65 protein-coding genes, 1 tRNA gene and 4 pseudogenes (1 of these 70 only partly in view) are annotated in these 54,348 nt (G+C 57.6%); 23 read left to right on the top strand and 47 right to left on the bottom strand.

What is annotated here, in order from left to right:
• The 3 genes from B7L09_RS28880 to B7L09_RS28870 form a co-directional block, all read right to left on the bottom strand.
• On the bottom strand, positions 1–1,356 hold the 5' portion of the coding sequence (locus B7L09_RS28880; protein WP_010455826.1) for a DUF1329 domain-containing protein. 3 nt of this gene lie to the left of the window's left edge; the window shows 1,356 of its 1,359 coding nt (coding positions 1–1,356); its start codon is at positions 1,354–1,356; its stop codon lies beyond the left edge, outside the window.
• A gap of 41 nt (positions 1,357–1,397) precedes the next feature.
• On the bottom strand, positions 1,398–3,401 hold the full coding sequence (locus B7L09_RS28875) for a DUF1302 domain-containing protein (protein WP_010455827.1): 2,004 nt from the start codon (positions 3,399–3,401) through the stop codon (positions 1,398–1,400).
• Between the two features lie 127 nt (positions 3,402–3,528).
• Positions 3,529–4,095, bottom strand: a complete 567-nt coding sequence (locus B7L09_RS28870; protein WP_010455828.1) for an RBBP9/YdeN family alpha/beta hydrolase — start codon at positions 4,093–4,095, stop codon at positions 3,529–3,531.
• A gap of 355 nt (positions 4,096–4,450) precedes the next feature.
• Here B7L09_RS28870 and B7L09_RS28865 point away from each other — a divergent pair, with 355 nt between their 5' ends.
• Positions 4,451–5,503, top strand: a complete 1,053-nt coding sequence (locus tag B7L09_RS28865; protein WP_010455830.1) for an AraC family transcriptional regulator — start codon at positions 4,451–4,453, stop codon at positions 5,501–5,503.
• A gap of 242 nt (positions 5,504–5,745) precedes the next feature.
• Here the strand turns inward: B7L09_RS28865 and B7L09_RS28860 are convergent, their stop codons facing one another.
• The 8 genes from B7L09_RS28860 to B7L09_RS28825 all read right to left on the bottom strand — a co-directional run bounded on the left by B7L09_RS28860 (position 5,746) and on the right by B7L09_RS28825 (position 12,679).
• On the bottom strand, positions 5,746–6,756 hold the full coding sequence (locus tag B7L09_RS28860) for a YeiH family protein (protein ID WP_010455832.1): 1,011 nt from the start codon (positions 6,754–6,756) through the stop codon (positions 5,746–5,748).
• Positions 6,753–7,079 (bottom strand): Rieske (2Fe-2S) protein, encoded by a 327-nt coding sequence (locus B7L09_RS28855; RefSeq protein ID WP_010455834.1) that lies wholly within the window; start codon positions 7,077–7,079, stop codon positions 6,753–6,755. Before B7L09_RS28855 ends, B7L09_RS28860 begins: the two co-directional genes overlap by 4 nt.
• Positions 7,076–7,741, bottom strand: a complete 666-nt coding sequence (locus tag B7L09_RS28850; RefSeq protein ID WP_010455836.1) for a DsbA family oxidoreductase — start codon at positions 7,739–7,741, stop codon at positions 7,076–7,078. The genes B7L09_RS28855 and B7L09_RS28850 overlap by 4 nt, the downstream gene beginning before the upstream one ends.
• Positions 7,738–9,066: an MFS transporter gene (locus B7L09_RS28845; protein ID WP_010455838.1), complete on the bottom strand. Its 1,329-nt coding sequence runs from the start codon at positions 9,064–9,066 to the stop codon at positions 7,738–7,740. Before B7L09_RS28845 ends, B7L09_RS28850 begins: the two co-directional genes overlap by 4 nt.
• Before the next feature lie 90 nt (positions 9,067–9,156).
• A complete protein-coding gene (locus B7L09_RS28840) occupies positions 9,157–10,209 on the bottom strand; it encodes a beta-keto acid cleavage family enzyme (RefSeq protein WP_010455839.1) in 1,053 nt (350 codons plus the stop codon).
• Between the two features lie 87 nt (positions 10,210–10,296).
• The gene (locus B7L09_RS28835) at positions 10,297–11,145 is read right to left on the bottom strand and encodes a TauD/TfdA dioxygenase family protein (RefSeq protein ID WP_010455840.1); all 849 of its coding nucleotides are present in this window, start codon (positions 11,143–11,145) and stop codon (positions 10,297–10,299) included.
• A 13-nt stretch (positions 11,146–11,158) separates the two neighbouring features.
• Positions 11,159–12,139 carry a quinone oxidoreductase family protein gene (locus tag B7L09_RS28830; RefSeq protein ID WP_010455841.1) on the bottom strand — a complete coding sequence of 327 codons (981 nt, stop codon included), beginning with the start codon at positions 12,137–12,139 and terminating at the stop codon, positions 11,159–11,161.
• A 342-nt stretch (positions 12,140–12,481) separates the two neighbouring features.
• Entirely contained in the window at positions 12,482–12,679 is a 198-nt protein-coding gene (locus B7L09_RS28825; protein WP_010455843.1) for a hypothetical protein, read from the bottom strand.
• 445 nt (positions 12,680–13,124) lie between these two features.
• Between B7L09_RS28825 and B7L09_RS28820 the strand changes: the two genes are divergently transcribed.
• Both B7L09_RS28820 and B7L09_RS28815 read left to right on the top strand, forming a co-directional pair.
• Positions 13,125–14,567: a permease gene (locus B7L09_RS28820; RefSeq protein ID WP_042932728.1), complete on the top strand. Its 1,443-nt coding sequence runs from the start codon at positions 13,125–13,127 to the stop codon at positions 14,565–14,567.
• Between the two features lie 22 nt (positions 14,568–14,589).
• On the top strand, positions 14,590–14,832 hold the full coding sequence (locus tag B7L09_RS28815; protein ID WP_010455847.1) for a thioredoxin family protein: 243 nt from the start codon (positions 14,590–14,592) through the stop codon (positions 14,830–14,832).
• A gap of 271 nt (positions 14,833–15,103) precedes the next feature.
• Here the strand turns inward: B7L09_RS28815 and arsJ are convergent, their stop codons facing one another.
• The 7 genes and pseudogenes from arsJ to B7L09_RS28780 all read right to left on the bottom strand — a co-directional run bounded on the left by arsJ (position 15,104) and on the right by B7L09_RS28780 (position 19,768).
• Positions 15,104–16,324 carry an organoarsenical effux MFS transporter ArsJ gene (arsJ, locus tag B7L09_RS28810; RefSeq protein WP_010455849.1) on the bottom strand — a complete coding sequence of 407 codons (1,221 nt, stop codon included), beginning with the start codon at positions 16,322–16,324 and terminating at the stop codon, positions 15,104–15,106.
• A gap of 9 nt (positions 16,325–16,333) precedes the next feature.
• Positions 16,334–17,338, bottom strand: coding sequence for an ArsJ-associated glyceraldehyde-3-phosphate dehydrogenase (locus B7L09_RS28805; RefSeq protein WP_010455851.1), 1,005 nt, complete (start codon positions 17,336–17,338; stop codon positions 16,334–16,336).
• A gap of 23 nt (positions 17,339–17,361) precedes the next feature.
• Positions 17,362–17,556: pseudogene (locus B7L09_RS28800) on the bottom strand (protein phosphatase); the annotation flags it as partial.
• A gap of 93 nt (positions 17,557–17,649) precedes the next feature.
• The gene (gene arsH, locus B7L09_RS28795; protein WP_094471662.1) at positions 17,650–18,363 is read right to left on the bottom strand and encodes an arsenical resistance protein ArsH; all 714 of its coding nucleotides are present in this window, start codon (positions 18,361–18,363) and stop codon (positions 17,650–17,652) included.
• Between the two features lie 112 nt (positions 18,364–18,475).
• Positions 18,476–18,946 (bottom strand): arsenate reductase ArsC, encoded by a 471-nt coding sequence (locus tag B7L09_RS28790; RefSeq protein WP_010455861.1) that lies wholly within the window; start codon positions 18,944–18,946, stop codon positions 18,476–18,478.
• Between the two features lie 27 nt (positions 18,947–18,973).
• Positions 18,974–19,345 carry a metalloregulator ArsR/SmtB family transcription factor gene (locus B7L09_RS28785; RefSeq protein WP_010455862.1) on the bottom strand — a complete coding sequence of 124 codons (372 nt, stop codon included), beginning with the start codon at positions 19,343–19,345 and terminating at the stop codon, positions 18,974–18,976.
• A gap of 9 nt (positions 19,346–19,354) precedes the next feature.
• A complete protein-coding gene (locus B7L09_RS28780) occupies positions 19,355–19,768 on the bottom strand; it encodes an arsenate reductase ArsC (RefSeq protein WP_010455863.1) in 414 nt (137 codons plus the stop codon).
• A 477-nt stretch (positions 19,769–20,245) separates the two neighbouring features.
• Here B7L09_RS28780 and B7L09_RS32085 point away from each other — a divergent pair, with 477 nt between their 5' ends.
• From B7L09_RS32085 to B7L09_RS28750, 6 genes and pseudogenes are all read left to right on the top strand, one after another.
• Positions 20,246–20,623: a hypothetical protein gene (locus B7L09_RS32085; RefSeq protein ID WP_156877439.1), complete on the top strand. Its 378-nt coding sequence runs from the start codon at positions 20,246–20,248 to the stop codon at positions 20,621–20,623.
• A gap of 492 nt (positions 20,624–21,115) precedes the next feature.
• A pseudogene (locus B7L09_RS32990) lies at positions 21,116–21,223 on the top strand (putative metallopeptidase); the annotation flags it as partial.
• 154 nt (positions 21,224–21,377) lie between these two features.
• Positions 21,378–21,626, top strand: a complete 249-nt coding sequence (locus tag B7L09_RS32570; RefSeq protein ID WP_010455865.1) for a hypothetical protein — start codon at positions 21,378–21,380, stop codon at positions 21,624–21,626.
• Positions 21,626–22,288: a lambda exonuclease family protein gene (locus B7L09_RS28760; RefSeq protein ID WP_010455866.1), complete on the top strand. Its 663-nt coding sequence runs from the start codon at positions 21,626–21,628 to the stop codon at positions 22,286–22,288. Before B7L09_RS32570 ends, B7L09_RS28760 begins: the two co-directional genes overlap by 1 nt.
• A gap of 2 nt (positions 22,289–22,290) precedes the next feature.
• Positions 22,291–22,533: a hypothetical protein gene (locus B7L09_RS28755; RefSeq protein ID WP_094471661.1), complete on the top strand. Its 243-nt coding sequence runs from the start codon at positions 22,291–22,293 to the stop codon at positions 22,531–22,533.
• Positions 22,530–23,000: a hypothetical protein gene (locus B7L09_RS28750; protein WP_064451078.1), complete on the top strand. Its 471-nt coding sequence runs from the start codon at positions 22,530–22,532 to the stop codon at positions 22,998–23,000. Before B7L09_RS28755 ends, B7L09_RS28750 begins: the two co-directional genes overlap by 4 nt.
• A gap of 24 nt (positions 23,001–23,024) precedes the next feature.
• On the opposite strand, the gene B7L09_RS32685 is transcribed toward B7L09_RS28750, so the two are convergent.
• The 4 genes from B7L09_RS32685 to B7L09_RS28735 form a co-directional block, all read right to left on the bottom strand.
• Positions 23,025–23,246, bottom strand: coding sequence for a hypothetical protein (locus tag B7L09_RS32685; RefSeq protein ID WP_176457789.1), 222 nt, complete (start codon positions 23,244–23,246; stop codon positions 23,025–23,027).
• A gap of 139 nt (positions 23,247–23,385) precedes the next feature.
• Entirely contained in the window at positions 23,386–23,721 is a 336-nt protein-coding gene (locus B7L09_RS31820) for a hypothetical protein (protein ID WP_141213514.1), read from the bottom strand.
• A 201-nt stretch (positions 23,722–23,922) separates the two neighbouring features.
• The gene (locus B7L09_RS28740; RefSeq protein ID WP_010455878.1) at positions 23,923–24,174 is read right to left on the bottom strand and encodes a hypothetical protein; all 252 of its coding nucleotides are present in this window, start codon (positions 24,172–24,174) and stop codon (positions 23,923–23,925) included.
• A gap of 109 nt (positions 24,175–24,283) precedes the next feature.
• Complete coding sequence (locus B7L09_RS28735) at positions 24,284–24,622, bottom strand: hypothetical protein (RefSeq protein ID WP_010455879.1); 339 nt, start codon at positions 24,620–24,622, stop codon at positions 24,284–24,286.
• Positions 24,623–24,790: 168 nt separating this feature from the next.
• Here B7L09_RS28735 and B7L09_RS28730 point away from each other — a divergent pair, with 168 nt between their 5' ends.
• Positions 24,791–25,162: a hypothetical protein gene (locus B7L09_RS28730; RefSeq protein ID WP_010455892.1), complete on the top strand. Its 372-nt coding sequence runs from the start codon at positions 24,791–24,793 to the stop codon at positions 25,160–25,162.
• Here the strand turns inward: B7L09_RS28730 and B7L09_RS28725 are convergent.
• Positions 25,140–25,367: a hypothetical protein gene (locus B7L09_RS28725; RefSeq protein WP_010455895.1), complete on the bottom strand. Its 228-nt coding sequence runs from the start codon at positions 25,365–25,367 to the stop codon at positions 25,140–25,142. The genes B7L09_RS28730 and B7L09_RS28725 overlap by 23 nt on opposite strands.
• 192 nt (positions 25,368–25,559) lie before the next feature.
• Here B7L09_RS28725 and B7L09_RS32560 point away from each other — a divergent pair, with 192 nt between their 5' ends.
• Positions 25,560–25,829 carry a hypothetical protein gene (locus tag B7L09_RS32560; protein ID WP_010455897.1) on the top strand — a complete coding sequence of 90 codons (270 nt, stop codon included), beginning with the start codon at positions 25,560–25,562 and terminating at the stop codon, positions 25,827–25,829.
• A gap of 218 nt (positions 25,830–26,047) precedes the next feature.
• Here the strand turns inward: B7L09_RS32560 and B7L09_RS28715 are convergent, their stop codons facing one another.
• Together B7L09_RS28715 and B7L09_RS28710 are read right to left on the bottom strand one after the other, a co-directional pair.
• Entirely contained in the window at positions 26,048–26,416 is a 369-nt protein-coding gene (locus tag B7L09_RS28715; RefSeq protein WP_010455899.1) for a hypothetical protein, read from the bottom strand.
• 374 nt (positions 26,417–26,790) lie between these two features.
• A complete protein-coding gene (locus B7L09_RS28710; protein ID WP_010455901.1) occupies positions 26,791–27,588 on the bottom strand; it encodes a hypothetical protein in 798 nt (265 codons plus the stop codon).
• A gap of 136 nt (positions 27,589–27,724) precedes the next feature.
• Between B7L09_RS28710 and B7L09_RS28705 the strand changes: the two genes are divergently transcribed.
• The 5 genes and pseudogenes from B7L09_RS28705 (at position 27,725) to B7L09_RS28685 (ending at position 30,755) form a co-directional block, all read left to right on the top strand.
• Positions 27,725–28,024 (top strand): hypothetical protein, encoded by a 300-nt coding sequence (locus tag B7L09_RS28705; protein WP_081854001.1) that lies wholly within the window; start codon positions 27,725–27,727, stop codon positions 28,022–28,024.
• A 49-nt stretch (positions 28,025–28,073) separates the two neighbouring features.
• A complete protein-coding gene (locus B7L09_RS28700) occupies positions 28,074–28,838 on the top strand; it encodes a hypothetical protein (RefSeq protein ID WP_010455903.1) in 765 nt (254 codons plus the stop codon).
• 50 nt (positions 28,839–28,888) lie between these two features.
• A pseudogene (locus tag B7L09_RS28695) lies at positions 28,889–29,391 on the top strand (hypothetical protein).
• A 36-nt stretch (positions 29,392–29,427) separates the two neighbouring features.
• Positions 29,428–29,640: a hypothetical protein gene (locus B7L09_RS28690; protein WP_010455907.1), complete on the top strand. Its 213-nt coding sequence runs from the start codon at positions 29,428–29,430 to the stop codon at positions 29,638–29,640.
• Positions 29,640–30,755: pseudogene (locus tag B7L09_RS28685) on the top strand (phage integrase Arm DNA-binding domain-containing protein). Before B7L09_RS28690 ends, B7L09_RS28685 begins: the two are co-directional and overlap by 1 nt.
• A gap of 621 nt (positions 30,756–31,376) precedes the next feature.
• Here the strand turns inward: B7L09_RS28685 and B7L09_RS28675 are convergent.
• The 9 genes from B7L09_RS28675 to thrS form a co-directional block, all read right to left on the bottom strand.
• Positions 31,377–31,453: transfer RNA gene (locus B7L09_RS28675), tRNA-Pro, on the bottom strand.
• A gap of 89 nt (positions 31,454–31,542) precedes the next feature.
• Positions 31,543–31,899: a MerR family transcriptional regulator gene (locus B7L09_RS28670; RefSeq protein WP_094471658.1), complete on the bottom strand. Its 357-nt coding sequence runs from the start codon at positions 31,897–31,899 to the stop codon at positions 31,543–31,545.
• Positions 31,880–32,182 (bottom strand): integration host factor subunit alpha, encoded by a 303-nt coding sequence (ihfA, locus tag B7L09_RS28665; protein ID WP_002553164.1) that lies wholly within the window; start codon positions 32,180–32,182, stop codon positions 31,880–31,882. The genes B7L09_RS28670 and ihfA overlap by 20 nt, the downstream gene beginning before the upstream one ends.
• A gap of 3 nt (positions 32,183–32,185) precedes the next feature.
• Entirely contained in the window at positions 32,186–34,567 is a 2,382-nt protein-coding gene (gene pheT, locus B7L09_RS28660; RefSeq protein WP_094471657.1) for a phenylalanine--tRNA ligase subunit beta, read from the bottom strand.
• 26 nt (positions 34,568–34,593) lie between these two features.
• A complete protein-coding gene (gene pheS / locus B7L09_RS28655; RefSeq protein WP_094471656.1) occupies positions 34,594–35,610 on the bottom strand; it encodes a phenylalanine--tRNA ligase subunit alpha in 1,017 nt (338 codons plus the stop codon).
• 109 nt (positions 35,611–35,719) lie between these two features.
• The gene (gene rplT / locus B7L09_RS28650; RefSeq protein ID WP_053257052.1) at positions 35,720–36,076 is read right to left on the bottom strand and encodes a 50S ribosomal protein L20; all 357 of its coding nucleotides are present in this window, start codon (positions 36,074–36,076) and stop codon (positions 35,720–35,722) included.
• 27 nt (positions 36,077–36,103) lie between these two features.
• Entirely contained in the window at positions 36,104–36,298 is a 195-nt protein-coding gene (gene rpmI / locus B7L09_RS28645) for a 50S ribosomal protein L35 (RefSeq protein WP_008145659.1), read from the bottom strand.
• Positions 36,299–36,358: 60 nt separating this feature from the next.
• Positions 36,359–36,910, bottom strand: coding sequence for a translation initiation factor IF-3 (gene infC, locus B7L09_RS28640; RefSeq protein ID WP_094471655.1), 552 nt, complete (start codon positions 36,908–36,910; stop codon positions 36,359–36,361).
• Positions 36,910–38,832 carry a threonine--tRNA ligase gene (thrS, locus tag B7L09_RS28635; protein ID WP_094471654.1) on the bottom strand — a complete coding sequence of 641 codons (1,923 nt, stop codon included), beginning with the start codon at positions 38,830–38,832 and terminating at the stop codon, positions 36,910–36,912. The genes infC and thrS overlap by 1 nt, the downstream gene beginning before the upstream one ends.
• A gap of 374 nt (positions 38,833–39,206) precedes the next feature.
• Between thrS and B7L09_RS28630 the strand changes: the two genes are divergently transcribed.
• A complete protein-coding gene (locus B7L09_RS28630; protein ID WP_094471653.1) occupies positions 39,207–39,509 on the top strand; it encodes a hypothetical protein in 303 nt (100 codons plus the stop codon).
• 290 nt (positions 39,510–39,799) lie between these two features.
• Positions 39,800–40,012, top strand: a complete 213-nt coding sequence (locus tag B7L09_RS28625; protein ID WP_003234260.1) for a cold-shock protein — start codon at positions 39,800–39,802, stop codon at positions 40,010–40,012.
• Positions 40,013–40,084: 72 nt separating this feature from the next.
• On the opposite strand, the gene B7L09_RS28620 is transcribed toward B7L09_RS28625, so the two are convergent.
• Together B7L09_RS28620 and B7L09_RS28615 are read right to left on the bottom strand one after the other, a co-directional pair.
• Positions 40,085–40,405, bottom strand: coding sequence for an I78 family peptidase inhibitor (locus B7L09_RS28620; RefSeq protein WP_094471652.1), 321 nt, complete (start codon positions 40,403–40,405; stop codon positions 40,085–40,087).
• Between the two features lie 167 nt (positions 40,406–40,572).
• Positions 40,573–40,878: a hypothetical protein gene (locus tag B7L09_RS28615; protein WP_094471651.1), complete on the bottom strand. Its 306-nt coding sequence runs from the start codon at positions 40,876–40,878 to the stop codon at positions 40,573–40,575.
• Between the two features lie 132 nt (positions 40,879–41,010).
• On the opposite strand from B7L09_RS28615, the gene B7L09_RS28610 reads away from it, so the two are divergent.
• Positions 41,011–41,223: a hypothetical protein gene (locus B7L09_RS28610; protein ID WP_094471650.1), complete on the top strand. Its 213-nt coding sequence runs from the start codon at positions 41,011–41,013 to the stop codon at positions 41,221–41,223.
• Positions 41,224–41,255: 32 nt separating this feature from the next.
• Here the strand turns inward: B7L09_RS28610 and B7L09_RS28605 are convergent, their stop codons facing one another.
• The 8 genes from B7L09_RS28605 to B7L09_RS28570 all read right to left on the bottom strand — a co-directional run bounded on the left by B7L09_RS28605 (position 41,256) and on the right by B7L09_RS28570 (position 48,858).
• On the bottom strand, positions 41,256–42,284 hold the full coding sequence (locus B7L09_RS28605) for a nucleoside hydrolase (protein ID WP_094471649.1): 1,029 nt from the start codon (positions 42,282–42,284) through the stop codon (positions 41,256–41,258).
• Positions 42,285–42,327: 43 nt separating this feature from the next.
• Complete coding sequence (rbsD, locus tag B7L09_RS28600; protein WP_094471648.1) at positions 42,328–42,732, bottom strand: D-ribose pyranase; 405 nt, start codon at positions 42,730–42,732, stop codon at positions 42,328–42,330.
• Entirely contained in the window at positions 42,729–43,646 is a 918-nt protein-coding gene (gene rbsK, locus B7L09_RS28595; RefSeq protein WP_094471647.1) for a ribokinase, read from the bottom strand. Before rbsK ends, rbsD begins: the two co-directional genes overlap by 4 nt.
• Positions 43,647–43,669: 23 nt before the next feature.
• Positions 43,670–44,689, bottom strand: coding sequence for a LacI family DNA-binding transcriptional regulator (locus B7L09_RS28590; protein WP_094471646.1), 1,020 nt, complete (start codon positions 44,687–44,689; stop codon positions 43,670–43,672).
• A 3-nt stretch (positions 44,690–44,692) separates the two neighbouring features.
• A complete protein-coding gene (locus B7L09_RS28585) occupies positions 44,693–45,670 on the bottom strand; it encodes an ABC transporter permease (protein WP_094471645.1) in 978 nt (325 codons plus the stop codon).
• Positions 45,667–47,220 carry a sugar ABC transporter ATP-binding protein gene (locus B7L09_RS28580; protein ID WP_094471644.1) on the bottom strand — a complete coding sequence of 518 codons (1,554 nt, stop codon included), beginning with the start codon at positions 47,218–47,220 and terminating at the stop codon, positions 45,667–45,669. The genes B7L09_RS28585 and B7L09_RS28580 overlap by 4 nt, the downstream gene beginning before the upstream one ends.
• 55 nt (positions 47,221–47,275) lie before the next feature.
• Positions 47,276–48,232 (bottom strand): sugar ABC transporter substrate-binding protein, encoded by a 957-nt coding sequence (locus tag B7L09_RS28575; protein ID WP_094471643.1) that lies wholly within the window; start codon positions 48,230–48,232, stop codon positions 47,276–47,278.
• Between the two features lie 188 nt (positions 48,233–48,420).
• Positions 48,421–48,858, bottom strand: a complete 438-nt coding sequence (locus tag B7L09_RS28570) for a hypothetical protein (protein ID WP_094471642.1) — start codon at positions 48,856–48,858, stop codon at positions 48,421–48,423.
• A 347-nt stretch (positions 48,859–49,205) separates the two neighbouring features.
• Here B7L09_RS28570 and B7L09_RS28565 point away from each other — a divergent pair, with 347 nt between their 5' ends.
• From B7L09_RS28565 to B7L09_RS28555, 3 genes are all read left to right on the top strand, one after another.
• Entirely contained in the window at positions 49,206–50,294 is a 1,089-nt protein-coding gene (locus B7L09_RS28565) for an asparaginase (RefSeq protein WP_094471641.1), read from the top strand.
• A 169-nt stretch (positions 50,295–50,463) separates the two neighbouring features.
• Positions 50,464–50,754, top strand: coding sequence for a DUF1654 domain-containing protein (locus B7L09_RS28560; RefSeq protein ID WP_438269357.1), 291 nt, complete (start codon positions 50,464–50,466; stop codon positions 50,752–50,754).
• Positions 50,755–50,758: 4 nt separating this feature from the next.
• Positions 50,759–51,448 (top strand): endonuclease, encoded by a 690-nt coding sequence (locus B7L09_RS28555; RefSeq protein WP_094471640.1) that lies wholly within the window; start codon positions 50,759–50,761, stop codon positions 51,446–51,448.
• A 58-nt stretch (positions 51,449–51,506) separates the two neighbouring features.
• Here the strand turns inward: B7L09_RS28555 and B7L09_RS28550 are convergent, their stop codons facing one another.
• Together B7L09_RS28550 and B7L09_RS28545 are read right to left on the bottom strand one after the other, a co-directional pair.
• Positions 51,507–52,418 (bottom strand): siderophore-interacting protein, encoded by a 912-nt coding sequence (locus tag B7L09_RS28550; protein WP_094471639.1) that lies wholly within the window; start codon positions 52,416–52,418, stop codon positions 51,507–51,509.
• Between the two features lie 100 nt (positions 52,419–52,518).
• The gene (locus B7L09_RS28545) at positions 52,519–52,884 is read right to left on the bottom strand and encodes a penicillin-binding protein activator LpoB (RefSeq protein ID WP_094471638.1); all 366 of its coding nucleotides are present in this window, start codon (positions 52,882–52,884) and stop codon (positions 52,519–52,521) included.
• Positions 52,885–53,134: 250 nt separating this feature from the next.
• On the opposite strand from B7L09_RS28545, the gene csrA reads away from it, so the two are divergent.
• Positions 53,135–53,329, top strand: a complete 195-nt coding sequence (gene csrA / locus B7L09_RS28540; protein ID WP_007938114.1) for a carbon storage regulator CsrA — start codon at positions 53,135–53,137, stop codon at positions 53,327–53,329.
• Positions 53,330–53,515: 186 nt separating this feature from the next.
• On the opposite strand, the gene B7L09_RS28535 is transcribed toward csrA, so the two are convergent.
• Positions 53,516–53,971 carry a DUF2214 family protein gene (locus B7L09_RS28535; protein ID WP_094471637.1) on the bottom strand — a complete coding sequence of 152 codons (456 nt, stop codon included), beginning with the start codon at positions 53,969–53,971 and terminating at the stop codon, positions 53,516–53,518.
• Between the last annotated feature and the right edge of the window lie 377 nt (positions 53,972–54,348).

Raw genomic sequence — 54,348 nt, 5'->3', positions numbered from 1 at the left:
ACGAATCCCGCTACCTGCCAGAGACTCCGACGACCATTGCGCCTTGGAAAGCGGATCGGTGTACTTGATGCCGCCATAAGGCCCGACCACACCGTTGATGTTGTAGGAACCACCCACCAGGTCGTAGATCATGAAGGGCGTGGAATCCGGGATCTGCTTGTCGTAGCTCTGGCTGAGGAACGCGAAGGAGCCACGGTACAACTGACCACGTGCGTCGTATTGATCAGAGGCCAGCGCGGTCCAGCTGTCTTCATCGAGGTAGAAGCGACGCTTCTGATAGATGTGTCGGGCGCCGGACTTGAGGTTGCCTTCCACCACCCAGACGCGGTGTTTTTCCCAACGCACGTAGTCGGGTGCCAGGTGATTGGCCGTGGTCAGCGATTTGGGATCCTGGGCGTAGGTCAGCTTGTAAGTGTTGTAGGGCACGATCATTTCCTGCTTGCCCACCAGCTTCCAGTCGTAGCGATCCAGCGCACCGTTGAACACGAAGACATCGTCGTAAGTGCCCGCGCCAGCGGTGCCAGGGTTAGGCGTGTCGTAGGCCAGGTTCGGTGCCAGCTTGACCCGACGCTGGCCCGGCAGGTACTGCCAGGCACGGCGCGGTTGTTGCAACGGGTTGGCGGCGTCCTTGAGCATCACCGCTTCGCCGGCCCGGCGCGCAGGGCCGGTGTAGGACAACTTCATCTGGTAATACACGTCGGCGCTGCTGATCGGCTGCGCGAGGTTTTCGTAGATCGGGTAGGAAATGAACGCCTGCCCAGTGGTCGCCAGGCTTGGCACCCCAGCGGAATCGACGTTCCAGGAGTCGTACTTGGAGCTGATGCTCACGCCCTGATATCGCAGCAGGAAGTTCCACATCGCTTCGTTGCCCGACTGCGGGATCGGGAACGGCACGCCCGGCAGTACGTTGTCGATGGCCAGCCCGTTTTCGAGGGATTTGGCGCCGCTGGCATTTTTCACGCCGTTATCCAGAATGGCCTGGGGCAGTGAAACGGTGCGGTGGGTCGGGAACACATCGACGCGGAAAGTCGGGAAACGCTTGGCCAGTTCAACGGTGGTAGCGCTGAGCATGCCCTTGTACTGCTCGACGTTTTTGCCGTCGATCTGCAGCAACGGTTTTTCACTGGCAAACGGATCCGGACGCATGCTGTCACCGGATTTGAAACTGGCCGGCGGCGTGGTCAGGCCACCGTTGTAGGCGGGGATGGAACCATCAGCGTTCCCGGCTTTTTCAGCGCCCACCAAGGTCAGGCTGGTGCCCAACCGGGCAGCGTCCTGAGTTGAAACAGCGGCCTGTGCCTGGGCGGCAAGGACCATGGCCAGCGAAGCGGCCAACACGGTTTTTGCGAATGTCATCTTGTTATTCTCCTGCTTGCATTGAGCAAATCAGTGGTGAATCAAAAAGTGGTTTTCATCGTCAGGTAAACGGCTCCACGGTCCTCAGTCGTGGCCCCGCCACCGGAGAAGGCGGAGTAGCCACCGGCGTAACAGGCGTAGTTTTCGTTACCGCTAAAGGCATTCGGCGCAGCGCCGTCGCCTCCGGTCGGGCCGGTACTCACGCCGCTGACGTTGCACTTGTCGGCCTTGCCGAATGAGTCCACGTACTTCAGGTCGACAAAGTATTTGTTGTACACAACGGCCCCGAGGCCGATGGCGTAGTTACCGGTGTCTTTGGCGCCGCCACCGGAGACCGGTGAAACACCATCGAGACCGACGTTGATGGACATCGGTGCGTTGAGGTCGACTCCGGGAAACACCTGGTACCAGGTCGGGGTGAAGTTGACCGCGATGCCCCAGTTGTCCCGGGTCGGCTGGTCGATGCCGCGATAGGTGTCCTTGCCCTTGTAGAGCGCCTCGTTGTTGCTATCGAGCTTGAGCAGGTTGCTGTAATACAGCTCGCCCAGCAGAGTGGCCGAATCGAACACAGGCGTTTTAGCAATGGTCATCAGGCCGTTGAGCGTCCAGTGCAAGGTGTCGCCGGTGGCGGCCATGCTGTCGCCCTTCTGCGGGGTGTCATAAACCACGCCGGTGGCAGCCGTGCGCGCAGGCAACAGGCCAAGACCTGCGCCCAGGCCCAGCGGACTGTTAGTGCTGACAACCGCCGGAATACTGGCCAACGGCATATTGTGACGAATGTTCAGGTCCGAACCGACGCTGATCCCGCCCACGTCCTTGGACAGGCTCAGGCCAACGATCTTGATGTTGTCGGCATAGGCCATTTGATAGGTGGCGGTGCTCAGCGAGTTGAGGGTGTTGACCACCGCAGGCACTTGCCCTGCCGGCCGGGTACCGTTGGGATTGGCCGAACTCAGGCCTCTGGCATCCAGCCAGGCTTGCGGCAGGATTTCCGAGGTTTCGCGGTAGTAAACGCCGAGGGTCCCGTCCAGCCAGGCTGGCGACCACTTGGCCATAATCCCCCAGTCTCCGCGCTTGTCCGGCGTCAGGTCGTGACCGCGACGCACATTGGTCAAACCGTTGCAGGGTGCCAGACCACACCCCAGCGGACTGCCCGGCACCACGCCATTGGTGTTGCCCAGCAGGAAGGATTGCGCACCGAAACCGACCAGGTCGGAACCGCCGTAATAAGTTCCGGCTTCCGGCAGGCGCGCGGCGTCCCAATCCAGGAAATACTGAGCGCCTACGGTCAACTCGGGATTGACGGTGAACGACATCGACAACTGGTTACGCGGAACGAACAGTTCCTTGGCTTCGGTACCGGGCGAGGCAGCCAGTTTGGCCAGGTCCAGGCCCGATTGGCCGTAACTGTTCGAGTGCACCGGGTTGAGAATAGTCTCGCCCCAGAACACGTTATGCTGACCGGCCTTGACGCTTAACAGCGACTCCTCGCCCACTTCGGTGCTGTAGAACACGAAGGCGTCGAGGATTTCGCCGGAAGGACCGGTGTAATAACGCTGGGCGTAGTTGCTCAGGTGCGGGCTGCCATTGCCGACGTTGTCACGGGTGACCGCGGCCAGACGTGGGTCGTTGGCGACCAGCCCCGACCTTGCGTCGTTGCCGTTGACGAACGGATTGGAATTGGAACCGGTGTTCTCGTAGGCCTTGTCGTACCAACTGGCAGCGCTCACACGGAAACCCATGTGGTTCTGGTAGACCACATCCATCTCGGTCAACAGGTCGACACGGTGGGTGATGTTGGTCCCGGCCTTGCGGAAGTTGTAGTCGCCGTCGTTGTTGTTCGGCGTTGCCAGCATGCGCTTGTCGGCGCTTTCGGTGCGTACGCCGTAGTTGTACTTCACAGTGTTATCAAAACGCACGGTCCAGTCCGGGTTCCCGGTGTCGAGCTCGATCGCCTGCGCGACCGGCACGCCTGCGGCCAGAATGGCCGAGGCCAACAAGGTGTAACGCGAGGGTGCGAACCCGTGACTCTTATTGTTGTGCATTGCGTTGTCTCCGCCTTTTTGTATTTGTTTTAAGCGCAGCCGCCCTCGCGCAACCCCTTGTTCCAGGGGTTTACGTTTTCAGGAGTGAGGGCAAATGCCGGATGGCGCGGGCCAACCGGCGCCTGAATCAGCGGTCCAGTTCGAGGATGAGAGCTTCGGCTTGTGGCCAGCGCCCATACCCGGCGGCAGGATTGAGATGACCGACTTCGCCGAGATTGAGCAGCTCGCTGCCCCAGCCTTCGGCCATGCGCGTGGCGGCGTCCAGACTGGCGAGGTGGTCGTTGGTACTGGCGGCCAGCAGACTGCGGAACGGCAACCGGCCTTTGGGTAGAGGGTCCCAACCCTGGGTACGCAGGGTTTCAGCGCAGGGGTAGCCCTGCGGCCATTGGGCATCAAGGTCCGGCGGAGCGGCCAGCAGCGCGCCCTTGATCGGACGACTGTGACGCGCAGCCCAGTGCGCAACCATCAGCACGCCGGCGCTGTGAGCGACCAGAATCACCGGCCCGTCGATCTGCGCAAGTGTGTGCTGAATGGCTTCGACCCGCTTGCTGCAATCAAGCTTGTCGGTTTCAAGCGGCGGCACACTGCGCACCTTGCACAGCCTGGATTCAAGCAACGTTTGCCAATGCTCGGCAACGTGCTCACGCAGACCCGGTACGATCACAACGGTTGCGGCAGTTTGCAGTTTGTCCACGTCAACACCTTCGCTTTCTCGATGACTCGACTGGCTCTATTGGCCAGGGGCTTTTTGTAGGAGTGACATTAAAGAGCGCCCGACCGAGGCGCTTTTCATTGGACGTCAGGCACTTTTCTTTTCATGACAAAATTCCGCGTGTTGTCGCGCAGCGACCATTGGTCGAATATCCCCGCAGCTTCTCTCCAGCTCACTGTAATCAATGGGTGCGTGTCGATTTTTACACTGCAACGATGTGATTCCGGCCAGCACCGGGCGAGCGCCCTCGACGTTGTCACAACTGTTCAATTGCTGAAGTGCTGGATATAGTCGCCACGCTCATTTGAATCGCAACCGGCCCAGGAAAGACCTTCGCATGCCCAAGCTTGTTCGCGCCGCCGTCTTGACCAACTACCTGGAGGTCACCCAGTACCTGGGGTTCAACCCCCGAGACGTACTGGCCGGCGTCGGTTTGAGTAAAGCCATATTGCAAGCTCCTGAACATCGCATCCCCATCGACGCCGCCGTGCGGTTGCTGGAGGATTCAGCCGCCGCCAGCGGCTGCCAGAGCTTCGGCTTGAGCATGGCCGAGTCGCGCCAGCTCTCGGACTTCGGTGTGGTCAGCCTGTTGCTCTCTCATCAGCGAACGCTGCGTGATGCGTTGCAAGTGTTGGTGCACTACCGTCATCTGATGAACGATTCGCTGGCCCTCTTCATCGAGGAGGCAGGCAAGATGGTGATCATTCGCGAAGAGGTGGTCACCGAATCGCCGATGCCCTGCCGACAAGCCAATGAACTGGCCATCGGGGTGATGTTCCGCCTGTGCGCCGCCCTGCTCGGCGCACACTGGCATCCCTACAGCGTCAACTTCACGCACCAGCCTCCCGACAACCTGCAACTGCATCGCCGCCTGTTCGGCTGCAAACTGGAGTTCGGCAGCGAGTTCAATGGCATCGTCTGCCCCAATGCCAGCCTCGACATGACCAACCCCCATGCCGACCCGGCCATGGCGCGCTACGCCCAGAGTTACCTTGACTCGCTGCTCAGCCACGAAGGCCCTTCGATGCTGTTCGAGGTGCGCAAAGCCATCTACCTGTTGTTGCCGATGGGGCGCGCCACCATCGAGCAGATCGCCCAGACCCAGGGCATGAACGTTCGGACCCTGCAGCGCCGCCTCAAAGACGACGGCTGCGCCTTCAACGACCTGATCAACGACGTGCGCCGCGACCTGGTGTTGCGCTACCTGGAAAACCCGAATTACTCGTTGGGGCGCATTGCCGACATGCTCGGCTACTCCATGGCGAGTTCCTTTACACGCTGGTTCATCACCCAGTTCGGCATGCCGCCCGCGGCATGGCGCAGTGCGCAAAAGCACACCGTCAAAGCACCGCCGGAGCTGACCACCCGGCCCGGCTCCAGCGAACCCTGAACCGAACGCAACAGACCCGGCGTTTTGCAAAAAAAAAAGCGGCGACTGCTGGTACAGTCGCCGCAAAAGAACCGGTGTCTGTGACACCGGCCGAGGAGTCCTGTGGCGAGGGAGCTTGCTCCCGCTGGGGTGCGCAGCGGCCCCAAAAAAGACGCCGAGTAGTTTCTGAAAAAGCGCGGTGGTCTTTGTGGGGCGCTTCGCTCCCCAGCGGGAGCAAGCTCCCTCGCCACAAGTTTGTGTACCTACATTCCCCAGCGCAGCAACAACAGCACCAGCACGACGAGGAACACCGTCTCCCCCACCATCAACAAAATCGGCTTGATGCCCACCGCCGCCAGCTCCTTGAGTTGGGTTTTCATACCCAGGGCGCTGATGGAAACCACCAGGCACCAGCGCGACAACTCGTTGACCGACCCTTGCACCACCGGGGCCACCCAGCCGGTGCTGTTGATACAGGCCAACATCAGAAACCCGACGGCGAACCAAGGTAGCAGCGGAGGTCGTTTGCCGGTCGGGTCGGCGCCCTGCATGCGGGTGATCATGGCGGCACACACGATCACCGGCAGCAACATGGCAACCCGCATCAACTTGACCACCGTGGCCGTATCGCCGGTCTCGGTCGACATGCTGTAACCGGCACCGACGACCTGGGCGACATCGTGAATGGTCGCCCCCAGAAACACGCCCGCCACTTGTGGCGACAACGACAGCCAGTTGGCAATCATCGGATACACGATCATCGCCAGGGTCGACAGCGCCGACACCCCGATCACCGTGAATAACGTCGCGCGTTCTTTCTGCGGATGATTGGGCAATGCCGCCGCCAGCGCCAACGCGGCCGATGCCCCACAAATTGCAGTGGCGCCGCCGGTGAGCATGCCAAACAAACGCTGAAAGCCCAGCGCCTTGGCTGCGATCACTGAAACGCCGATGGTCACTACCACCAGAATCACCACCAGCGCCACAGGCTTCCAGCCCAGCGCTGCCATCTGTTCGAGGGTGATGCGCATGCCCAGCAGCGCCACACCAATGCGCAACACGGTGCGTGCGGTGAACTCGATGCCCGGCTTGCAAACACCGTCACCGGCCAGGAAGTTCAGCGCCATGCCCAGCAACAAAGCGAACAGCATCACCGGCGCGCCGTAGTGCTCGGACAAAAAGGACGCAGCCGCTGCAACGATCAGACTGACGATAAAGCCCGGCGCCAGTTCGCGCGTTCGGCTGTGGATACGGGTGAGAGCAATGGCGCTCATGGCGCGGCCTCCTCGGGAACGATAACGATGAAAGCCTGGCCGTCGATGATCTCAACCGGGTAGTTGGCGACTTTGACTGCGGTGGAATTAAGCAAGTAACCGCTGCGCAAATCGAAGCGCAGGCCATGGGCGCAGCACTGAATCACCCACCCCTCAAGGCGCCCGCCACACAGCGAGGCGCCTTGATGGGGGCAACTGTCGTCGACGGCGAACACGTCACCTTCGACGTTGAATAACGCCAGGCTTTTGTCATCGAATTCGAACAGTGCACGACCGCCCGCCTGCGGGAGCTTTCCGGCAGGCACGGGGATACGTCGGTTCATGCAGGTTGCCGCTCGTGATCACTTTCTTTCAGGGCTTGGTTCATGGCCCCGAGCAGCGCCTGAGCAGGTTGTGCACCGACCATCGTCATGCGACGGTCGAACTGAAAGCCCGGCACCCCACTGGTCGCGCCGGGAAAGCCGTCAAATGGCGTGGCGTCGCCCTTCAGGCAATCGAGCACCACCTGCGCATCAGCGCCGCAGGAGCGGGCAATGGCGAGCAAGGTCTCGCGGCACCCCAGGTTTTCGCGTTTGCGGAAATAAGCGGCGAACAGCCGTTCGAGCAACATTTCACGCTGAGTAGCATTGCCCAGTACGCTGACGCGTTCGAACAAACGGTGCGCGTCTGCGGTGTTGGGCATTGTCTCGATGCGGCTGAAGTCGATGGTCAGTCCAACCGCCGCCGCAGCCTGCTGTACCTGGGCCTGGCGCATGGTCATAGCCTCGGCATTGCCCAGGCGTTTGCGGTAGAAATCGGCGAAGGGCTCCCCTTGTACCGGCAACTGAGGCAGCAACTGCACGCCATGCCACACCGTGGTGACCTGCACATCCGGGTGACGACTGCGAAACTGTACTTGCGCATGCTCCAATTGGCGTTTGCCGATCAGGCACCAGGGGCAGATGAAATCGAAGAACACATCAATACGTAAACGACGACTACTCACAACTTCACCTCTAACACTGCTTTGCTAACCGAATCGTGGACTTGCTCGCCCTTAAGCCGGGCAATGTCCTTGTGGTAATGACACTTGGCATAAAAGAACACGGCCGCAGCCGCGATGCTGACCAGCGGCACCCATTGAAAAGCAGCCTGCAAGCCAATGAGGTCGGAGACCCTGCCGGTAATGAACGGCCCAGGCGCCAGCCCCAGCATGTTGTTGGCCAGGGTCAGCGTGGCGAAGGCTGTGCCGTGGACCGAGTAATGGGTCAGGTTGGCAACCATCGCTCCGCAAGGGCCAGTCGTGCCGGCGGCAATCAACATGCCCAGGCAGATCAGCGCCAGTTGCACAGGCCCTGCCGGCAGGGCAAATGCCGCCGACAACAGCAGGCAACTGCCCAGGCAATAGGCGATGGCCAAAGTAACTTTGCGCTCCGGCGAATGGCGCGACAGTCGATCGCTGAGCATGCCGCACAGGATCATCCCGGCCCCGCTGCACAGCACGATAATGGCCGCGACGCCGCCCGCCTTGTCCGTGGCCATGCCGTAATAGCGATTGAGGTAACTGGGCATCCACACAATCACCGTGCCGCCGACGAACAGTTGCAAGCCACTGCCGATGTAGGCAGCGATCACCGAACGGCTGGAAAACAGCGTACGCAACGGACGCTTGACCGCTGCCGCCGCCTTGTTCGCCGCCTGGGCGGCACGTTGCGGCGCAATGCGCGCCTCCTTGACGATGACCGGGTAAAGCACGGCCAGCAGCAGGCCGAACAACGCCATGCCGGCAAACGACCAGCGCCAGCCAAGTTTGGCGGCGATTGCACCGCCCAGCGCCATCCCTAATACCGAACCGAACATGCCGCCCGCCATGAAGGCACTGGCCAGCGTTGCACGCAGGTGCTTGGGAAACACCGAAATGACGACTGCGATGCCGACGCTGCCGTACGCCGCTTCGCCAACGCCGACCATGAATCGTGCAATGAACATCTGCTGATAGTCCTGCGCCACGGCGCAACCCAGCGTCGCCAGACTCCACAGCAAGGCCATCAGCGCCAGGCTCTTGACCCGGCCAAAGCGATCTGCCAGCAATGACAGGGGAAATGTCAGCAGCCCCACCATCAGCGCGACAATGCCACTGAGCAAGCCAAGCTGGCCGTCGCTCAGTGCCCATTCGCCCTTGAGCATCGGGAACACCGCGTTCAAGACCTGGCGCGACATGTAATCGGATATCAACAGCCCGAACGTCAGTGCAAAGACGATCCAGGCATACGGTCGCGCAACACCGACAGCACTGTCGTCATCGTCTGCGGCGATTGGGTGAAAGGCCATGCAGCCTCCTCAAAGCTTTGTTTTATTGTTGTTATCAAGCGTGTTGCAGTGCAGCGAGCGGGAGGCCTGACCGCCCGCTGCGTCTGCCGATCAGCCGCGTTGCGGCACACCTTTCTGCCCAGCCTTGCGGTTGGGGGCCATGCCGTTGGCCAACAGCGTTTCTTCGATGCTCTGGTACTGCACGCCGATGCGGTAGATCTCACGGGCTTCTTTGCCGGTGGCGATTTCGCGTCCCAGTTCATGGGCGATACGCACGGTCTGCCTGATCTGCGCAACTGAGCCGAAACGATCGCCCTTGTGATCAATGATAGTGTCTTCATTGCCCACTCGCGGGTGCAGACCCATGGCCATCGACATGGTGTTGAACGGCATGACGTTCTTGAGCAGCGACTCGGAGGTCAGGGTGCAACCGTCCGGCGCGCGGTGGATGAAGTTGAAGAAGTTGAACGGATTGGGACCGTCGAAACCGCCGCCAATGCCGATCCAGGTCAGGTTCAACGGACCCATGTAGACGCCCCTGCGCACCAGACGCTCGAGGGTTTCCATCGCGTGCATGCCGGTCAGCTGGAAGTGCGGCTGGATGCCGTTGTCCATCAGACGCTTGAGGTGTTCGGCGACCCAGGCCGGACCTGCCGGAACGGTCATTTCGCTGTAGGCGGCCTGAAACAGGGGATTGGCCAGGGACGTGCCTTCCAGGTACTGCGGATACAGCAGCTCCATGATGTTCATCTGGGTGGTGTTGATAGCCACCGTGACCTGATCCGGTTTTGGCGTCAGCTCGGCCAGCATGTGTCGCGTATCGTCAGACAGCCACTTGGCGGCTTCGCCATCGCTTTCCGGCGCGAAGGAAATCGAACCACCGACCTGGATGATCATGTCCGGCACGGCTTCACGCACACCGGCGATCAATTCGTTGAATTTGGACAGGCGCTTGGAACCCTTGCCGTCCAGCTCGCGCACGTGCAAGTGCAAGACGGTGGCCCCGGCCTCATAACATTCGACCGCTTTTTGCACCTGTTCATCCATGGTCAGCGGGATGTCTTCGGGGAAGTCTTCCGGCATCCATTCCGGGCCGTATGGGGCCACGGTGATGACCACCTTTTCCATGTTTTCCGGGTGCAGGGAATCGTCAAAAAATTGCATGAGTTACTCCTGTTCTTATGATTGTCGCGCCCACCCGGGATCGTGCCGGGCAGACGCGTTTACGAGTGCGAATGCAGAAGGGGTCGATCAGTAGGTCTTGTCGCCGATGATTCCGGCACGCTCCATCTTGCGATGGCACGGCGGATAATCCATGACGGCGTAGTGCTGGGTGCTGCGGTTGTCCCAGATGGCGATGCTGTTGGGCTTCCAGCGCCAGCGCACCTGATACTCGGGGATGTAGGCCTGGCTGATCAGGTAGCGCAGCAACTCGCTCGCGCCAGGGTTGGCGTCCTGGCCGAAGCGCACTCGCTCGGGGGTGTGGTAGTTGCTCAAGTGCGTCGTGAAGGCGTTGACGAACAGCACCTTTTCCCCGGTTTCCGGGTGGGTGCGAACCACCGGGTGTTCGGCATCGGGATACATCGCCTTGAGCGCCAGACGCTTTTCGGTTGGCATGGCAGCACCGAAACTCGCTTCGATGCTGTGGCGGGCGCGCAGGTCGGCAATTTTCACCTTCACGTCCTCCGGCAAACGCGCGTAAGCCTCGACCATGTTGGCCCACATGGTGTCGCCGCCCACCGGCGGGCACTCTACGCAGCGCAACACGCAGCCCATCGGCGGCGCCTCGCGCCAGGTCGCGTCGGTGTGCCAGGCGTTTTCGTAGCGGTCCATCGGCTGGTCCGGATTCTTGTAGATGCGCACCAGCCCGGGATGATCCGGATCGCTGCCGGCCACCGGATGGTCCTCCAACTCACCGAAGCGGCGGGCGAAGGCCACGTGCTCGGCGCGAGTGATGTCCTGATCGCGCAGGAACACCACCCGATGCTTGAGCAACTGAGCACGAATCTCGCAAAAAAGACCGTCGTCATGGACCGCGTCGGCAAGATTTACGCCGATCAGTTCGGCGCCAATGCTGCAGGTCAATTGTTCGACTTTCATGGCAGATCGCTCCTTAGATGACGAAAATCGACGAGCCCGTCGTTTTGCGTGACTCAAGGTCGCGATGGGCCTGTACGGCGTCCTCCAACGCATAATGCTGGTTGATCTCGATCTTGATCCGACCACTGCCGACGTGGTCGAACAGCTCGCCAGCCAGGGCAGCTTTCTCTGCCGGATCGGCGATGTAGTCGGCCAGCGCCGGACGGGTCAGGAACAGTGAGCCCTTCATCGCCAGCATCACCGGGTCGAAAGCCGGAATCGGACCGGATGCGGTGCCAACGCAGACCATCAGGCCCCGACGCTTGAGCGAATCCAGTGATCCCATGAAGGTGTTTTTGCCAACGCTGTCGAACACCACGTTGACTCCCACGCCGGCAGTCAGCTCGCGCACGCGCTGGGCGACATTTTCGTGGCTGTAATTGATGACATGGTCGCAACCATGGGCCAGGGCAATTTCCCCCTTGACCTCGGTGGACACAGTGCCGATGACGGTCAGGCCGAGCAGCTTGGCCCACTGTGAAACGATCAGCCCCACGCCACCGGCAGCGGCGTGCAGCAGAATGCTGTCGCCGGCCTTGAAATCATAAATGCGCCGCATCAGGTACGACGACGTCAGGCCACGCATGGTCATGGCGGCGGCCGTCTCGAAACTGATGGTTTCCGGCAGCTTGATCAGCGGCGCGGCCGCAATCAGTCGCTCGGTACTGTAGGCGCCCAAGGTATTGAGAAATCCGGTGTAGGTGACGCGATCCCCCACCTGAACGTTAGTCACACCCTCGCCGATGGCCTGGACCACACCGGACGCTTCAACCCCCATGCCGTTGGGCATCGGGATCGGGTAAGTGCCATTACGAAAATAGGTGTCGGCATAGTTCAGGCCGACCGCCACATGACGAAGACGGACCTGGCCCGGACCGGGTTCGCCGACATCGACCTCTTCATAACAAAGAACGTCGGGACCACCGGTTTCGTAGAAGCGTACGGCTTTGGCCATTTTTTCTTATTCTCCAGTCTGTGCAGCGTCGATTTACGCTGATTGGACTGTAGGACGCCGCCTGGCCAGCTGCTTTTCATCAGACGACAATGGCTTTTCATTTCATGACAATTGGCCCCTGGCGCCCCCTTCTTAGCAAACCAGGTCAGCGCCATAGCGCAATTCAATTGACGCGCCACGGCCGGCTGTATGGGCTCTCACACTCAAAACCCGGACACAAAAAACCCCGCACACTGGCGGGGTTCTCAAACAGCAGGTGACTTACCAGTTACCAGTGCCACAAGGATTTTCTTTTGACGCATAAGGCTTGGTCAATTTGCTGAATCCCGACTTTCAATCGACTTAAGGCTTGGGATGCTCGCTCGATACTGAATTATTGGCATCCACATCGGCCATTTCTTCATCGACAGGCGCCTCGTCGCCCCCTGGCAGCGGAACCTCAGGTTCATTCTCCTTTGGATCATGGCCTGTTTCGTTATCAGTGCCGCCCGTGACGCCCTGTTGGGATTTGTTTCCTGGGGCATTTTCATCAATGTCCATGCTGGCTCTCCGTTCTGATGCACGGGATGTCGGTGCATGAACATCAGAGAGAAGCCAGGCCTTGCTAGTGCCGGGCACTGGACGAACGGCAGTGTGAACTCGGATAAAAAAGCAGACCGCCGGCAAAACAAGCCCGAAAAGTCATAACCCGACCTTTTCACCTGCGTCTCACGCTATAGAGCCAGAGGTCGACCTTGCACAACGCGTTTCATGACAAGCGTTGAGGTTAACCGTTGAACGTTGGGCCCTGACTCCCATTTCGGAGGCTATGGTCGCAGCGATTCCGGTTGATCGTGATAGCCACCCTGGAGGCGCCCCTGAATCGGTCTTTCAGCACCACATCCTTGAAAAATTTTTCTGCGTGCAACTGATCGAAGTCAAACCCGGTCAACGCACAGCGGATACCATAAAACCTGACCTTAACGCTAAGGATTGAGGGCTCTCCATGGACCTCGTACTTAAGCTATTCAATGGCGGAGCCGGCAGTCTGGCTTCCTACTTGGCAGCCCACGTCCTTCTTTGCCTGTTGCCGGCGTTTTTTATCGCCGGGGCCATGACAGCACTTATTCCTAAAGCCAGCATCACTCACTGGCTAGGTCGACATGCACCTGTTTACGTTTCCTACCCTGCGGCGGCATTAGCCGGGTCACTGATTGCCGTCTGCTCATGCACAATTGTTCCTTTGTTCGCGGGCGTTTACCGCAAAGGAGCAGGTATCGGCCCGGCGATCACCTTCCTGTTTTTTGCTCCCGCAGGAAACATCATGGCCTTGGCCTATACCGGCAATATTCTGGGAGCGGAGTTTGCAATCGCCCGTCTGATCCTCTGCCTGATCTTCGGCATCGGTATTGGCTTGCTGATGGCTACCCTATTCTGGAAAGACGACCTGACCCACGACGCACAGGCGGATGCCCTGTTCGCAGAGAAGGCCAGCGTTTCCGGGCCTGCACTGGGCGTACTGCTATCTTTGGTGGCCTTGCTGATTGCGGGCACCTTGAAACTGTGGCCCCTGACCGCAGATCTGATCAGTTTCAAAGTCCCGCTTTTCTGGCCCCAGGCGTGGCAGGACACCTTGTTTGACTGGGTTCCATACGACGCCAGTAAAGGAGAAGAAGGCGTGAGCTTCCAAGGGTCTGTTCTCATCGCCCTACTCCTGATGATTGCCGCCACGGCCAAACGTGGTCTGGATAACATCACTGAAGGTGCCAACAACTGGACATGGGTTGCGCTGGGTCTGACCGCTAGTACCTTGCTGATCGCGTCAATGCGACTGACGCCAGAACCTGGCACATTAGCCTTTACCTTCACGGGTCGTGTATTCGGTGTCGCATTGACCATGCTGTCTGTTGGGTACTTTGCCCGAAAACTGCCAGCCGAAGACTGGCAAGGCTGGCTATGGGAAGCCTGGCGCTTCGTCAAGCAGATATTTGTTGTGCTGGTGGTGGGTGTATTCATTGTCGGCATGGTTCGCCAGGTGATTCAACCCGAGTGGATTGAAAGCCTTGCAGGCAGCAACACAGTGATCGCCAATGCCATAGCGGTAGGGTTCGGCGTGTTCATGTACTTCCCAACCCTGGTAGAAGTGCCCGTCGCCCGCATGTTCCTTGATCTCGGCATGCATCCTGGTCCGCTCTTGGCCTACTTGATGGCGGATCCTGAACTTAGCTTGCAGAGCATGCTCATGGTGGCGGCGGTGATTGGTCGCAAGAAGACCGCAGCCTATGTTGGGTTAGTCGCTTCGTTCAGCATCGTGGCAGGCCTGCTATTTGGTGCCTGGGTCGACGGCACCGGCTGGCTTACCCTTGGTGCAGGAATGGCGGCCTCACTGGCCATAACCGCTGCAATTTACCAGTTGATACGTTATCAGCGTAAACAAACAGCAAGCTGACTTACACACTAAGGAGCTTCCAATGCTGAACATCAAAATCCTCGGTTCAGGGTGCGCCAACTGCAAGAAGCTTGAGGCTGTAGCCCGTCAAGCCACGCAGAATCTAAATATCCAGGCCGAATTCGAAAAGATCACCGACATGGGCAAGATGATGACTTATGACATCCTCGCCACGCCGGCTCTGGTGATCAACGAGAAGGTTGTAAGCAGCGGGAAGATTCCGACTGTTGCGGATATCCAGGGCTGGATTTCGACTGCGCAATGATGCGCTGAAGGAGGATATCCCTCATCCCCCTGGTTATTGCGCCACTCACCTGTAAATCATGTCCCTTCAATCGTCTTGTCCATACCGGACGGACGCTTGGAGGGTGTCTCGCCTTTATCACAAGCGCTCAATGCGAACGCTGCAATCACCACGAAAGACAGTGCGGGGATGTGGATAAATTGCCCATGGCGTACCTCCGACAGCTGCTGATTCAGGCTCTACCCGCCCCCCAAACGCACATAGCGCGAAGAGGCTCATCGGCCTGACAGTTTCATATCGCCTCGGCATGCCTCGGCAGCCCGATAGAAATCAGTGCTGCGAGCAGAACGAATGCGCTCGATATCCACAAGCACGCTTGCAGCCCATACACCTGATAAACCCACCCGGACAGTACTGTACCTATCAGCCTTCCCATCGCATTCGACATGTAATAAAACCCCACATCCAGCGACACGCCATCTTCCTTGGCATAGGACACGATCAAGTAGCTGTGCAGCGACGAATTCACCGCGAACAGCGCACCAAAGACCATCAATCCGCCGAGTAGCATCATCTGCTGCGACAAAGCAGTGTTAAGCCCGAGAGCAATTGCCGCAGGCAAGCCTGCCAGTGCAAGGGCCCACAGAAATGCCGCACGACCATCCGGTACGTGGCCGCGTTTCTTGCCAGTGATGTTGGGCGCAAACGACTGCACGATGCCGTAGCCGATCACCCACGCCGCAAGGAAGCCACCCACCTTCCAGAAGTCCCAGCCGAACACGCTGCTCAGGTACACCGGCAAGGCCACCACAAACCAGACGTCACGGGCTCCGAACAAGAACATCCGCGCCGCCGAGAGGATATTGATCGCCCGACTCTTGGACAGGATGTCGCGAAACTTGGGTTTGGCTTTCGCTTTGCCCAAGTCCTTCTTCAGCAGTATCAAGCTGCTGATCCAGATCAGCGCCAGAACACCCGCCATGGCCAGCAATGCACCTTTGAAGCCGATCAATGCCAGCAAGGCTCCGCCGAGAAAGAAGCCGACCCCCTTGAGTGCGTTCTTCGAGCCGGTGAGGATTGCCACCCACTGGTAGAGCCTGCCCTGCTGCCCGTCAGGAACCAGAAGCTTGATGGAGCTTTTGGCACTCATCTTGTTCAGGTCTTTGGCGATCCCCGACAGCGCCTGTGCGCCCATCACCCACGGGATGGTTAGCCAAGCGACAGGAACCGTCAGCATCAACAGCGCCACGACTTGGATGCCCAGCCCGATGTTCATGGTTCGGTTCAGTCCCAGCCGGGCGCCGAGGTAGCCACCCACCAGGTTGGTGATCACGCCAAAGATTTCGTAGAACAGAAACAACGCCGCGATTTGCAGTGGGCTGTAGCCCAACGCGTGAAAGTGCAACACCACCAACATGCGCAAGGCACCGTCGGTGAGGGTGAAGGCCCAATAGTTGCCCGTGACGAGCAAGTACTGCCGCACTTCCGGAGCGAGGGCTGACAACGCTTTCATGACCGCTCCTTAGTCCGCCAGACTGACCAGTCTGGCCAGTTCGACGGCGCGATTGGCATAGCCCCATTCGTTGTCGTACCAGGCATAGATCTTCACTTGAGTACCATTGATCACCATCGTCGACAGGGCATCGATGATCGATGAACGCGGGTCGGTGCGGTAGTCGATGGACACCAACGGACGCTCCTCAAAACCGAGGATGTCTTTCAGCTCGTTCTCGGAGGCGTCCTTGAGGAGTTGATTCACCTCTTCGACAGTGGTGGCACGCTCGACTTCAAAGACGCAGTCGGTCAGCGACGCGTTGGCCAGCGGCACACGAACGGCATGACCATTCAGGCGTCCGCGCAGTTCCGGGAAGATTTCGGCAATCGCGGTGGCCGAGCCGGTGCTGGTTGGAATCAGGCTCATACCCGAAGCACGCGCACGACGCAGATCCTTGTGCGGTTGATCGAGGATGCTTTGGGTGTTGGTCAGGTCGTGGATGGTGGTGATCGAACCGTGGCGAATGCCCAGTTTCTCGTGGATGACTTTCACCACGGGCGCTAGACAGTTAGTGGTGCACGAAGCGGCGGTAACGATGCGATGTTCAGCCGGTTTGAACAACTGATGGTTGACGCCCATGACGACGTTCAACGCACCTTTTTCCTTCACGGGAGCGCTGACCACCACGCGCTTGACGCCCTGATCCAGGTAGGCTTGCAACACCGCCACGGTTTTCATCTTGCCGCTGGCCTCGATCACCAGATCGCAACCCGACCAGTCGGTGTCGGCAATCGCTTTGTTAGCTGTCACCTTGATGCGCTTGCCGCCAATCACCACCTGATCGCCTTCCGCGCTGGCTTCGTGGTGCCAACGACCATGCACCGAGTCGAAGTTCAGCAAGTGTGCATGCGTCGCCGCGTCACCCGCTGGATCGTTGATCTGCACGAATTCGAATTCTGGCCAGCCCCAGGCTGCTCGCAGCGCGAGGCGACCGATCCGACCGAAACCATTGATGCCAACTTTGATAGTCATGTTGTTGTGCTCTGTATCTGTTGTCAGTGGGAGTTCGACTGAGTGTCGAACTGGCCGATGTATTCGATATGGGCAGGATGTTGAATGGCGCGTGGACGCAACGACTGAACATCGCGGATGGCATCGCTGAATGGCACATCGCTCTCGATCAACAGTTGAGCGGCGACCAAACCGGTACGACCCGATCCGCCCTTGCAATGGATGGCGATGGTGTCCCCTTCGGTCAGCCGCTGCGGGGTGAAGATCAATTGGCCATTGAACTGTGTTCAGCTCGGGAAGCGGTTTGCTTGAGCATACGCTGGCAGGGTCGATCAAATCGACCGTTGGTTGACCCGCTGCGACAGCTCATCAGCGCTTTCCTTGCGCTCCGAGTAACGGTCTACCAGGTCCGGGCGGTCGCGCAGTAACAAGGTGAACTTCACCAGTTCTTCCATCACATCGACGACGCGGTCGTAAAGCGCCGACGGTTTCATGCGGTCCTGGTCGTCGAACTCCATGAATGCTTTGGGCACCGAGGATTGATTGGGGATGGTGAACATGCGCATCCAACGTCCGAGCACGCGCAGTTGATTGACGGTGTTGAAAGATTGCGAGCCGCCCGACACTTGCATCACCGCCAAGGTCTTGCCCTGGGTGGGCCGCACGGCACCCAACGCCAGCGGCACCCAGTCAAGTTGCGCCTTGAACACTGCCGACATCGAGCCGTGGCGTTCCGGTGAGCACCAGACCTGGCCTTCGGACCAGAGCACCCGCTCGCGCAGTTGCTGGACTTTGGGATGGTCGCTGGACGCATCGTCGGGGAGCGGGAGGCCAGAGGGATCGAAGATCACCGTTTCGGCGCCCATCAAACGCAGAATCCGTGCGGCTTCCTCGGTCAGCAGCCGACTGAAAGAGCGCTCGCGCGTCGAGCCGTAAAGCAGCAGGATGCGCGGCTTGTGGATGGAGGTCTTCTCGATGCCCAGCTTGTCAGCCGATGGAAGATCAACCAGGTCGGTATCGAGTTGGGGGATGTCGTCTTCAAACATAGTCTTTGTCCTGCGCAACAGCGCTCTTGGAGTCATCGAACCAACGGCCCTTCAACCAGATATCGGCCCAGGAAGGAAAGGCGATTTTTACTCATGGTCATTGTTCCTGTGGTTACAGCATGCCAATCAGGGCCAGTTCTGCCTTGAGCTGTTCGGCACTCAGTCGGGCAAGCGGTAAAGCCAAGAAAGCTTCAATACGGGTTTTGATCTGCTCCAAGGTGGCTTCAAAAGCCGCATCGATCTCTTCTTGCGTCCCGTGGTATTCCGAAGGGTCAGCCAGCCCCCAGTGGGCTTTGGTGGCGGGTCCAAAAAATACCGGGCAAGCTTCACCAGCTGCCTTGTCGCACACCGTGATGACGAAATCAGGTGCCAAATTCACATGGACATCGCTGGACTTACTGAACAGCCCGAGCGTCGACATACCAGCGTTTTCCAAAGTTTTGAGACTCAGCGGATGCACGTCGCCTTTGGGTTGACTGCCCGCGCTGTAGGCTTTCATGCCTTGCGGTGCCAAGTGATTGAAAACCGCCTCACAAAGGATGCTGCGACAGCTATTGGCCGTGCAGAGGAACAGGATTTTCATCGAGTGATCTCATAGTCAAAGGCGGAATCAGGCGATTTTGCTTTCACAGCACACGGCTGCCCGTTCAGGACGGTCACCCATTTCATCAAGGCGTTTGGCATCAGGGCTCAACCAGTGCTTGTTGCTTTCCAGCACGGTGGTCAGCACTTGATGAACCCAATCAGGAAGATTCGGGTGAAGTCGGTAATACACCCATTGGCCTTGCCGACGGTCCGACAACAGGCCGCAAGTACGCAGTTGCGCCAGGTGCCTGGAGATTTTTGGCTGACTCTCGTTCAACGCGCAGGTCAGCTCGCAAACACAAAGCTCTCCTTCACGGGTGATGAGCATCATCGTGCGGACCCGAGTGTCGTCAGCAAGGCATTTGAAAACAGTGGTCGGTGTCAGATGGTCAGCCATATCGTTTTCTCAGTGCTTGTTTTTGACCAAGACGAACATCTTGATGCGCTCATGAATTTCGTGAAGGGTGTGACGGAAGGCATCGGGTTTGGTGCTGGTGACCGGGTCTTCAAAACTCCAGGCCAATGCCTCACCCGCTCCAGGTAAAGACCGGCATTGCGCAGCGGATTTATCACACAAGGTGATGACGTAATCGAAACGCTCACCACGGAACTCGTCTATCGACTTGCTACGTAATCCTTCGGTGCTCACACCGATGTGTGAAAGCACCTCGAAGGTGCGCGGATCTACCTGAGTTGGAGTTGTGCCGGCGCTGAACGCCTCGAAATGCTCCGAATCGGTATGCCTCAGCAACGCCTGGGCCAACTGGGAGCGTGCAGCGTTGGCAGTACAGACAAACAGAACACGGGCTTTGCTGGTCATTGTGAAGCCTCAGCTCATATGCGGTTTAACAAATATATGTTTTCCCGTATGTAAGGTAAAGAGCCAACGAACATTAATCCATCAAAACGATAGGACGCCGCCGAGCACCTTCAATGAAAGCTTTGTATCAAGGCGCTAGCCAGCCTTCCGTGCCTCTTAAAATATCTGCGACGATGTATATATGGTTTCTGTAATGAATCTGTCACTCACGCAGAAATAGGTCGCCCTTGGTTCAAGGACTACCTGGACGTGCAAAAGAAAATAGGAAGGTCGCCCCTATGCCGCCCCGGTCATCGAGGGCGGGTCAGGTTGATGCGCACTAGCCTTTGCAGCAAACCGGCGAGGTACGCTTTGAGTTGCGGGATCAAGTGCGATACGCAACTCGGCGAGCAGGCTCCTGCCAGGTCGGAATCCAGTCGCCACAATGATTGGGTCCACAGGTGGAAGTATCTGGCCTCCCGCCTTCACAACCAACCCTTGGCCATTGCCTACAACCTGATCGATAGCGATGTTTTTAAACAGCTCGATCACGCCGCCATTCAGCAATTGGCGAGTCTTCAGACCGAGCTTTCCGCGCTCTTCCAATTGATCATTCGCACCACCACCCAGAATGCGCTCAAGAGAACTACCCCGAATCGCCCAGACGACATTTCTTCAATGGGTTTTGCGCATGTTTTTAATGACAACCATGCAACCCGACTGGGAGGCGATCGAACGTGCCTACCAGGCGGGGTTGCTTCCATCCGAACCATCGCTGAGCGCCAAGGCACCTGGATGATGAGAGTTTCAAAGTTACTTCCGGGAAGAAAGGCAAACTTGATGGGTTTTTTTGTGTTCTGCAATCTGGGTCTGTAGCTCTTGTCTTCGGTCCAAACTGTAGTCGTGTGCTCCGGCCCAGCTTGCGTCAGTTTCTAGGCGAAGGACTTCAAACCAGATCGATTCACACTCGTCGTTTTGTACAGATGCAAGCCTGGATCGAGCAGTCGATAATTCTGTGTCATTTTGGCGGTATGCCAAATCCCACGCTTTCAAATCGCCAATAAGCTTTTCTTTGTCTTGCTTGAGCTGAACGATTTGAATCGTTAAATAACTGTTCTCGGCCTCAATGCGACCCATCTCTCTGGATTGTTGCGACGAGTATTGAAGGTATGCGAATGCACCACTTCCGCATCCAATCACAATGGCAACGCCGGTACTTATGATCCATTTTGTAGTGTTGTTCACATTTTATCCTGTGACATAAACGAGAAACCCTATACCGCGATGATCTGCCCCTGCAAGTCAGGGCGGGCAGATTGTTCATCCTGATTTTTAGGCTGGCTGCCGAGAGTGTATGAGAACAAAAACGTGAGCAGACCACAGCCTCCCGCGTCACTGCTTGAGTTATCTGAGCTCTCCAGCTTCGGCATTCGCTCGGCCCCAGCTCCAGAAGTGTGGGATTGGCTCCAAGGCGAAGACGAGCCACGCGTCCTGGATCTTCTGCTCACCCAGGTCCACACGCGAAACTCTACGCTTTGGACGGAAGACCCCAAGCAGCAGATTGCTTACCTGGTGACCAAAAAATGGGCGCGACTCTTAGCAGGCTTCAAACACCGCTGCCGCTGCGGGTGTGTCGTTCGGCCTGAAATCCCCGTCGCCGGAAATCGACGGAGTATTCGCAGACCTTTTGCTCGTCGCGAAGCGGCAGGACATCGAAGCCTATGCGGCAGCCTGGGCAGGTCTCAAGCCCAAGCAGCGTGCGGCTATCGGCCTCGAATGCCACGAAGCGCTCAAGAGTATGGCGGCAACAGTTGATGGCGACTTCACCGAGATGACTGGCACCAGCGATGGCCTGTCTCAGGCCGAGGAAGCGGCGTAGTGAGAGCGGAACTTCAAGGCACTGAGAAGTGGAATGCAGACCGATCTGGCCGAGTAACCGCCAGCCGGTTTAAAGACGTGGTGGCCTGGGGTAAGCCCGACAAAAATGGCAAGCGCGAACCTATGGGCGCGCGCACCTCGTACATGCGTGAACTGTGTTTCGAACGGCTGGCAAAGAAGTCGAAGCACAACGTCAGCAGCGCTTCCATGAAGTGGGGTCACACCGAAGAACAGAAGGCTCAGGACGCCTACGAGATGCTGACCGGCAACATCGTCATGCCGTCAGAATTCATCGTTCACCCGAAGTACGACTGGCTCGGCTGTTCGCCAGACGGACTGATAAACGACGACGGGGGCACCGAGTCGAAGTGCCCTTTCAATGAGGCGATACACGTCAGGACCCGGCTCGAAGGCATGCACGAGGAACACATGACTCAGGTACAGGGCTGCATGTTCGTTACCGGCCGGAAATGGTGGGACTTCCTGTCGTTCGACTCTCGCCAAGATGAGGAGTGTCAGCTGTACATCGAGACGATCCACCGAAACGAAGACTACATCGCCAACCTGCACAAAGAGCTGGTCCAGTTCAACCTGGAACTGAATCGCATGGTTGATGAGGTCGCGGACAAAGCCAGGGCGCAAGCCTATCGTTTAGGAGCCTGATCATGATTAGCAACCACCTCAACTTAGTCGAGCAGCAGCGGGAGAACGCTGAATCAATCTCCAACCGGATTGCGGAGTTCTTGGCCGCAGGCGGGACAGTCGCGCAGTTGCCAAGCCCGCCACGCAAACCGCTGCCACCGCCCCGCTCCACCAAGATCGATCCCGAAACCATCCTCAAGCGCCGCAAGCCGCCCATTACTCGGGCCGAGCGTGAAGCGCTGCGCAAACTCGCGGAGGCATTATGAGCAAGCGCAAGCCGCACAACCTCAAAGCCCGCATTGACCGGTCCTGCCGGTCGCTGCTGGCCTCCAACCACGTCGCGGTGGTGAACATCGACCCCAGCGGCCGCCAGGGCATGATCAATTGCAAGTCGCTCAAGAACATCGCACCGGGGAAGATCGGCCAGGCCGTCTGCGGCATTCCCCACCGGTGGACGATCTACCTCAGCGCCCTCTGCATCGACGCCCGCGGCGACCGCTACAGCAAGTCGGTGGAGGTGGCGCCCGATGGCGTCTACCTCTCCGACCACCTGGAAGACGTGATCGAGCATTGCTACAAGAAGCTGCGCGACGAGGCCAATCAAAGCCAGATGGTGGCTTCGGGCTGGATCGCCATTCCCGAAGCGATGTCCCTGGACGAGGCGCACGCCGCGCGGATCTTCGAAGCTGTCGGCGCTTGGCGCCAGGTGAAGGTCGATTCATGCGCCGCATAGCCCATATCAAAGCGATGTAGCAGTTCATTTGTCCAGATTCAGTACATGGTGCATCCGTAAGCCAATTATTTCCCGAGTGGACAAGAGCGATCGGCGAAGGCCGCCGAGAAGAGGATCGAGTACGACGAGAAGGAACTGCGGCACCGGGTCAGGCTCGGCACCCGTCAGAAGCTTGATGAGTTGATGGCCTGGAACGGTATTGAGGAAATCAACGAGGCAGTGCAGAACCTCATCCTGAACGCTCATGGGCTCGGGTCGACCCTGTCCTACCAAGCGATTGAAAGCCCGCCCCACAAATTGCAGATAAGCGAAAACGTGGCGTTGATGTTTCGTGAAGAGAGCTTGGCCGAGCTACGGCGCGACCCTGGCGACCCGGGCGACGAAGTTATAAACCCTGTCGGTTTGCCTCACTGCACCAGTCATAAAGATCTTTGACCAATTGGGAAAGCTGAATTTGATCAGTTTCTCCGAGTGTTTCTGCCTTTACTTCTAGGCCGCCTTTGCCTTGCGGAACTGTCAAATGTCGATAGTCCAACAACACATTTAGCTGCTCAATCCAACCAGCGGCTTCGGCGTCTAGCTTATTCACTGGAATGCTGTCAACCGCCTCGTTGCATTCAATCAGCGCCCTGGTAATGTGAGGTGTCACGCCGTGGGGGTGAGGAATCATCAGGGTGTCAATTGCAGTTGAAAAACACTGAGCTGCTCTGAAAAAAGACATAAAGCCTCCATTGCTTAATTTGAAGCGCCATCAGACATCATCCAAGCTTAAATTGCCAACGTTCGGTCACCGAAGCTGGCACCCGCCGAAGAATCCGCCCGCTTCTCCACCATGTCGCGACCTGAAATCGTCGTTACGGAAAAGCAGTCGCGACAGCTTAAGCAATTCGCCAAGACCGGCATCGAGGCGGCTTGAGTCGGGTTACTGCTCGCCCTCTTCATCAAAGTCGATAGGGCCTGTGTTCAGGTAAAGCTCATCGCCAAGCCCATCAACTTTATCACGGACGCTTTTCGGAATCGCGATAGAGAAATATATGACATGACCGGTGCCATTATCCTGGTCTTGGATGTCCGTCACGTACTCTGCAACCTCATCGGCAGAAAGGCCGATGTGCTCGCCGATGATCTCGTTATGGCGATTTTCTTGCGCTTCTTCAAGTTGACGGTTGCTCATGTTTAACGCCTCGTTTGATGAGCATCGAGAGTACGCAGTCCGAGTTCATTGGCGCAACCATCAATATAGTCCTTCAACCAAAGCCGCATCCGGTCACGGAGGGCGGCGCCTACTCGACTTTGATCTTCACGCTTGGCTCTGACGACATCGTTGGGCGACGCAACTCTGGATCGTTTGCATCAAGGCAACGGAATTGCAGTTCGGCATTGGCATAGCGACCGTAGCCGGAATCTCGGGATGCTTCTTTCACAGGCATAAGCTGCTTCCCTTTGTTTTCACAAAAGACATTGGCTTGCTGGTACAGCTCAGCCTTGACGGCTCCGCCGCCGAAGGTGGTGAAGCTGCCATCCTTCGCGACTATGTATGTGTCGCGCCCCATCGGCACGATGCCCGGCACAGAGCAACCAGCGATAAGTACGGTGATCGTTGAAACCAATAAAAGCCGCATCGGCAACATTCCTTGTGGAGTAGGGAAGCTGGCCATCACTCTGCCACACCCGAAAACATACAACCACTGTCGCATCCGGTCACGGAGGGCGGCGCCTAACTGGAGTGCGCCAGCGCCGACGACAGACATGGCTGGATCTACCGGCCCACGGAATTGAAGAGGCAGGCCATGGCCGAGGAACAGCAGGAGCCGACGGCGGAAGCCATCAAGCAGCGCAAGAAGCGCGAGAAGAAAGCGGCGGACGATGCCGCGAAGGGAGTCGGGCATTTCAAGGTTGAGGTGGCCGGCGTGTTCATGTCAGACCTCAAGCGCCTGATGAAAGAACACGGCTTCAACATTGAGCAGGAGGTGTATCAGAACCTGCTGCGGAACCTGATCGCCGCCGATTACGAAACCCAAGCCAAGATGCTTCGCTTTGTCACGACACCTTTTGTTGTAACCGAAAAGGTGTCGCGCATCATTCAGGCCGCCGGCATGAAATCGCTCGCCGACGATCCGCCAGAGCCTGGGGACGAAGTTATTCCGCCGGTTCGTTCCTAACAGCAGATACGAGATAAAGGGCTGCTTCTGCAGACTCTAATTTTAGGCCGTGATCGGATACCCACGTGTAGGAAGCATTACCCAGAATGCCCACCTTAGCTTTTTCAGCTAAAGCAGAAATGTCTATTCCGAGCTTCTCGGCTTCAAAGAGCATTGCAACTGCTGCTTGCTCAATTGCGATTTCTCTATTGCTTGGACCAGCCATCGAACGCTCTCCTTGATCCGGCTCCATGCCGGTCACCCGTAATACCCCAACCCAAACCAAATTACCACCACCGGTCACGGAGGGCGGCGCCTGACTGGAGATAACCAATGCTCTGCAGAAATCAGCGCGGTCCAGCTTGGTCTGCTTTGGCACACCCTGGGCATACAGCCGGAAGATCGCAACCGCCGCACGGTGACCCGCAACAACTTTCTGACCAGTCCCGGCTACGACGACGCGAATAACCTGGATGTTCTGGTCTCTGCCGGCCTGATGGCATGCGGCAAGCCACCCGCCTTCTGTGGCCAATCAGAGGTTGTCTATCGCGCAACGCGAGACGGTGAACGGGCTGCGCGGGGTAAGCTGCCGCCCCTGCCGAAGCTGACCCGCTACGAGCAGTTTCTGGATGCCGATATCAACTGCACGTTCGCCGAGTGGCTGGGCATCGAGAAGCCGAATCTGTAGTTCAGCGGGAGCAGTTGGTGGGGCAAAGATCGGAAGTTCAGATTCAGCACCAGCCGCACCAGCGGTGAGTGGTGCACAACCCAGAAAGAAGCCAAGGCCAGCTACAAAAATGCGCTCAAGAATGCAGCGCCCCGCAAAAAAACATCACGACCTCGACCGGATATACGCTGGTCTGTAACCGATCTGACCCAGCTTCCCTATGCGGTGACGCCCCTCAATTAGCTGCGATTTTGATTCGCCATGACTTTAGCCACCACTCTGGCTTGTTTCGCATCCTGAATGGACTGGGAAATATCATCGTTGTCGCTATGCAGCTTTTCCAGCGATTCGGCTGTAAGGGTGTTCGTCTCAATCAGCTTCAACAGCCCCTGTTGATAGTGCACATGAGCTGCCAGAGGTGTGACCGCAACGGGACCCGCGATCTTGTCCGCATATTCAAACGCCTCACTTCGATGCCGAATAGCGAAGTCCAGCACAGCTTTCGAACGCTCTCTTTTAGCTAGGTAGTGCGCCTGAATCCATACGGTCACCAATGAACTGCTAGCGCCAATCGCAGCACCGATAAGACCTGCTATTGCAGCATCCACAGATATCTCCTTGTTCCGGCCTCATGCCGGTCCGAACACAAATACCCCACTTCAACGAATCACGCCAGCGACGACAATTCATAGCCAACCAGTGCGGATGATTACGCTGATCAGGCGTATTACAGCGGCGATTAGGTTTATCCACTCGGTCAGTCGTTTCACGGGTTAGCGCTCCAATGCGATAGCTAAAGCATGACCGCAGAGACCTGTTCCCCCGTCAGCTAGTCGCACCTTGCGGATAGTTAACTCCTTGGACGACGCCATCACCACACACCCAACCCCGCCACCGCCCGGGCATGACCCGGCATAGGACGCCCCATGCCCATAGAAAACTGGCATGCGGATACATTCGGTTCCAAAGCTTCTGGTTACATCTACGCCCCTACCGCCAAGTAACCAATGACATACCCTTTAATAGGAACTGATTCTGCCTCTATTCCTAAAAAGCTAGCCACCAAAGTGTTTTCGCTATTTTTTTCTATTATTGGGCAGACCCTAAACCCACCCTCCCCTACAACACCTGCCTGCAAATAACCACCAACGTCTGGGCGAACCTCCTCTGACAGCATTTTAGTTAAAACAGTCAAAGGCGGTACGCGCTTACCTCCAGCCTTCATCATAGAATTAAAGGTTTCCGCTCCGCTCCCAATTGCAAGACAAAATCCGGGACCTACTTCATGCACAATGATTTCCGACATTACGCCTTCAGCAATACTTGTCTTAACTTCAAAAGCCAGTAGAGCTCTTTTTTTGGGGCAAATGCCGAAAACCACGCAGTCAAAAAGACAGCTACTTGGATGCTCAGTAGCGCCAAGACGCTCACCAATTTCTTTAATTTGCCGCTCACCAACAAATTGAAATAGCTTCGCTATATCTTCCAAACAAATACTTGACTCTTCGCCTTGACGCTCTACCAAATTTTTCGACATTGCAACGACAATAGCGTGCGTACTTAAAGCAGAAATGGACGATCCAGAAAAAACAAATCCAAAACTATAGTCACCCGTAACAACCCAATTGAATTCACCAGCCTCCTTGCGGCAAACAACAGGAACTTCAAATACCTTTACGCCGCCATCCATTAACACACCAGCGCCTTTTGACAGCCTAGAATCTGCCGCACACCATATTTGCCTTTGCGCCTCGTTAAACCAGACCACCGCAACCGTCATAAAGATCATCTCCCAGTAATCAACGAAATTTTCCCCAACAAGCTAACAATAGCTGCCAGACCACGCTTTTCGCTAGCCTGATCAGATACATCCATTTCCATTCGAAATCAGCCGCTATAGCGGCAAGGACGAAGTCATGCCTGAAGAAACTGTTTTGATCCAGCCGCTGCCGGTTCATCGAGACGGTACTGGGTGCTGGACTCACCCGGCTTGGCCATCCGCCGATGACGAGCTGATCCCTTACGCATGGTTCACCGAGCGGGGCCTGGAGGTTCGTGAGCGAAATTTCAAGGGTGACGCCCCGGAGGAACTGCAAGCGGCCTGGTTCGCCAGCGGGATTGCAAATTGCTCGGCTTGGGAGCCAACTCCGCCCGCCTGCGGTGATGGTTGCGGATCGTGCAAGATAGGAGAAGAAAGTCCGCAGGTGACGCCATGATCGCCCTCGCCTGGTTCGCCTACGTGTACTGCTACAAGGGGCCGCGGTGATGAACAATAGGATCGTCTGCCAATTCAGCTGCGGTGCCGCCTCGGCGGTGGCCACCAAACTTGCGCTGGCCCAGTACAGCGCCACGCATGACGTCCAAATCATCAATGCATTTTTGGCCAATGAGCACGAGGATAACCGGCGCTTTTTACAGGACTGCCAAAAGTGGTTCGGCCAGGAGGTAGTGCAGCTTCGCGATGAAAAGTACGGCGCTGACATTATCCAAGTGTTCCGCCGGGAACGGTTCATGAAAGGCCGCAACGGCGCCCCCTGCACCAAGTTGCTTAAGCGCCGCCTACTCGATGCCTGGAAGCAACCAGGCGACGTGATGGTGTTCGGGTACACCGCCGAAGAGGTAGACCGCTTGGAGGACTTCCACGATCGGAACCCTGATCGCCCGGTGATCGCCCCATTGATTGACGCAGGCCTGGGTAAAGACGACTGCAAGGCAATGGTCGAGCGCGCAGGCATCGAATTGCCGCTGATGTACCGCTTGGGCTACGACAATGCCAACTGCATTGGCTGCGTTAAAGGCGGCGAAGGCTATTTTCGAGCGATCCGCGAAGACTTCCCAGCCAAGTTTGAAGAGCTGTGCCTGGTACAAGACGACTTAGGCGAAGGTTCATACCTGTTTCGCGACCGCACCACCAACGTGTGCTTCTCCTTGCGCGACCTTGGCGACGGCCCAGTGCGGCGCAACGAGAAAATACCGTCCTGCTCATTCTTCTGCGAGATGGCCGAAGCCGACATCGCCGACAACACCTAACCCCTCTTCCACCTACCAGCCTGCCGGTGTACGGCGGGCGAGGAATCTCTATGTCCGCAATTCTTCAGCGTTTCCACCAGGTCGCGAACGACGCGCTGGTGAAGATCGGCGAACAACTTTGTCCGGGCGCCAAGATTGCTCTGGTTATCTACACCCCCGACAAGCCCGAGGAAGACATCGTGCTCCGGGATCAAGGCTTGATTGACGACGAGGTGGTCAGCGCGTTGCGCCGACGCGGCCTGAGCATCGACGGCGACAACGCCTAAAAGCGCGATCTGTGCGATTCGATTGTCGGGGCGATGGTGTTCGGCGCGCAAAACAGCAACCCGCCGCCACCCGGCCAATGGCAGCAACGCTTCTGGGGCATTGCCCGAGGCGAAGCCGAGGCACGCGAAGAGCAGAGCTGGTCGTCGCGCTGAAACTCACCAGGGAGAACCTGCGCGCCTGCCAAGCAACCATCCATCTGTGCGGCGGGTTCGACCTGGCCTACGTGAACGACGCCCAGGCAGCGATGAAGATCGCAGATGCCGCGCTCGCCAAGTTCGCCCATTAACCACCTTCTGCCGCCACGCGCGGCATGGAGCACCCAATGAAACGAGAGCTGATCAAGATCAGTGAGTTCCAGCGCCGGCGCTGGGGCGAGAACGGAACCCCGCAATGCACGCAGGCCATCCGCAACCACATCCGTAACGGCGTGGTGCCCGGAGAGCAAATCGGGAAACTCTGGTACGTTTACTGGACGGCATTCAATCGCTCGGACGGCAACGACCTGGTGGCGATGGTATTGAAAGGAGCTGCATGATGGTCCCACGGCCGCGCAACAAGGCGAACAAGAGCCTCCCGCAGAACCTGTATTTCGATTCGCGGCGCTCGACTTATCGCTACCGGCGGCCAACCGACGGTAAGTGGTTCCCGTTTGGCAACGACCGAATCAAGGCGATTGATGCCGCGAAGCAGTTGAACCTGGAGTTCATGCGCGGCGCTGACCTGATCGGCGCTGTTATGGGCAACTCATCAGAGTCATTTGCCGGCTTCCTCAATACCTACGAACGTGACGTTCTGCCGCCACGCGAGCTGGCCAAAGGAACGTTGGGCCTTTACGCCGTGCACTTCCGGCGCTTCCGCAAGCAATTCGAGGGCAAGACCGTCGATCAAATAACCATTCGCATGGTTGCGGAGATGCTGGACGCGCTCACTCCGCGCACGGCGAACCAGTGCCGGGCGCTACTGATCGACATCTTCAATCACGCTGCGTCCAAAGGACTGTGCCCGGACAACCCGGCGGCCAGCACCATCAACCGGATCGAGAAGAAGCAGCGCAAACGCCACACGGTTGAAGGACTGAAAGCCATCCGGGAGAAGTCCCCGGCTTGGCTGCAGAACGCAATCGACCTGGCATTGATCACCGCCCAGCGCCGGACAGACATCCTCGATATGCGTTTTGATGGCAGTCGGGAGGGTTACCTGTACGTGGTGCAGAAGAAGACGGCCAAGGTCAGTGACGCGGCGTGGATACGATTTCTGATAACGCCGGAGTTGCAGGCGGTCATCAGCCGATGCCGTGACGATGTCGTATCGCCCTACCTGGTACACCAGAAGCCCGAACGCTGGAAATAGAAACAGGCGCAGACCAAGGATCACTGGACAAAGGTTGAGGAGAGGTATTTGACGCGAGCATTCAAGGAGGCCAGGGAGGCGGCGAACTGCTACGCGGGATGGAAGGAAGAAGAGATGCCGGGCTTCCACGAAGTGCGAGCGCTGTCGCTGCACCTGTACAAGAAAGCCGGAAAGGATGGTCAGAAAATTGCTGGCCATGCGAGCGAGAGCATGACCAAAAACCACCTGCGGGACCACGAGGAAATCGTCTGGTCCAAGGCAATACCGGATCTGGATATCAGCGAGTTTACCGGGACGTGACTATTTTCGTGGGATATCCCGAAAGTCTTCACCATTTTTATGGGTTACACCAACCTGCAGTATTAGGCTAAACGCTCCTAAGACATACGTGAGGCAACCCACAAAACCCAATGAGGAGGTATTTCCCTCTCCCCTAGATCTGACGGCGTCCATGATCGCGGCTTTATGGCCGTCTAATTTGGTCGAGTCCGGATCAAGTGCATGCGCCATGATGTTTCGAATGCGATTGATTTTCTCGCAAAGTGACCACAGCTCTACCATTCCACCGATTTTGATCCCGATCGGATATAGAGCCCTAGATAAGTCTAGGATCTGAGCGAAAGTAAATCGCGAGTCTTTCAGAAATTGTGGTTGAGGAACCATCTCTGAACAGAAATCACGAAGCATTTCTTCAAGCATCAAATGACATTTTAGGATGAGCGTTATGTCATCCATTTGCGAAGAGAAGTGCTTTTCGAACCGCTTATCATGCTTCTGAGTGAACTCACAANCCCGAGGAAATCATCTGGTCCGAGGCAATACCGGACCTGAATATCAGCGAAATCATCGGGTAGTTTTGCGCAGCCACAAAAAAGCCGATCCATCTGATCGGCTCAAGTGTCTGATTTTACTCAGGAATAATGGTCGGGACGGAGTGATTCGAACACTCGACCCCTAGCACCCCATGCTAGTGCGCTACCGGACTGCGCTACGCCCCGACTAGGCGTGTTACNNGTTCCTCTCCTCGAAGAACGCTCAAGAATATATCGCAAGCTTTTGAAAACTGGAAGTATTCAAATGCAGGAAATTATTTCTTGAGGGCAACCAACACATCTTCCAACTCAGCAATCATCTGCCGAATCATCTGTTTGTATTGGGTGGTGTCGTCTTTGGCTTCATCACCGGACATACGCTGGCGCGCGCCGCTGATGGTGAACCCCTGATCGTACAGCAACGCACGGATCTGCCGGATCATCAGCACATCCTGGCGCTGATAATACCGACGGTTCCCGGTGCGTTTGACGGGGTTGAGTTGAGGAAACTCCTGCTCCCAATAGCGCAACACGTGCGGTTTGACCGCACAGAGCTCGCTGACTTCACCAATGGTGAAGTAGCGTTTGCCTGGGATGACGGGTAGCTCGTCGTTATGACTTGGTTCCAGCATAAGCCTCAACTCGGGCCTTCAACTTCTGCCCTGGACGAAAGGTGACCACACGGCGAGCCGTGATCGGGATTTCTTCTCCCGTTTTTGGATTGCGGCCAGGCCGCTGGCGTTTGTCCCGCAGGTCAAAATTGCCGAAACCGGACAATTTGACCTGTTCGTTGTCTTCCAGAGCGTGCCTGATTTCTTCAAAAAACAGCTCGACCAATTCCTTGGCCTCGCGCTTGTTCAGACCCAACTCTTCGTACAGACGTTCCGCCATCTCAGCTTTCGTCAAAGCCCCCATACGTCACTTCCTTAACGTGGCGTTCAACCTTTGTTCGAGCGAGGTGAGGATATTTTGTGTCGTGGTATTCACCTCATCGTCATTAAGAGTGCGCGATGGATGCTGCCAGGTCAAGCCAACTGCAAGGCTTTTTCTATGCGGATCAATGCCTTTACCCTGATAGACGTCAAATAGCCTGAGGTCTGTCAGCCATTCCCCTGCATTTTCACGGATTACATCCAGTACGGCACTGGCCGCAACGTCCGTGGACGCAATCAGTGCCAGGTCACGACGCACTTCAGGAAAGCGTGATAACTCCTGGAATTTTGGCATTTTTCCCAATGCCACTTCGGCCAGAACCAGCTCGAAGACGAAAACCGGGCGGTCGAGACCNAGGGTTTTCGACAATTCAGGGTGGATAGCGCCGACGAAGCCGACCAGGCGACCTTCACGTTCGATGCGCGCGGTTTGACCCGGGTGCAACGCAGGGTGTTTGCCCGGCACGAACGTGAACGAGTCCAGTGCACCAGCAAAGCCCAACACCGCTTCCACGTCGGCTTTGACGTCGAAGAAATCCACGACATCGCGACCCTGCGCCCAGCCTTCCGGCAGACGGCTACCGCAAACCACACCGGCCAACATCGGCTCTTGCTTCAGGCCGTCGAGTTGGCCGACGAAACGCAGGCCGCTTTCGAACATGCGTACGCGATCTTGCTGACGGTTCAGGTTGTGCTGAAGTGCCTTGACCAGACCGGGCCACAAGGACGAGCGCATGGCCGCCATGTCGTTCGAGATCGGGTTGGCCAGTAGCAGTGGCTCGACCCCCGGATTAAACAACTCGAATTGTTTCGGATCGATGAAACTGTAGGTGATTGCTTCCTGATAACCACGCGCCACCAGCAGGCGACGCAGTTCAGGCAGATCGCTACGCGCTTCGGCTTTGGCTTGCGGCGCCAGGCGAGCTTGCGGGTAACGAACCGGCAGACGGTTGTAGCCGTACAGACGGGCCAGCTCTTCGATCAGATCAACTTCCAGNCTGATGTCGAAGCGGTGGCTTGGCACTTCAACACGCCACTGCCCTGCCCCGTCGGCGGAAATCTTCAGGCCCAGGCCGCTGAGCAGACGCTCGACTTCGGCCGACTCCATTTCCATGCCCAGCATCTGGGTAATGCGCTGCGCACGCAGGGTGACCGGTGCGATCTTGGGCAGGTGCTGTTCGCTGACGGTTTCGGTGATCGGGCCAGCTTCGCCACCCGTGATTTCCAGCAGCAGGCCAGTGGCGCGCTCCATGGCTTCACGGGCCAGCTTCCAGTCCACGCCACGCTCGTAGCGATGCGAGGCATCGGTGTGCAGGCCGTAGGAGCGGGCCTTGCCGGCGATGGCGATCTGATCAAAGAANGCGCTTTCCAGGAATACATCACGAGTGGTCGTGGTGTTGACGCCACTGTGCTCGCCCCCCATGACGCCGGCGATGGCCAAGGCGCGGGTGTGGTCGGCGATGACCAGGGTATCAGCGCGCAGGCTGACTCCCTGGCCGTCGAGCAATACCAGCTTCTCGCCTTCTTCGGCCATGCGTACGCGGATGCCGCCATTGATTTCGGCGAGATCGAAAGCGTGCAACGGTTGACCCAGCTCCAGCATCACGTAGTTGGTGATGTCGACGGCAGCGTCGATGCTGCGCACATCGGCGCGACGCAGGCGCTCAACCATCCACAGCGGGGTTGGCCTGGAAAGGTCGACGTTACGGATCACGCGGCCGAGGTAGCGTGGGCAAGCGTTTGGCGCCAGCACTTCGATCGGGCGTACTTCNTCGTGCACGGCAGCTACTGCGGCAACCACGGGACGAGTGACTGGCGCGTTGTACAGCGCGCCTACTTCGCGGGCCAGGCCAGCGAGGGACAGGCAATCGCCGCGGTTCGGGGTCAGATCAACCTCGATGCTGGCGTCTTCCAGGCTCAGGTACTCACGAATGTCCAGACCCACTGGCGCATCCGCCGGCAACTCCATCAGGCCATCGTTGCCCTCGCCCACTTGCAGTTCAGCCTGGGAGCAGAGCATGCCGTTGGACTCAACGCCACGCAGCTTGGCTTTCTTGATCTTGAAGTCGCCTGGCAGTTCGGCGCCGATCATGGCAAACGGAATCTTCAGGCCCGGGCGCACGTTTGGCGCTCCGCATACGACCTGGAAGGTTTCGGAGCCATTGCTGACCTGACACACGCGCAATTTATCAGCATCAGGGTGCTGCTCGGTGCTCAGCACCTCGCCCACGACCACGCCGCTGAAAACACCGGCGGCCGGCGTTACGCTATCGACCTCAAGGCCGGCCATCGACAGACGAGCAACCAGCTCGTCGCGATCTACCTGCGGGCTTACCCAGCCACGCAGCCATTGTTCACTGAATTTCATCCTGCTCTCCTAAAGATTCGTTACGACTAGCGAAATTGCGCGAGGAACCGCAAGTCGTTGTCGAAGAACAGACGTAAGTCGTTCACGCCGTAACGCAGCATGGCCAGACGCTCAACGCCCATGCCGAAGGCAAAGCCCGAGAACTCTTCCGGGTCGATCCCGGACATGCGCAGCACGTTGGGGTGCACCATGCCGCAGCCCATCACTTCCAGCCAGCCCGTCTGTTTGCAGACGCGGCAGCCTTTACCGCTGCACATCACGCACTCCATATCAACTTCGGCGGATGGCTCGGTGAACGGGAAGAACGAAGGACGGAAACGCACCGCCAGCTCCTTCTCGAAGAACACGCGCAGGAACTCTTCGATGGTCCCTTTGAGGTCGGCGAAGTTGATGTCGCGATCAACCAGCAGGCCTTCGACCTGATGGAACATCGGCGAGTGGGTGATATCCGAGTCGCTACGGTACACACGGCCTGGGCAGACGATGCGGATCGGCGGCTTGTTCGCTTCCATGGTGCGGACCTGTACCGGCGAGGTATGGGTGCGCAACAGCATGTTCGCGTTGAAATAGAAGGTGTCGTGCATCGACCGGGCCGGGTGATGGCCTGGGATGTTGAGCGCCTCGAAGTTGTGATAGTCGTCTTCGACCTCAGGGCCTTCGGCAATGCCGTAGCCGATGTGGGTGAAGAACTGTTCGATACGTTCCAGAGTACGAGTAACCGGATGCAGACCACCCGAGGTCTGGCCGCGGCCAGGCAGGGTCACGTCAATGGACTCGGCAGACAGTTTGGCNGCAAGATCGGCCTCCTCGAGCGACGCCTTGCGCGCATTGAGAACCTCTGTGACACGCTCCTTGGCGACGTTGATCAGCGCACCGACTTGCGGACGCTCTTCAGCCGGCAAATTCCCCAGGGTCTTCATCACCTGAGTCAATTCACCCTTTTTGCCAAGGTAGTGAACCCGGATTTGCTCCAGGGCATTGATATCTTCAGCGCTTTGCACAGCCTCAAGAGCTTGAGCGACGAGCGCGTCCAGGTTTTCCATGTACAGACTCCAGATACAAAATAGGGGAAGAGCTTGAAGGCTCTTCCCCTATTTATGACGTTTACCACCTTGGGCTGCAGGAGCAACCCAGGGTGACTGTCGGGGGTACTTAAGCCAAAGTGGCTTTAGCTTTCTCGACAATCGCAGCAAACACCGCTTTATCGTTCACGGCCAGTTCAGCCAGAACCTTACGGTCGATTTCGATGGACGCTTTTTTCAGGCCAGCGATGAAACGGCTGTAGGACAGACCGTTAACACGTGCACCAGCATTGATACGAGCGATCCACAGAGCGCGGAACTGACGTTTTTTCTGACGACGGTCACGGTAGGCGTATTGGCCTGCCTTGATTACCGCTTGCTTGGCAACACGGAATACGCGTGAACGCGCGCCGTAGTAGCCTTTAGCAAGTTTCAGAATTTTTTTGTGACGCTTACGGGCAATGACGCCACGCTTTACACGAGCCATGAGTTACTTCCTCTATTCTTGACTAAATTAACGAAGGCGCAGCATGCGCTCGACTTTTGCCACGTCACACGGTGCCAGCAAGCTGCTACCGCGCAGTTGACGCTTACGCTTGGTCGACATTTTAGTCAGGATGTGGCTCTTGAAAGCGTGCTTGTGCTTGATACCGTTAGCAGTTTTCAGAAACCGCTTAGCAGCACCACTTTTAGTTTTCATTTTTGGCATGTTCGGATACTCCGCATTCAGTTGATAAACATAATCAGAAGGCCTGCCGTGCCCTGTTGATTACTTCTTCTTTTTCGGGGCGATGACCATAATCAGCTGGCGTCCTTCCATCTTAGGATGCTGCTCGACAGAACCGTACTCCAACAGGTCAGCTTCAACCCGCTTGAGGAGTTCCATCCCCAGCTCCTGGTGGGCCATCTCACGGCCGCGGAATCGCAAGGATACCTTGGCCCTGTCCCCATCACTCAGGAAACGTACCAGGTTGCGCAGTTTTACCTGGTAATCCCCTTCCTCCGTCCCTGGACGAAACTTGATTTCTTTTACTTGAATCTGCTTCTGGTTCTTCTTCGCTGCGGCAACCTGCTTCTTCTTCTCGAAGATCGATTTGCCGTAGTCCATCACCCGACAAACAGGTGGGATTGCGTCGGCGGAAATTTCCACCAGGTCCAATTTGGACTCTTCAGCCNTACGAAGCGCTTCATCAATAGANACNATGCCAATCTGCTCGCCATCAGCGCCAATTAACCGAACCTCGCGTGCCGAGATATTCTCATTGATCGGCGCTTTCGGTGCAGCTCGTTTATCTTGTCTCGGTTCACGCTTAATAATAATTACTCCGAATCTGGGCGACCACGCCGGGAAACCGCTTGCGCGAGGAACTCAGCGAACTGGGCGACGGGCATCGAGCCCAGGTCAGCACCTTCACGAGTACGCACAGCGACAGTCTGCATCTCGACTTCCCGATCTCCGATAACCAAAAGATAGGGAACCTTGAGCAAAGTATGCTCGCGGATTTTAAAGCCGATCTTTTCATTTCTCAAGTCGGACTTGGCACGAAATCCGCTTTCGTTGAGAGTTTTTTCAACTTCAGCGGCAAAATCGGCCTGTTTATCAGTGATATTCATGATCACTGCCTGAGTCGGAGCCAGCCACGCGGGGAACGCACCCTCGTAGTGCTCGATCAGGATCCCGACAAACCGTTCGAACGAGCCGAGGATCGCCCGGTGCAGCATAACCGGGTGTTTACGGCTGTTGTCTTCGGAGACGTATTCAGCCCCCAAACGGATCGGCAGGTTAAAATCGAGCTGCAAAGTACCACATTGCCACACACGACCAAGACAATCTTTCAGCGAGAACTCGATTTTCGGACCGTAGAAGGCGCCCTCACCCGGCTGCAAATCGTACGCAAGGCCCGCATTGTCTAGCGCGGCGGCCAGTGCAGCTTCGGCGCGATCCCACAGCTCGTCAGACCCGACGCGTTTTTCCGGACGAGTGGACAGCTTCATTTCGACTTCGGTGAAGCCGAAATCGCGATAAACGTCCATGGTCAGCTTGATGAACGCCGCGGATTCAGACTGCATCTGCTCTTCGGTGCAGAAGATGTGGGCGTCATCCTGAGTGAAGCCACGCACACGCATGATGCCGTGCAGCGCACCCGACGGCTCATTACGGTGGCAGGCACCGAATTCGGCCAGACGCATCGGCAACTCGCGGTAGCTCTTCAGGCCTTGGTTGAACACCTGCACGTGGCACGGGCAGTTCATCGGCTTGATGGCGTAGTCGCGGTTTTCCGACTGGGTGGTGAACATGTTGTCAGCGTAGTTGGCCCAGTGCCCGGATTTCTCCCACAGGCCGCGATCAACGACCTGCGGAGTCTTGATTTCCAGGTAGCCGTTATCGCGCTGAACCTTGCGCATGTACTGCTCGAGCACCTGATACAGGGTCCAGCCGTTCGGGTGCCAGAACACCATGCCCGGCGCTTCTTCCTGGAGGTGGAACAGGTTCAGGCGCTTGCCGATCTTGCGGTGGTCGCGTTTTTCGGCTTCTTCGATGCGCTGGATGTAGGCTGCCAGCTGCTTCTTGTCAGCCCAGGCAGTGCCATAGATCCGCTGCAACTGCTCGTTCTTCGCATCACCGCGCCAGTAGGCACCGGACAGCTTGGTCAGCTTAAACGACTTGAGGAAGCGCGTGTTCGGCACGTGCGGGCCACGGCACATGTCGACGTATTCTTCGTGGTAATACAGGCCCATGGCCTGTTCGTCCGGCATGTCTTCCACCAGACGCAGCTTGTAGTCTTCACCACGAGCAGTAAATACGTCGATCACTTCGGCGCGCGGCGTGACTTTCTTGATGACGTCGTAATCTTTTTCGATCAGAGCGTGCATGCGCGCCTCGATAGCAGCCAGGTCGTCCGGAGTGAATGGACGCTCGTAGGCGATATCGTAATAGAAGCCTTCGTCAATGACCGGGCCGATTACCATCTTCGCGGTCGGGTACAGCTGCTTGACCGCGTGGCCAATCAGGTGCGCACAAGAGTGGCGAATGATCTCCAGCCCCTCTTCATCCTTTGGCGTAATGATTTGCAGCGTGGAATCGCTGTCGATGATATCGCTGGCGTCGACCAGCTTGCCATTGACCTTGCCGGCCACGGTGGCCTTGGCCAGACCGGCACCAATGGATGCGGCGACCTCGGCTACGGAAACCGAATGATCGAATGAACGTTGACTGCCATCGGGAAGAGTAATAGTTGGCATGGCGCCTCCTCTCCTAGTGGTGACCCCTACCAAAGGTCACGTGGGTTGGGATGAGCCAGTACAAGATCCAACACCAGGCCGTTCAGTGATGAACGCCTGCCTTACAGCGGCAGGAGCCTTGCGGCCAACCGGAAAACCGAACCAGAGTGACTGGGATTCAAATCAGGGTTATTCGCGCCGTTGCCGCCACCGGGACTGAAGGTCATCCGGAGCCTGCAAAAGCCCGAGCGAGGCATGCTAGCACAGATGAACGGTCGTCGATGCAACGAGGCTTTGTGCTGGGGCTAATCATGCAATTTATGCCAGAGTGCTGAACTTGAACACCGCTTTACCCCTCAGATAACAAGACATTGACCCACAAGGAGCATCCCAGCATGCGTCTGAATCGTTTGTTCGCAGTAGTCGCCCCCATTGTTTTGCTGCTGCCACTGGCCGCCCATGCCGACTGGCCAAAGGGCGAGCGCGAAAAATACATGGCTCAGTGCACAGAAGCGGCCACTCCGCAGATCGGTGCTGCAGCAGCGAAGGCTCACTGTGCTTGCGGCGCTGATTCGATCAAGTCTTATCCGGCGGCTGACATCCAGGCATTGATGGACAATAAGGCCAGCCCGGAATTGCAGCAGAAAGCTCTGGGTCAGATAGCCAAATGCAAGGCCAATGTACCGGCGAAAAAGTGACAAAAAAGTCCTTTTGACTCGACTTATCACTGATAAAAAGCGCTGCATTTGAGCCTTTTCGTACAATTTATGCAGGTTTTACAGGTTTTTTTATCGTCTTTACTTTCGGCTGGAAGCCTTGTAAAACGGGGCTTTCAGCTACATCAAGCAGCAAACGGAACGCGACTGCAGGGCAAACAGCACGTCCGGGGGGCTCCCAAAGCGAACATTTCGACTATGATAGCCAAGTGTGCCCAGTTGGCCTGAGCAGCACAGCACTACTGAAAATATATGTTTCTTGGAGATACACCATGTCTAATCGCCAAACCGGCACCGTTAAATGGTTCAACGATGAAAAAGGCTTCGGCTTCATCACTCCTCAAGGTGGCGGTGACGACCTGTTCGTACACTTCAAAGCTATCGAAAGCGACGGTTTCAAAAGCCTGAAAGAAGGCCAAACCGTTTCCTTCGTGGCTGAGAAAGGCCAAAAGGGTATGCAAGCTGCACAGGTTCGCGGCGAGTAATTCTCCGCTGAGCTAAAAAAACCCCGTCCATGTGACGGGGTTTTTTATGGGCGAAGCAAAAGACTGAAGCGNTCAGCCGCAGTTGACCCGCGTAATCACCAGGTTGTCGTCGGTGTTCAGGTTCAAGCGGTCGGAGCGGTATTCCAGCGTCACCATATCGTTAGGCGACAGGAACCGTGCGTTCTGTGCACCTGCGCGGGTACGTGCCTGCTCCAGCAGCGCGGGCGAAGCCGCTTTGCCGATGGCGAATTCGGCTGCCTTTGCCTCACAACGGCTGTGACCTGTGTCAGTCGTCGCTTCAGGGCCTGCTGCCGACTCGGAAGGCGTGCTGCTGCAACCAGCCAACAGAGTGACGGAGAACAAAGTACCCAATGACGCGAGCTTCCAAGGCATGAAGCCTCCTTATTTCCAATAGTTAAGCTGAGATCTTGCGACCGCCAATCCGGCATTTGGTTTCAAGGTGAGTGCCACCACCCTGCCCTCGAACCGCGCGAGCGGCGAGTTTGCCTGAGCCGCGCCCAGTCGTTCATCACTCAATCGTGACTGAATATGAACAGCCCTCAATAGACGTCGATGTAATCGAACGGCGGATTCGGCCAATTCTCTTTCAGCGCATTGAAGATCTGCATGACCCAGACCTCGTCGCTGGCCGCGACCAATCCTACATAACCGGAACCCTTGGCCCACGTCTCCAGACGAAACAGTAGCCCGCTGATATCGGTGCCGCCTACAACACCTGATGAAATGTAGGCCATTCCGCCCTTGGTCACCCGCAGCTGCGTGTGTTCATCATCACTGGCAGAGGCCAGCAGTTGGCGCACCGCCTCAAGGGTCAAGCCGTCGGGTGTGTTCAAATCGATCTGCACAGCGCTGTCCTTGAAAATTCGTCAAAGACCAAGTGTCGCATAGCCCTCTTCTCATGCCTAAGTCGGAGAGCCAAACGCCGCGCAAAATGGTTAACTCGACACTCAGACTTTCCCGACTTCACGAGCGCCATCATGTCCACCATAAGCATCGACGCCAACATCACCGTCAAGTGGCCGCAGGGTCACAGCTCTTACAGCCCGGGCAGCCCGGAAGAGTTCGCAATCATTGGCATCGATCTATTGGTCAAGGAACTGGGAACTGAAGCCGCCAGGAAATTCATCGCGCAGATATTCGAAAAATACCCCGCCGACTATATGGGCCTGACAGAGAACGAGCGGGCTTAAAACCCGCAGGCTGGCACCTGCGGGTGCATGGTTTACTTCAGACGAGCCAGACGCTGGGTCAGCAGATCGAAGAAGCCTTGGGCGTCGCCGTTCTCAACCCAGAACGCGTTCTTCGGCTGCTTCAAGCCGTCATACCAATCGACGATGGTCTGGCCGAAGGTCGGGCCTTCGCGACTGTCTACCACCACGTTAACCTCACGCCCACTGAACAGTGCAGGCTTGAGCAGATAGGCAATGACGGTAGCGTCGTGCACCGGNCCGCCCGGGATGCCGTAGTGCTCCATGTCGCCTTTGACGTATTCATTGAGAATGTCGCCAACCACTTTGCTCGCGTTGTTGTTAATCGCCGCGATTTTCTTCAGTCGCGCTTCGCTGGTCAGCACCTTGTGGGTCACGTCCAGTGGCAGGTAGGTCAGCTTGACGCCACTTTTGAGCACGATTTCAGCGGCGATAGGGTCGGCGAACAAATTGAATTCGGCCACCGGTGTGATATTGCCGCCATTGAAGTGCGCACCGCCCATCACCACCACTTCCTTGATGCCTTGGGTGATTTCCGGGGCCTGGGTCAACGCCAGCGCCAGGTTGGTTTGTGGGCCGAGCATGGCGATGGTGATGCTGTGCGGCTTGGCAGTGCTGAGCGTTTTGATCAGGTAGTCGACAGCATTGCCTTCAGCCAGGCCGTTTTTTGGCTCGTGTACGGTGACGCCCGACAGACCCTCCTTGCCATGGATGTTCTCGGCATAAATCGGCGTGCGCATCAACGGTTTCGGTGCGCCCGCGTAGACCGGCACCTCCTCGCGCCCTGCCCACTCACGGGCCAGTCGCGCATTGCGCGAAGTCTTGTCCAGACGCACGTTGCCAGCGACGGTCGTCAGCGCTCGGATATTCAGTTCTTCCGGCGACGCCAACGCAAACAGCAAGGCGACGACATCGTCGGCACCCGGATCGGTGTCGATGATCAAGTCGATCTTTTCCGCCGCCTGGGCGCTCGTTGCAGTAATCAGGGACAAAAGCAGCAGACTCCGAAGCAGGTGGTGCAGTTTCTGAGCATAGCGGTGCATATCGCACTCCTTGTGCGTGGGGAACAAATTTGAGTACAGCGCGTTAGAACGTCACCCCCGAGACCAGCACGATGTTGCAGTACGGCGCGCATTCGCCTGTACGAACAATCGCTCGCGCCTGACGGCTGAGGACTTTGAATTGGTCATGGCTGAGCAGCTCACGCTGGCCCAGCGCGCCTTTGGCGTTCAGCTCATCCAGCGAGCTCAAGGCGGGTGGTTGCTTGTCCAGAATTTCCTGGGCCAGCACATGGCGCTCAACCTGCATTTCGCTGAGCACGACGTTCAAGGTGCTGACGAAATCCGGAATACCCTGGGTCAGGGCCAGGTCGATCAGTTCGACGCCCGGCGGTACGGGCAGGCCGGCATCGCCGATCACGACCATGTCGCCGTGCCCCAGGGAAGCGATCAGCCGAGACAGCGCGACGTTGAGCAAAGGTGTCTTTTTCATGGTGCTTTGAACGCCTGTACATCGGACAAGGTGGGAATAGAGGGTTGCGCGCCGGCACGGGTAACTGAAAGCGCCGCAGCGACCTGGCCGAAACGGATCGCTTCAGCTTCGGTTTTGCCGGACGCCAGCGCGGCAGCAAAACCGCCGACGAAGGTATCGCCGGCCGCCGTGGTATCGACAGCCTTCACCTTCGGTGCCGGGAAATGTTCGAAGCCTGTGCCGTTGGCGAACATTGACCCTTGAGCACCCAGGGTGATGATGACCTTACCGGCGCCCAGCGCGATCAACCGGGTTGCGGCGGTTTCGGCGGACGAAAGGGAGTCAACCGACAAACCGCTCAGAGCCGAGGCCTCACTTTCATTGGGAATCAGGTAATCGATGGACGCATACCAATCCGCTGGCAGCGGACGACTGGCCGGCGCCGGGTTGAGGATCACGATTTTGCCCAGCTCACGGCCGCGCTTGAGGGCATGACCCACCGTGGCATCCGGCACCTCCAGCTGACAAATAATCACGTCCGCCGCCTGCAACACGGCATCGAACCGGTCGATCACCTGTGGCGTCAGCGCACCATTGGCACCGGCGACGATCACAATCGCGTTCTGGCTGCTGTCATCCACCACAATCAATGCCACGCCGCTTGAGCCGTCGACCGAGCTGACGGCCTGGCAGTCGATCTGCTCGGCCAACAGCGCCCCGCGCAGTTCTTCACCGTAAGCATCGCTGCCGACGCAACCGACCATCGACACCTGGGCCCCCAGCCGCGCCGCCGCGACCGCCTGGTTCGCGCCCTTGCCGCCGGAAACCGTGGCAAACGACTGCCCGATCAGNGTTTCACCGGCGCGCGGCAAGCGACTGGCGCGGGTGACCAAATCCATGTTCAAGCTGCCTATTACCACTACTTTTGCTGGCATACATCAGTACTCATCAATTCGGTTCAGCGGTATTNGTCGAACACACCGGCAAGCGGCGCAGTCGATTCTCGCAGGACAATACTGGGGGTCACGATCCGTTGATCGGTGGCCATGTCGGGTGTTGCGATTCGTCGTAACAGAACCTCGGCTGCCATCTCACCGAGCTGCAGGATCGACTGGCCCACAGTGGTCAGCGCCGGGTAGACATAACGGCTCATCTGGATATCGTCGAAGCCGATCACTGACAGCTCGGTCGGTACACGCACATTGCGCTCGGCAGCCGCTCGCAACACGCCGATGCCGATCATGTCGTTGCCGGCGAAGATCGCGCTGGGCGGGTTCTTTTCCAGCAGAATCGCGGCGGCGTTGTAACCGCCCGTGCTGGTGAAGTCACTTTCCAGCATGCGTTCGGGATGCACTTCCACCCCCGCCTCCTGCAAGGCTCGGCAATAACCGGCCAGACGCATCTGCGCCACGCTGGTACCTGCCGGGCCACCGATGGTGGCGATGTCCCGGTGACCCAGTTCNAGCAAGTGCCGGGTCGCCAGGTAAGCGCCCTCCTCGTGGTCGATACGCACCAGGTCCGCGTTCACACCTTCCAGCCCGCGGTCTACGATGACCATCGGCGTGCGCACGCCGGCGAGACCTTCTGCCAGCCCCGCGTCGCCACCGGCCGAGGCCACGATCAGCCCGTCGATGCGTTTCTCCAGCAGCACGCGCAAGTAGCTGCGCTGCTTCTCAGCGTTATCGTCGGAGTTGCAGAGGATCACGCAATAACCATTACGCTCACAGTAATCCTCGATGCCCCGGGCCAGCTCGGCGAAGTACGGGTTGAGGCTGTTGGGCACCAGCAAACCGATGGTCGCCGTGGTCTTGGCTTTCAAAGAACGGGCCACAGCGCTCGGCACGTAGTCCAGGGTCTTGATCGCCGCTTCAACCTTGATCCGCACAGGCTCGCTGACCGGCCGCGTCTTGTTCACCACATGGGACACGGTGGTGTAGGAAATACCTGCGAGCGCCGCCACATCCTTGATCGTTGCCATGGTTCAGCCCCGCCGACTGGCGCGCTGGCTGCGATAGGTGTCGAGGACCACGGCAATCACGATCACGGCACCGGTGATGATGCGTTTGGTGGGCTCTGTAGCACCGATCTGCGCAAGGCCGGCCGCCAGCACCGAAATAATCAACACACCGAAGAACGTACTGATGACCGAGCCGCGCCCACCCATCAGGCTGGTACCGCCGATCACCACCGCCGCGATCACCTGCAACTCAAGGCCGGAGCCGGCATTCGGGTCCGCCGCTTCCAGGCGCGAAATCTGGAACAGTGCCGCCACGCCGGCCAACAGCCCCATCAGGCTGAACACCAGGATCTTGTAGGGCTTGGGATTGATCCCTGCCAGACGCACCGCTTCTTCGTTGGTGCCGATGCCGATCAGGTAGCGACCGAACACGGTACGGGTCAGCACGGCTTGGGCGATGATGATGATCAGCAAGGCAATGATGAACGACGGCGAGATGCCAAAGGCAATCGGATTGGACAGCCAGGCAAACGAATCACCGATATAGGCGGTGCGCGAACCGGTCATCTGGTAAGCCACGCCACGGGCCATTTCCAGCACGCCGAGGGATACGATAAATGACGGAATGCGCCACGCCACGGTGATCGATCCAGTGATGGTCCCGGCCAATGCCGCAATCGCCATCCCGAGCAGCGCTGCAGGCAAGACGCTCCAGCCCCAGCCGAGAATCGCCACGCTGACGGCCGACGCCGCGAGCGCCAGCACCGAGCCCACCGACAGGTCGATACCGCCGATGATCAGGATGAACGTCATGCCGACCGCCAGCACCATCAGGTCCGGAATCTGGTTGGCCAGGGTGCTGAAGGTGTCATAGGACAGGAAGTGGCTGCTCAATACCGAGAACAGCGCAACCATCGCCAGCAAGGCACCGGCCAGGCCCAGATAGGTGCCCAGGCCGTAGAAATTGCCACTACGTTTGCCGGCAGAAGATGCAGTTTTCATGGAAGTTCCCTAGGCGCTGCTTCGTTGAGCAACGCATCACGTTTTTGGTAGCCGGCAAAGGCGGCGGCGAGCAACTCGTCCTGGGTCCAGCTGTCGCGCTCGAAGGTCTCGATCAGGCGCCCGGCGGACAGCACACCGATGCGGTCGCAGATCAGCATCAGCTCCCGCAGGTCGCTGGACACCACTACCAGCGCTTTGCCCTGGCGCGTCAATTCGCCGAGCAACGCATAAATGTCGAACTTGGCGCCGACGTCGATACCGCGGGTTGGCTCGTCAAAGAGCATCACCGCGCAATCGCGCTCCAGCCAACGGCCGATCACGACCTTCTGCTGGTTGCCGCCCGACAGCTCGGACACCAACTGTGCGGGGCTTGAGCTGCGGATGCGCATGGCGTCAATCTGACGTTGGGCCAGGGACATTTCGTCAGCGTTATTGACGATGCCGCCACTGGAGATCACCGGCATGTTGCCCAGAGCGATATTGGCGCTGATGGATTGGGTCAGCAGCAGGCCTTCACCCTTGCGGTCTTCGGTAATCAGAGCAATGCCATGAGCCACCGCGTCCACCGGCGAACGGATACTCACCACCTGCGCTGGCGACCCCAGGGCCACCGTGCCACTGTCCGCCGTGTCGGCACCGAAGATCAGACGCAGCAACTCGGTGCGCCCTGCCCCGATCAATCCGGAGATGCCATAGATCTCCCCGGCACGCACTTCAAAGGACACATCGCGGACCTTGTCCGAGCGGCTCAGCCCTTTGACCGTCAAGGCGGGAGCGCCAATGTTGCGCGGCCCCAGGTCGATGTGTTCGCCGAGTTCACGGCCGACCATCAAGGTGACCAGTTGCTCACTGTTGTAATTGGCCATCGGCTCGACGCAGACCAGCTTGCCGTCGCGTAAAACCGCAATACGCTGCGCGACACGNGCCAGTTCTTCGAGCCGGTGGGAGATATAGATGATCGACACCCCACGCGCTTGCAGGCGGGTGATTTGCTCGAACAGCATCTCGACTTCACGGGCGGTGAGCATGGCCGTGGGTTCGTCAAGGATCAGTACATGGCAGTCGCCGATCAGGTTGCGGGCGATTTCGACCATTTGTTGATGGCCGATGCCGAGTTCGCCGACCAGGGTGTCCGGGTCGATCGCATCGAGCCCGACCTGGGCCATGGCCTCGATCGCGGCTTTGCGCAGTTGTTTGCGGCTAATCCAGCCGCCATTGCTGGGCAGATTGTCGAGAAACAGGTTTTCCGCCACCGACAGGGTCGGCAACAGATTGAGTTCTTGCATGACCATGCGGATGCCCAGGTCTTCGGCCTGGGTGCGGCTGCCTGGGCGGTATTCCTGCCCCTGGAATTGCATGTGNCCGGTGGTCGGCGTGACCAGCCCGCCAATGATTTTCGACAGTGTGCTTTTGCCGGCGCCGTTCTCGCCGGTCAGCGCCAGCACCTCACCGCGCATCAGCGTCAGGTCAATGCCGGTCAGGACGGGTTGGGCGTAGGTCTTGCCGATGCCGCTGACCGAGAGGACAGCGTTCGGGGCGGAAACTGACATAAAACTCTCCATGCGCTCGCCCGGTCGGGCGAGCACCATTGTGTCGCCAGAAGGGTTACTTGGTGACCAGTTCTACCGGCGTTTCGATCACGCCGTTGGCGCCGCTGTCGACCTTCTCGCCCTTGATGATTTTCAGCGCAGTCTCGATACCGAACACGGCTTGCCTGGCGGCAAACTGGTCAGCGGTCGCCAGGACCCGGCCGTCTTTCAACATTGGCTTGATGGCGTTGATGTTGTCGTAACCGACCACCAGCACTTTGCCGGCCTTGCCTGCCGCACGTACCGCGGAGACTGCGCCCAGTGCCATGTTGTCGTTACCGGCCAGCAGCGCCTTGAGGTCCGGGTATTCGCTGAGGATCGAGGCGGCAACCTTGTTGCCCTTGTCGATCTCCCAGTCACCGGACTGCAACGAAACAACCTTGATCTGCGCCGCTTCCATCGCGTCTTTGAAGCCTGCGGTGCGGGCCTGGGCGTTGGTGGTGGTGGACACACCTTCGATGATGCCGACTTCGTCACCGGCCTTCAGCTGCTTGGCCAGATACTCGCCGACCAGACGTGCGCCTTTGCGGTTATCCGGGCCTACGAACGGGACGGTGATGTTCTTGCTTTTGACCACAGCCGGATCGAGCTGGTTATCGATGTTGATCACGGTGATACCGGCATCGATGGCTTTCTTGATCACGGGAACCATGGCCTTGGAGTCAGCCGGCGCGATGACCAGCGCATTGACCTTGGCCAGAATCATTTGCTCGACGATGCGTGTCTGGCCCGCAGTATCGGTTTCGTCCTTGATGCCGTTGGAGATCAGTTCGAAATCGCCGGAATGGTCTTTCTGATACGCCTTGGCACCGTCTTCCATGGTCAGGAAGAACTCGTTGGCCAAGGACTTCATGACCAGCGCGACTTTGGGTTTTTCAGGGGTTTCGGCGAATGCCGAACAGAGAGGTAGAGCAGCGGATGCGGCAGCAAGCACAGCGACAGCAAGAAGACGTCCAGCAAATGGCAGCTTCATGGGTTCACTCCGATCTTATGATTATTGTGAGCAACGCTTGCGCTGGCGTAAGCTTCATGGCGTCCGTCGAGGGACCGAGCCATCAAGAATAGCGCGCAAACGTTTGCGTAGACCGAACTATGCGAACCCTGCTGTGATTTGTCAACGACCTGTTTTGTGTCTCGGCTGGCAAAAACCAACCCACCCCATCACGCAGTCGTGCTGACCAGACCACCCGTACTGGAGCCCTTGGCCAGTTCTTTCACCAGATTCCCGGAGACTTGCGCCAGCGCGCCACTAGTGGCGGCGATCTGCCCCTGGATCGACATGACGGCTGTGGCTTTGGCCTCCTCGGTTGGATAGGACGCTGCCTGAGCGGCCGCCAGTTGCTGCTGTTGTTCGCGCAGCTGCTGTTGCAGTTCCTGCATACGCTTGAGCAACACCTGAACCACAATACTCTGGCTGCTTTTGCTCTCGGATTTGCTTTCGTCCTGAGCAGCCCCTCCGGTTCTGACCTGGTTTTCTTCTTTTCCAGTCAGCGGTGTCGACGCCTCTTCCGTCGCTTCGCTCAAGGCATTGATCGTCGACGGTGTCTTGCCACCAATGGTGATTGCGCCCGCATTTGGAAAACCGACAGAAAAAGACATGTGCACTCCCGAAAAAAAAATCCCTTGAAGAGGCATCGACCTGTGCGCGGGTTTCTTTAGCACTGATTTTCTATCTGGCAAGGCGATGAGTTCACCAGAGGTCGTAGTCCTTTTCGGAGAGCCGAACGCGAAACCTCAACTTATTCGGAAACCCGGACACGAGACTGTTTAACGCGGGTAACCCATTGGGTAAATATTGATATAAATCATCCAGTTAAAAGTTTTTCTCATTCAACGTAGGGCTGGTACAGATCCTGCTCTTCACCTAGACCCCAAGCGTTCAGATCTGCCTGGGGCGTATCTAGATGAACTTGCATCAGCACCGTCTCACTACTAGAGAGAAAATAATGAAATCTGCCTTCAACACCTTTATTCCGGGCGCTTTGGCCCTCCTGCTGCTCCTGCCTACCGCTCTTCAGGCAAAAGAAGTCGAAACCCAACAGAAACTGGCCAACGTGGTGATCCTCGCCACCGGCGGCACCATTGCCGGCGCCGGTGCGAGCGCTGCTAACAGCGCGACCTACCAGGCGGCCAAAGTCGGTATCGAGCAATTGATCGCCGGNGTTCCAGAGCTCAGCCAGTTGGCCAACGTTCGCGGCGAACAGGTCATGCAGATCGCCTCGGAAAGCATCACCAACGACAACCTGCTGCAACTGGGTCGTCGCGTCGCCGAACTGGCCGACAGTAAAGACGTCGATGGCATCGTGATCACCCACGGTACCGACACCCTCGAAGAAACCGCTTACTTCCTGAACCTGGTGGAAAAGACCGACAAGCCAATCGTAGTCGTCGGCTCAATGCGTCCAGGTACCGCCATGTCGGCTGACGGCATGCTCAACCTGTACAACGCCGTGGCTGTCGCCGGCAGCAAAGACGCTCGCGGCAAGGGCGTACTGGTCACCATGAACGACGAAATCCAGTCGGGTCGCGATGTCAGCAAAATGATCAACATCAAGACCGAAGCGTTCAAAAGCCCGTGGGGCCCGTTGGGCATGGTGGTTGAAGGCAAATCCTACTGGTTCCGCCTGCCAGCCAAGCGTCACACCATGGATTCGGAATTCGACATCAGAACCATCAAGAGCCTGCCTGACGTCGAAATCGCTTATTCCTACGGCAACGTCAGCGACACCGCTTACAAGGCACTGGCTCAATCCGGCGCCAAAGCGATCATCCATGCGGGCACTGGCAACGGTTCGGTCTCTTCGCGTGTAGTCCCTGCCCTGCAGGAACTGCGCAAGCAAGGCGTGCAAATCATTCGTTCTTCCCACGTGAATGCCGGCGGGTTCGTTCTGCGTAACGCCGAACAGCCTGACGACAAGTACGACTGGGTTGCCGCACATGACCTCAACCCACAGAAAGCCCGAATTCTGGCAATGGTTGCCCTGACCAAGACCAACGACAGCAAAGAGCTGCAACGGATGTTCTGGGAATACTGATTCGCCCTCGCCCGACCGATTCCGGTCGGGCACTGCATTCTCCACTCGCCAGCCTGGGCGAGTGGTTCATACCCTGTCCGATACTCCGATAAAAATTTTCCCTTCTTCCTACACCAAACGGAAAAAACTGCTGTCAGAGGATTTTCTTGAATTTTAAGCAGTTGCGAAAATGCCTACAGTTAAATACTGTATGCACGTACAGCTTAATAAGGATAATTCCGTGGCCTCCACCTCTGCTTCTCCTGATGCCTATCAACGCATGGGCATACGTGTTCAGAAAATCATCAATTCCCCCACCGCTCAGAAAGCCAAAGCCGCACTGATCTTCCGTTTACCGGACGAACCTGTGGATGAGTGGGAGCAATTGCTCGAAGAAATCGCGGAGAACGACAACGTCACCCTCGCCTATCGGGATGATGGCGGCGTGCAGATTTTCTGGGTTGTGCCGAAGGAAGATTGAGTCAATGAGTGTCCGCTGGTTTGCTCTGCTGTTTCTGTTCATCACCCTAGGCGCCCAGGCTGGCGCCCCCCGCACCTTCAACGAAGCCAAGAAAGTTGCCTGGAAGCTGTACGCGCCGCAATCCACCGAGTTCTATTGCGGCTGCAAATACACCGGCAACAAGGTCAACCTCGCAGCCTGTGGGTATGTACCCCGCAAGAATGCCAAGCGCGCTGCCCGCATTGAGTGGGAGCACATCGTTCCCGCCTGGCAGATCGGCCATCAGCGTCAGTGCTGGCAAGAAGGCGGGCGCAAGAACTGCACGCGCTACGATCCGGTCTATCAAAAGGCCGAGGCTGATTTGCACAACCTGGTGCCGAGCATCGGCGAGGTCAATGGCGACCGTAACAACTTCAGTTTTGGATGGCTGCCGGCGCAACGCGGGCAATACGGTTCATGCCTGACCCAAGTGGATTTCAAGGCCAAGAAGGTCATGCCCCGCCCGTCCATTCGCGGGATGATCGCCCGAACGTATTTCTATATGAGCAAACAATACGGCTTGCGCCTGTCAAAACAGGACCGCCAGCTGTATGAAGCGTGGAACAAGACCTATCCGGTTGAAGCCTGGGAACGTCAGCGCAACCAGAGCGTGGCGTGCGTGATGGGTCGCGGCAACGAGTTTGTCGGGCCTGTGGACATGAAAGCCTGCGGCTGATCGACCGCAGAAAACCAAAAAGGCTTCGGGTATTTATGCCCGAGGCCTTTTTACGTTTCTATCCGCCGCTTTTGTTGCAGCGCCAGTAACCCATCAGATTGAGTGACTCGCGCGCGATGCCGCGCTCCTTGATCAAGTACTTGCGCAGGCTCATCACGGCCACCGTTTCCCCGGCGATCCAGCCGTAGAAACCGTTACCGGTCGAGTCGGAGGTTTCCCAGAGAGTCTCTTTGTCGACGTCAACCTCGGCCAGCTCCACTGTTTCGTGAGCCTGTGAAGAAGTCACCGGCAGCTCCGCCCGACGGACCGCTTCGACTATCAGCGCACCTGCCGCCTTACCGCTGGAATGATCCCGGACCAGCCACCGCACTGACAGCCCTGGCCATTCAGGAACCGGCAATGCCTCTTCTGCACTGTCCACCTCGAAAAATGCCTGAGTCGTTGGCGGCTCGGCCAAGGCAGCCATCTCGTCCAGAATGCCGAGCGCGGCGGGCAATGCCGTGGCATCGGCCACCAGCAACAGATGCTTGAGCGTGTGAGGCGGCTTCCATTCGAAACCTCCCGCGTCTTGCGCTGAAAACTGACGATCAGGTGCCACAATCTGGATTGGCTCGCCCGCTACCGACCGGATTGCCCAACGGGAGGCCGGACCGGTTTCACCGTGCAATACGAAGTCGATGTCCACTTCGCCTTGCTCGGCCCGCAGATGCCGGATGGTGTAAGTGCGCATTGCCGGACGCTGGTTGGCCGGCATTGAACGGTAGCGCGCATACCAATACTGGTCATGGGCCAGGCTGGCAGGCGACCCGTCTTCGGCTGGAAAGAACAGTTTGACGCGCTGATCCGGCGCCCAGGTGGCCATTTCGGTGACCATCGGACCGGCCAGGGTCACGCGCATTAAATGCGGGCTGAGGGTCTTTTTGTGCGCCAGGACTGCGTCGAATATTTTGTAAGGGGTGGCGGAGGCCATGGAGAGCTCCTTCTGGGAATCGACAGTGACACGCTTAGAGACGAGTCAATGTGGATCCCCTTTAAGGGGCTTCGACAGAAGGCTTGCGCGAAAACGGCTGTTACTGGGCTGCGGGACGCTCAAGCACCAGCACTTCGATGTTCTGTTTCTTGGCCCGGGTAAGCGCCGCAGCCACCTCGGCCTGCTTGGCTTCGGCCTCGGCTTTCGAATTGAATGGTCCGAGCAGAATCCGGGTCTTGCCGTTTTCCTTGACGATGCTGGACACAAAGCTGTGTTCGATCAGCCAGCCGCTCAAGTCGCTGACAGCCTGGGGCGTTTCGCCTCGCACTTCAACATCCCATTGCGGCCCGGTGACTGCCGCAGGTGCGGAAACGACTGCCGGTTTCGGCTTTTGAGCATCAACGCCCTTACCTTGATCGCATCCAACCAGTGCCAGTACTGCGATTACCAAGACCATTTTGCGCACAACGTGTCCCTCTGAATGCTGAAAGCGGCGATTTTAGCATTCATGAATACTTCCCGAGTGCCGCAAAATGGGCGCAAAACAACGAGAATGATGGTTGCGGCCTCTGTATAGTTACGCCTTGGGAATTAATGCAGCATCTGCGCGTCAGAAAGAGGCACCCAAACCGTGAGACTTCGCACTAATCTATACATACCACCGACCTCTGCACTGTTCGAATCAGGTGCCCTACAAAGCAATCAAGGAGAAGTCCATGCTGATACTCACCCGCAAAGTNGGTGAAAGCATAAATATCGGTGACGACATTACGATCACCATTCTGGGCGTAAGCGGCCAGCAAGTTCGCATCGGCATCAACGCGCCGAAAGACGTCGCAGTGCATCGCGAAGAAATCTACCAACGCATTCAGGCTGGCCTGACCGCTCCAGACAAGCCGCAAACTCCCTGAATCCTGTTGCAGTCAGTAGCCAGCCCGTTCAGTCCCGGACAACGGCTGGCTAAAGATTCAAGCGTCGTATCGCCATCCGTTCGCCCCTTCCTGCCTAAAACGTGAAGCCGATATTAACGGCACGCCCCCTGCCCTGACTGTCAGACGTTTCGGATTATCCCCGAGGAAGAACGTGATCAGACTCGGCTAACCAAACGTCACGCCGCGCGCCATGCCCGTGGCCGCCACGACCATCAACAACACCAGCAGCCCCTCGACATGACTGATCCGTGCAAACAGCTTCGCGCGCCCGGTATCGATCGCCGCGCCACGGCTCAGCGCGATCCGCCATTTGATCAGCGTGATCATTGGCGCGACCTCAAGCAGCAGGATCAAAACGAAGAGCGTCATTTTGAGATGGAACAAAGGTTGGTGAAGGTAGTAATCCGTACCTTTTTCATACCCACCGAAGGCCCGCATCCCACCGGAGACCAGGAGGATGACGGCAGAGATCCCCCACAGATTATCGGCCATCAACACACGGCGAGCCTCTCCCGCCCCGGCCGCCAGACGGCTGAATGCGGTTCCCCGCGTCAGTACAGCCCAGAACCCCAAGGCGAAAGCCAGCAGGTGAATTGCCGCAAGCGACCAGTGAACCAGCATCTAAAGACTCCCATCAGACTGAGTTTGAGTTTGGCCAGTCAGTAGTAGTCCAAAAAACCGGGATTCGCCCGGGTTTGCACAGGAGGCGTTCCGCGCTTCTCCATAGAAGCGGCACGGCATACAGGCGAATTATTCAGAGCGAAGGCAGCGGCTGATGTGTCTTTGTGATGTTCGAGCGAACCAGGACAAATCTCAGGCAAAAAAAAATCCCAAGCAGCTGATGGACGCTTGGGACTTAAAAATGCATAAACCGTGGTGGTGAACGCGGGGCGATAATAGCTCAACGGCTCATCTGTAACAATATATTTTAGATCACTATCTGGTTAATAATAATCGTAACTCATTAAATACCCACACTATTTTTATGGTTCCTAGAC

The sequence above is a fragment of the Pseudomonas mandelii genome, assembly GCF_002251635.1.
Lineage (GTDB): Bacteria > Pseudomonadota > Gammaproteobacteria > Pseudomonadales > Pseudomonadaceae > Aquipseudomonas > Aquipseudomonas mandelii_B.
The sequence above is the reverse complement of the archived record's forward strand: the minus strand, read 5'-3'. Positions and strand labels throughout refer to the sequence as shown.

Excerpts from the sequence above, each read along its gene's own strand:
- B7L09_RS28585 (WP_094471645.1), bottom strand. The coding sequence starts at position 45,670 with ATGAAAACTGCATCTTCTGCCGGCAAACGTAGTGGCAATTTCTACGGC.
- B7L09_RS28575 (WP_094471643.1), bottom strand. The coding sequence starts at position 48,232 with ATGAAGCTGCCATTTGCTGGACGTCTTCTTGCTGTCGCTGTGCTTGCT.
- B7L09_RS28865 (WP_010455830.1), top strand. The coding sequence starts at position 4,451 with ATGCCCAAGCTTGTTCGCGCCGCCGTCTTGACCAACTACCTGGAGGTC.
- B7L09_RS28625 (WP_003234260.1), top strand. The coding sequence starts at position 39,800 with ATGTCTAATCGCCAAACCGGCACCGTTAAATGGTTCAACGATGAAAAA.
- B7L09_RS28610 (WP_094471650.1), top strand. The coding sequence starts at position 41,011 with ATGTCCACCATAAGCATCGACGCCAACATCACCGTCAAGTGGCCGCAG.
- B7L09_RS28780 (WP_010455863.1), bottom strand. The coding sequence starts at position 19,768 with ATGACCAGCAAAGCCCGTGTTCTGTTTGTCTGTACTGCCAACGCTGCA.
- B7L09_RS28835 (WP_010455840.1), bottom strand. The coding sequence starts at position 11,145 with ATGAAAGTCGAACAATTGACCTGCAGCATTGGCGCCGAACTGATCGGC.
- B7L09_RS28620 (WP_094471652.1), bottom strand. The coding sequence starts at position 40,405 with ATGCCTTGGAAGCTCGCGTCATTGGGTACTTTGTTCTCCGTCACTCTG.
- B7L09_RS28805 (WP_010455851.1), bottom strand. The coding sequence starts at position 17,338 with ATGACTATCAAAGTTGGCATCAATGGTTTCGGTCGGATCGGTCGCCTC.
- B7L09_RS32685 (WP_176457789.1), bottom strand. The coding sequence starts at position 23,246 with ATGAGCGTTCAGGATGAGGTTCTGCACTGCCTCGTTGATTTCCTCAAT.
- rplT (WP_053257052.1), bottom strand. The coding sequence starts at position 36,076 with ATGGCTCGTGTAAAGCGTGGCGTCATTGCCCGTAAGCGTCACAAAAAA.
- B7L09_RS28630 (WP_094471653.1), top strand. The coding sequence starts at position 39,207 with ATGCGTCTGAATCGTTTGTTCGCAGTAGTCGCCCCCATTGTTTTGCTG.
- rpmI (WP_008145659.1), bottom strand. The coding sequence starts at position 36,298 with ATGCCAAAAATGAAAACTAAAAGTGGTGCTGCTAAGCGGTTTCTGAAA.
- B7L09_RS28790 (WP_010455861.1), bottom strand. The coding sequence starts at position 18,946 with ATGAAAATCCTGTTCCTCTGCACGGCCAATAGCTGTCGCAGCATCCTT.
- B7L09_RS28755 (WP_094471661.1), top strand. The coding sequence starts at position 22,291 with ATGATTAGCAACCACCTCAACTTAGTCGAGCAGCAGCGGGAGAACGCT.
- thrS (WP_094471654.1), bottom strand. The coding sequence starts at position 38,832 with ATGCCAACTATTACTCTTCCCGATGGCAGTCAACGTTCATTCGATCAT.
- B7L09_RS28705 (WP_081854001.1), top strand. The coding sequence starts at position 27,725 with ATGCCTGAAGAAACTGTTTTGATCCAGCCGCTGCCGGTTCATCGAGAC.
- B7L09_RS28825 (WP_010455843.1), bottom strand. The coding sequence starts at position 12,679 with ATGGACATTGATGAAAATGCCCCAGGAAACAAATCCCAACAGGGCGTC.
- B7L09_RS28740 (WP_010455878.1), bottom strand. The coding sequence starts at position 24,174 with ATGAGCAACCGTCAACTTGAAGAAGCGCAAGAAAATCGCCATAACGAG.
- B7L09_RS28840 (WP_010455839.1), bottom strand. The coding sequence starts at position 10,209 with ATGCAATTTTTTGACGATTCCCTGCACCCGGAAAACATGGAAAAGGTG.
- B7L09_RS31820 (WP_141213514.1), bottom strand. The coding sequence starts at position 23,721 with ATGTCTTTTTTCAGAGCAGCTCAGTGTTTTTCAACTGCAATTGACACC.
- B7L09_RS28555 (WP_094471640.1), top strand. The coding sequence starts at position 50,759 with ATGAGTGTCCGCTGGTTTGCTCTGCTGTTTCTGTTCATCACCCTAGGC.
- arsH (WP_094471662.1), bottom strand. The coding sequence starts at position 18,363 with ATGTTTGAAGACGACATCCCCCAACTCGATACCGACCTGGTTGATCTT.
- B7L09_RS28820 (WP_042932728.1), top strand. The coding sequence starts at position 13,125 with ATGGACCTCGTACTTAAGCTATTCAATGGCGGAGCCGGCAGTCTGGCT.
- B7L09_RS28550 (WP_094471639.1), bottom strand. The coding sequence starts at position 52,418 with ATGGCCTCCGCCACCCCTTACAAAATATTCGACGCAGTCCTGGCGCAC.
- B7L09_RS28860 (WP_010455832.1), bottom strand. The coding sequence starts at position 6,756 with ATGAGCGCCATTGCTCTCACCCGTATCCACAGCCGAACGCGCGAACTG.
- B7L09_RS28670 (WP_094471658.1), bottom strand. The coding sequence starts at position 31,899 with ATGCTGGAACCAAGTCATAACGACGAGCTACCCGTCATCCCAGGCAAA.
- rbsD (WP_094471648.1), bottom strand. The coding sequence starts at position 42,732 with ATGAAAAAGACACCTTTGCTCAACGTCGCGCTGTCTCGGCTGATCGCT.
- B7L09_RS28845 (WP_010455838.1), bottom strand. The coding sequence starts at position 9,066 with ATGGCCTTTCACCCAATCGCCGCAGACGATGACGACAGTGCTGTCGGT.
- B7L09_RS28750 (WP_064451078.1), top strand. The coding sequence starts at position 22,530 with ATGAGCAAGCGCAAGCCGCACAACCTCAAAGCCCGCATTGACCGGTCC.
- B7L09_RS28560 (WP_438269357.1), top strand. The coding sequence starts at position 50,464 with ATGCCTACAGTTAAATACTGTATGCACGTACAGCTTAATAAGGATAAT.
- B7L09_RS28725 (WP_010455895.1), bottom strand. The coding sequence starts at position 25,367 with ATGGCTGGTCCAAGCAATAGAGAAATCGCAATTGAGCAAGCAGCAGTT.
- B7L09_RS28735 (WP_010455879.1), bottom strand. The coding sequence starts at position 24,622 with ATGCGGCTTTTATTGGTTTCAACGATCACCGTACTTATCGCTGGTTGC.
- B7L09_RS28875 (WP_010455827.1), bottom strand. The coding sequence starts at position 3,401 with ATGCACAACAATAAGAGTCACGGGTTCGCACCCTCGCGTTACACCTTG.
- arsJ (WP_010455849.1), bottom strand. The coding sequence starts at position 16,324 with ATGAAAGCGTTGTCAGCCCTCGCTCCGGAAGTGCGGCAGTACTTGCTC.
- B7L09_RS28710 (WP_010455901.1), bottom strand. The coding sequence starts at position 27,588 with ATGACGGTTGCGGTGGTCTGGTTTAACGAGGCGCAAAGGCAAATATGG.
- B7L09_RS28730 (WP_010455892.1), top strand. The coding sequence starts at position 24,791 with ATGGCCGAGGAACAGCAGGAGCCGACGGCGGAAGCCATCAAGCAGCGC.
- B7L09_RS28535 (WP_094471637.1), bottom strand. The coding sequence starts at position 53,971 with ATGCTGGTTCACTGGTCGCTTGCGGCAATTCACCTGCTGGCTTTCGCC.
- B7L09_RS28815 (WP_010455847.1), top strand. The coding sequence starts at position 14,590 with ATGCTGAACATCAAAATCCTCGGTTCAGGGTGCGCCAACTGCAAGAAG.
- B7L09_RS28570 (WP_094471642.1), bottom strand. The coding sequence starts at position 48,858 with ATGTCTTTTTCTGTCGGTTTTCCAAATGCGGGCGCAATCACCATTGGT.
- B7L09_RS28855 (WP_010455834.1), bottom strand. The coding sequence starts at position 7,079 with ATGAACCGACGTATCCCCGTGCCTGCCGGAAAGCTCCCGCAGGCGGGC.
- B7L09_RS28785 (WP_010455862.1), bottom strand. The coding sequence starts at position 19,345 with ATGGCTGACCATCTGACACCGACCACTGTTTTCAAATGCCTTGCTGAC.
- ihfA (WP_002553164.1), bottom strand. The coding sequence starts at position 32,182 with ATGGGGGCTTTGACGAAAGCTGAGATGGCGGAACGTCTGTACGAAGAG.
- B7L09_RS28700 (WP_010455903.1), top strand. The coding sequence starts at position 28,074 with ATGAACAATAGGATCGTCTGCCAATTCAGCTGCGGTGCCGCCTCGGCG.
- B7L09_RS28830 (WP_010455841.1), bottom strand. The coding sequence starts at position 12,139 with ATGGCCAAAGCCGTACGCTTCTACGAAACCGGTGGTCCCGACGTTCTT.
- B7L09_RS28690 (WP_010455907.1), top strand. The coding sequence starts at position 29,428 with ATGAAACGAGAGCTGATCAAGATCAGTGAGTTCCAGCGCCGGCGCTGG.